56 protein-coding genes and 1 pseudogene (1 of these 57 running past the window's edge) are annotated in these 57,671 nt (G+C 41.4%); 49 read left to right on the plus strand and 8 right to left on the minus strand.

Annotated elements, in window-relative coordinates; all coding sequences use genetic code 11:
* Nucleotides 1-172 precede the first annotated feature (172 nt).
* The 15 genes and pseudogenes from trhO (at nt 173) to AC3E8G_RS07255 (ending at nt 15,689) form a co-directional block, all read left to right on the plus strand.
* Complete coding sequence (trhO, locus tag AC3E8G_RS07185; RefSeq protein ID WP_490677357.1) at nt 173-1,156, plus strand: oxygen-dependent tRNA uridine(34) hydroxylase TrhO; 984 nt, start codon at nt 173-175, stop codon at nt 1,154-1,156.
* Between the two features lie 540 nt (nt 1,157-1,696).
* Nucleotides 1,697-2,011, plus strand: a complete 315-nt coding sequence (locus AC3E8G_RS07190; protein WP_000420682.1) for a YdcP family protein — start codon at nt 1,697-1,699, stop codon at nt 2,009-2,011.
* A 15-nt stretch (nt 2,012-2,026) separates the two neighbouring features.
* On the plus strand, nt 2,027-2,413 hold the full coding sequence (locus tag AC3E8G_RS07195) for a YdcP family protein (protein WP_000985015.1): 387 nt from the start codon (nt 2,027-2,029) through the stop codon (nt 2,411-2,413).
* 28 nt (nt 2,414-2,441) lie between these two features.
* Nucleotides 2,442-3,827, plus strand: coding sequence for an FtsK/SpoIIIE domain-containing protein (locus tag AC3E8G_RS07200; protein ID WP_000813488.1), 1,386 nt, complete (start codon nt 2,442-2,444; stop codon nt 3,825-3,827).
* A gap of 177 nt (nt 3,828-4,004) precedes the next feature.
* Complete coding sequence (gene mobT, locus AC3E8G_RS07205) at nt 4,005-5,210, plus strand: MobT family relaxase (RefSeq protein ID WP_000398284.1); 1,206 nt, start codon at nt 4,005-4,007, stop codon at nt 5,208-5,210.
* A 42-nt stretch (nt 5,211-5,252) separates the two neighbouring features.
* The gene (locus AC3E8G_RS07210; RefSeq protein WP_001009056.1) at nt 5,253-5,474 is read left to right on the plus strand and encodes a hypothetical protein; all 222 of its coding nucleotides are present in this window, start codon (nt 5,253-5,255) and stop codon (nt 5,472-5,474) included.
* Between the two features lie 116 nt (nt 5,475-5,590).
* Nucleotides 5,591-6,088, plus strand: coding sequence for an antirestriction protein ArdA (locus AC3E8G_RS07215; RefSeq protein WP_000342539.1), 498 nt, complete (start codon nt 5,591-5,593; stop codon nt 6,086-6,088).
* An 88-nt stretch (nt 6,089-6,176) separates the two neighbouring features.
* Complete coding sequence (locus AC3E8G_RS07220; protein ID WP_000723888.1) at nt 6,177-6,569, plus strand: conjugal transfer protein; 393 nt, start codon at nt 6,177-6,179, stop codon at nt 6,567-6,569.
* Nucleotides 6,553-9,000: a conjugal transfer ATPase TcpF gene (tcpF, locus tag AC3E8G_RS07225; protein ID WP_000331160.1), complete on the plus strand. Its 2,448-nt coding sequence runs from the start codon at nt 6,553-6,555 to the stop codon at nt 8,998-9,000. The genes AC3E8G_RS07220 and tcpF overlap by 17 nt, the downstream gene beginning before the upstream one ends.
* A gap of 2 nt (nt 9,001-9,002) precedes the next feature.
* Nucleotides 9,003-11,180: a CD3337/EF1877 family mobilome membrane protein gene (locus AC3E8G_RS07230; protein ID WP_490677359.1), complete on the plus strand. Its 2,178-nt coding sequence runs from the start codon at nt 9,003-9,005 to the stop codon at nt 11,178-11,180.
* Nucleotides 11,177-12,178, plus strand: coding sequence for a bifunctional lytic transglycosylase/C40 family peptidase (locus tag AC3E8G_RS07235; RefSeq protein WP_490677361.1), 1,002 nt, complete (start codon nt 11,177-11,179; stop codon nt 12,176-12,178). Before AC3E8G_RS07230 ends, AC3E8G_RS07235 begins: the two co-directional genes overlap by 4 nt.
* Entirely contained in the window at nt 12,175-13,107 is a 933-nt protein-coding gene (locus AC3E8G_RS07240) for a conjugal transfer protein (protein WP_001224319.1), read from the plus strand. The genes AC3E8G_RS07235 and AC3E8G_RS07240 overlap by 4 nt, the downstream gene beginning before the upstream one ends.
* A gap of 313 nt (nt 13,108-13,420) precedes the next feature.
* Nucleotides 13,421-13,468: pseudogene (locus AC3E8G_RS07245) on the plus strand (hypothetical protein); the annotation flags it as partial.
* Between the two features lie 15 nt (nt 13,469-13,483).
* Complete coding sequence (gene tet(M), locus AC3E8G_RS07250; RefSeq protein ID WP_000691727.1) at nt 13,484-15,403, plus strand: tetracycline resistance ribosomal protection protein Tet(M); 1,920 nt, start codon at nt 13,484-13,486, stop codon at nt 15,401-15,403.
* A 118-nt stretch (nt 15,404-15,521) separates the two neighbouring features.
* On the plus strand, nt 15,522-15,689 hold the full coding sequence (locus AC3E8G_RS07255) for a cysteine-rich KTR domain-containing protein (protein WP_000336323.1): 168 nt from the start codon (nt 15,522-15,524) through the stop codon (nt 15,687-15,689).
* A gap of 59 nt (nt 15,690-15,748) precedes the next feature.
* Here the strand turns inward: AC3E8G_RS07255 and AC3E8G_RS07260 are convergent, their stop codons facing one another.
* Nucleotides 15,749-16,102: a helix-turn-helix transcriptional regulator gene (locus tag AC3E8G_RS07260; protein WP_001227347.1), complete on the minus strand. Its 354-nt coding sequence runs from the start codon at nt 16,100-16,102 to the stop codon at nt 15,749-15,751.
* Between the two features lie 504 nt (nt 16,103-16,606).
* Between AC3E8G_RS07260 and AC3E8G_RS07265 the strand changes: the two genes are divergently transcribed.
* The 5 genes from AC3E8G_RS07265 (at nt 16,607) to AC3E8G_RS07285 (ending at nt 20,452) form a co-directional block, all read left to right on the plus strand.
* A complete protein-coding gene (locus tag AC3E8G_RS07265) occupies nt 16,607-17,029 on the plus strand; it encodes a sigma-70 family RNA polymerase sigma factor (protein ID WP_000804885.1) in 423 nt (140 codons plus the stop codon).
* Complete coding sequence (locus AC3E8G_RS07270; protein WP_000857133.1) at nt 17,026-17,256, plus strand: helix-turn-helix domain-containing protein; 231 nt, start codon at nt 17,026-17,028, stop codon at nt 17,254-17,256. Before AC3E8G_RS07265 ends, AC3E8G_RS07270 begins: the two co-directional genes overlap by 4 nt.
* Before the next feature lie 460 nt (nt 17,257-17,716).
* Nucleotides 17,717-17,920 carry an excisionase gene (locus tag AC3E8G_RS07275; RefSeq protein WP_000814511.1) on the plus strand — a complete coding sequence of 68 codons (204 nt, stop codon included), beginning with the start codon at nt 17,717-17,719 and terminating at the stop codon, nt 17,918-17,920.
* An 81-nt stretch (nt 17,921-18,001) separates the two neighbouring features.
* A complete protein-coding gene (locus AC3E8G_RS07280; protein WP_001291561.1) occupies nt 18,002-19,219 on the plus strand; it encodes a tyrosine-type recombinase/integrase in 1,218 nt (405 codons plus the stop codon).
* Between the two features lie 336 nt (nt 19,220-19,555).
* The gene (locus tag AC3E8G_RS07285; protein ID WP_314369078.1) at nt 19,556-20,452 is read left to right on the plus strand and encodes a DUF4299 family protein; all 897 of its coding nucleotides are present in this window, start codon (nt 19,556-19,558) and stop codon (nt 20,450-20,452) included.
* 34 nt (nt 20,453-20,486) lie between these two features.
* On the opposite strand, the gene AC3E8G_RS07290 is transcribed toward AC3E8G_RS07285, so the two are convergent.
* Nucleotides 20,487-21,767 carry a uracil-xanthine permease family protein gene (locus tag AC3E8G_RS07290; RefSeq protein WP_009731544.1) on the minus strand — a complete coding sequence of 427 codons (1,281 nt, stop codon included), beginning with the start codon at nt 21,765-21,767 and terminating at the stop codon, nt 20,487-20,489.
* Between the two features lie 707 nt (nt 21,768-22,474).
* Here AC3E8G_RS07290 and AC3E8G_RS07295 point away from each other — a divergent pair.
* From AC3E8G_RS07295 to AC3E8G_RS07315, 5 genes are all read left to right on the plus strand, one after another.
* Nucleotides 22,475-23,248, plus strand: a complete 774-nt coding sequence (locus AC3E8G_RS07295) for a nucleoside phosphorylase (RefSeq protein ID WP_490677402.1) — start codon at nt 22,475-22,477, stop codon at nt 23,246-23,248.
* Nucleotides 23,249-24,931: an ABC transporter ATP-binding protein gene (locus tag AC3E8G_RS07300; RefSeq protein ID WP_490677364.1), complete on the plus strand. Its 1,683-nt coding sequence runs from the start codon at nt 23,249-23,251 to the stop codon at nt 24,929-24,931.
* Entirely contained in the window at nt 24,924-25,754 is an 831-nt protein-coding gene (locus AC3E8G_RS07305; RefSeq protein ID WP_490677366.1) for an energy-coupling factor transporter transmembrane component T family protein, read from the plus strand. Before AC3E8G_RS07300 ends, AC3E8G_RS07305 begins: the two co-directional genes overlap by 8 nt.
* A gap of 4 nt (nt 25,755-25,758) precedes the next feature.
* The gene (locus tag AC3E8G_RS07310; RefSeq protein WP_490677368.1) at nt 25,759-26,514 is read left to right on the plus strand and encodes an SDR family oxidoreductase; all 756 of its coding nucleotides are present in this window, start codon (nt 25,759-25,761) and stop codon (nt 26,512-26,514) included.
* Between the two features lie 72 nt (nt 26,515-26,586).
* Complete coding sequence (locus AC3E8G_RS07315) at nt 26,587-27,507, plus strand: carbohydrate kinase family protein (protein ID WP_490677370.1); 921 nt, start codon at nt 26,587-26,589, stop codon at nt 27,505-27,507.
* A 29-nt stretch (nt 27,508-27,536) separates the two neighbouring features.
* On the opposite strand, the gene rsmG is transcribed toward AC3E8G_RS07315, so the two are convergent.
* Nucleotides 27,537-28,250, minus strand: a complete 714-nt coding sequence (rsmG, locus tag AC3E8G_RS07320; protein ID WP_048716547.1) for a 16S rRNA (guanine(527)-N(7))-methyltransferase RsmG — start codon at nt 28,248-28,250, stop codon at nt 27,537-27,539.
* 71 nt (nt 28,251-28,321) lie between these two features.
* Here rsmG and AC3E8G_RS07325 point away from each other — a divergent pair, with 71 nt between their 5' ends.
* The gene (locus AC3E8G_RS07325; RefSeq protein ID WP_350018845.1) at nt 28,322-28,882 is read left to right on the plus strand and encodes a LemA family protein; all 561 of its coding nucleotides are present in this window, start codon (nt 28,322-28,324) and stop codon (nt 28,880-28,882) included.
* Between the two features lies 1 nt (nt 28,883).
* Nucleotides 28,884-29,780, plus strand: a complete 897-nt coding sequence (gene htpX / locus AC3E8G_RS07330) for a zinc metalloprotease HtpX (RefSeq protein WP_126404716.1) — start codon at nt 28,884-28,886, stop codon at nt 29,778-29,780.
* A 272-nt stretch (nt 29,781-30,052) separates the two neighbouring features.
* On the opposite strand, the gene AC3E8G_RS07335 is transcribed toward htpX, so the two are convergent.
* The 3 genes from AC3E8G_RS07335 to AC3E8G_RS07345 form a co-directional block, all read right to left on the minus strand.
* Nucleotides 30,053-31,270 (minus strand): MFS transporter, encoded by a 1,218-nt coding sequence (locus AC3E8G_RS07335; RefSeq protein WP_490677372.1) that lies wholly within the window; start codon nt 31,268-31,270, stop codon nt 30,053-30,055.
* Nucleotides 31,267-31,443 carry a hypothetical protein gene (locus tag AC3E8G_RS07340; protein WP_233331233.1) on the minus strand — a complete coding sequence of 59 codons (177 nt, stop codon included), beginning with the start codon at nt 31,441-31,443 and terminating at the stop codon, nt 31,267-31,269. The genes AC3E8G_RS07335 and AC3E8G_RS07340 overlap by 4 nt, the downstream gene beginning before the upstream one ends.
* 264 nt (nt 31,444-31,707) lie before the next feature.
* Complete coding sequence (locus tag AC3E8G_RS07345) at nt 31,708-32,568, minus strand: helix-turn-helix domain-containing protein (protein ID WP_490677374.1); 861 nt, start codon at nt 32,566-32,568, stop codon at nt 31,708-31,710.
* 206 nt (nt 32,569-32,774) lie between these two features.
* Between AC3E8G_RS07345 and AC3E8G_RS07350 the strand changes: the two genes are divergently transcribed.
* The 19 genes from AC3E8G_RS07350 (at nt 32,775) to greA (ending at nt 54,448) form a co-directional block, all read left to right on the plus strand.
* Nucleotides 32,775-33,314 (plus strand): DUF177 domain-containing protein, encoded by a 540-nt coding sequence (locus AC3E8G_RS07350; protein WP_195348061.1) that lies wholly within the window; start codon nt 32,775-32,777, stop codon nt 33,312-33,314.
* A 123-nt stretch (nt 33,315-33,437) separates the two neighbouring features.
* The gene (locus AC3E8G_RS07355) at nt 33,438-34,916 is read left to right on the plus strand and encodes a flotillin family protein (RefSeq protein WP_003005145.1); all 1,479 of its coding nucleotides are present in this window, start codon (nt 33,438-33,440) and stop codon (nt 34,914-34,916) included.
* A 169-nt stretch (nt 34,917-35,085) separates the two neighbouring features.
* Nucleotides 35,086-36,510, plus strand: a complete 1,425-nt coding sequence (gene gnd / locus AC3E8G_RS07360; RefSeq protein WP_006151777.1) for an NADP-dependent phosphogluconate dehydrogenase — start codon at nt 35,086-35,088, stop codon at nt 36,508-36,510.
* 9 nt (nt 36,511-36,519) lie between these two features.
* A complete protein-coding gene (locus AC3E8G_RS07365; protein WP_490677377.1) occupies nt 36,520-37,209 on the plus strand; it encodes a response regulator transcription factor in 690 nt (229 codons plus the stop codon).
* A 277-nt stretch (nt 37,210-37,486) separates the two neighbouring features.
* Entirely contained in the window at nt 37,487-39,676 is a 2,190-nt protein-coding gene (locus tag AC3E8G_RS07370) for a PTS transporter subunit IIBC (RefSeq protein WP_490677378.1), read from the plus strand.
* A gap of 63 nt (nt 39,677-39,739) precedes the next feature.
* The gene (locus AC3E8G_RS07375; protein WP_490677380.1) at nt 39,740-40,555 is read left to right on the plus strand and encodes an endonuclease/exonuclease/phosphatase family protein; all 816 of its coding nucleotides are present in this window, start codon (nt 39,740-39,742) and stop codon (nt 40,553-40,555) included.
* A gap of 113 nt (nt 40,556-40,668) precedes the next feature.
* Nucleotides 40,669-41,142, plus strand: coding sequence for a transcriptional regulator NrdR (gene nrdR, locus AC3E8G_RS07380; protein ID WP_006595763.1), 474 nt, complete (start codon nt 40,669-40,671; stop codon nt 41,140-41,142).
* Entirely contained in the window at nt 41,143-42,315 is a 1,173-nt protein-coding gene (locus AC3E8G_RS07385) for a replication initiation and membrane attachment family protein (protein WP_490677381.1), read from the plus strand. It abuts the gene before it with no gap.
* Entirely contained in the window at nt 42,316-43,215 is a 900-nt protein-coding gene (dnaI, locus tag AC3E8G_RS07390; RefSeq protein WP_490677383.1) for a primosomal protein DnaI, read from the plus strand.
* Nucleotides 43,212-43,928, plus strand: coding sequence for an NADPH-dependent oxidoreductase (locus AC3E8G_RS07395; RefSeq protein WP_195348063.1), 717 nt, complete (start codon nt 43,212-43,214; stop codon nt 43,926-43,928). Before dnaI ends, AC3E8G_RS07395 begins: the two co-directional genes overlap by 4 nt.
* A 16-nt stretch (nt 43,929-43,944) precedes the next feature.
* Nucleotides 43,945-45,255: a ribosome biogenesis GTPase Der gene (gene der, locus AC3E8G_RS07400; protein ID WP_490677385.1), complete on the plus strand. Its 1,311-nt coding sequence runs from the start codon at nt 43,945-43,947 to the stop codon at nt 45,253-45,255.
* A gap of 6 nt (nt 45,256-45,261) precedes the next feature.
* A complete protein-coding gene (locus AC3E8G_RS07405) occupies nt 45,262-45,708 on the plus strand; it encodes a hypothetical protein (RefSeq protein WP_236127846.1) in 447 nt (148 codons plus the stop codon).
* Nucleotides 45,709-46,109: 401 nt separating this feature from the next.
* Entirely contained in the window at nt 46,110-49,205 is a 3,096-nt protein-coding gene (locus AC3E8G_RS07410; protein WP_129822389.1) for a pilus expression-regulating Snf2 family helicase, read from the plus strand.
* 57 nt (nt 49,206-49,262) lie between these two features.
* Nucleotides 49,263-49,931, plus strand: coding sequence for a divisome accessory protein ZapJ (gene zapJ / locus AC3E8G_RS07415; RefSeq protein ID WP_414285678.1), 669 nt, complete (start codon nt 49,263-49,265; stop codon nt 49,929-49,931).
* 14 nt (nt 49,932-49,945) lie between these two features.
* Entirely contained in the window at nt 49,946-51,280 is a 1,335-nt protein-coding gene (gene murC / locus AC3E8G_RS07420) for a UDP-N-acetylmuramate--L-alanine ligase (RefSeq protein ID WP_006595771.1), read from the plus strand.
* Between the two features lie 9 nt (nt 51,281-51,289).
* Nucleotides 51,290-51,718: a GNAT family N-acetyltransferase gene (locus tag AC3E8G_RS07425; RefSeq protein WP_023027159.1), complete on the plus strand. Its 429-nt coding sequence runs from the start codon at nt 51,290-51,292 to the stop codon at nt 51,716-51,718.
* A 12-nt stretch (nt 51,719-51,730) separates the two neighbouring features.
* Nucleotides 51,731-52,231 (plus strand): GNAT family N-acetyltransferase, encoded by a 501-nt coding sequence (locus AC3E8G_RS07430; RefSeq protein WP_490677388.1) that lies wholly within the window; start codon nt 51,731-51,733, stop codon nt 52,229-52,231.
* Between the two features lie 62 nt (nt 52,232-52,293).
* Nucleotides 52,294-53,904 (plus strand): endolytic transglycosylase MltG, encoded by a 1,611-nt coding sequence (gene mltG, locus AC3E8G_RS07435; protein ID WP_414286232.1) that lies wholly within the window; start codon nt 52,294-52,296, stop codon nt 53,902-53,904.
* Nucleotides 53,905-53,965: 61 nt separating this feature from the next.
* Complete coding sequence (gene greA / locus AC3E8G_RS07440) at nt 53,966-54,448, plus strand: transcription elongation factor GreA (RefSeq protein WP_006595775.1); 483 nt, start codon at nt 53,966-53,968, stop codon at nt 54,446-54,448.
* 400 nt (nt 54,449-54,848) lie between these two features.
* Here the strand turns inward: greA and yidC are convergent, their stop codons facing one another.
* Together yidC and AC3E8G_RS07450 are read right to left on the minus strand one after the other, a co-directional pair.
* Nucleotides 54,849-55,787 carry a membrane protein insertase YidC gene (yidC, locus tag AC3E8G_RS07445; RefSeq protein WP_490677390.1) on the minus strand — a complete coding sequence of 313 codons (939 nt, stop codon included), beginning with the start codon at nt 55,785-55,787 and terminating at the stop codon, nt 54,849-54,851.
* 78 nt (nt 55,788-55,865) lie between these two features.
* Entirely contained in the window at nt 55,866-56,144 is a 279-nt protein-coding gene (locus AC3E8G_RS07450; RefSeq protein WP_125334819.1) for an acylphosphatase, read from the minus strand.
* 73 nt (nt 56,145-56,217) lie between these two features.
* Between AC3E8G_RS07450 and AC3E8G_RS07455 the strand changes: the two genes are divergently transcribed.
* The 3 genes in view from AC3E8G_RS07455 to AC3E8G_RS07465 are tightly spaced (at most 30 nt apart) and all read left to right on the plus strand, a layout consistent with a single transcriptional unit that may run on beyond the window.
* Nucleotides 56,218-56,964, plus strand: coding sequence for a TrmH family RNA methyltransferase (locus AC3E8G_RS07455; RefSeq protein WP_490677392.1), 747 nt, complete (start codon nt 56,218-56,220; stop codon nt 56,962-56,964).
* Nucleotides 56,965-56,994: 30 nt separating this feature from the next.
* Nucleotides 56,995-57,483 carry an HDIG domain-containing metalloprotein gene (locus tag AC3E8G_RS07460; RefSeq protein WP_048715413.1) on the plus strand — a complete coding sequence of 163 codons (489 nt, stop codon included), beginning with the start codon at nt 56,995-56,997 and terminating at the stop codon, nt 57,481-57,483.
* A gap of 29 nt (nt 57,484-57,512) precedes the next feature.
* Nucleotides 57,513-57,671 carry the beginning of a Bax inhibitor-1/YccA family protein gene (locus AC3E8G_RS07465; protein WP_006595780.1) on the plus strand. The gene runs 528 nt beyond the window's last position, so only the first 159 of its 687 coding nucleotides appear in the window; the start codon lies at nt 57,513-57,515; its stop codon lies off the right edge, out of view.

Consider the following 57,671-nt stretch of genomic DNA (forward strand, 5'->3'; position numbering starts at 1 on the left):
TTGCAGAATCGCTTAACTTATTTTACTTTAAAATAGTTTGTCTACATTCTAAAGTCTGGAACCCCAGGCTTTTATTTTTCAGTCAAATAAATTGCATTCGTTTTCTCGGGAGAGTATACTGGTATAGTTGAATGAAAAATTCTGATAATTTAATCTTAGAAAAGAGAATCTTATGGCAAAACCTATTCGTGTTTTACTTTACTATAAATATGTTCCCATCGAAAACGCAGAACAATTTGCGGCTGATCACTTGGCTTTTTGTAAATCAATTGGCCTCAAAGGACGTATCCTAGTTGCTGATGAAGGAATCAACGGAACCGTTTCTGGTGATTACGAAACAACGCAAAAATACATGGACTATGTTCACAGCCTTCCTGGTATGGAAGACCTCTGGTTCAAGATTGATGAGGAAGAAGAGCAAGCTTTCAAGAAGATGTTTGTACGTTATAAGAAAGAGATTGTCCACCTTGGATTAGAGGATGATAACTTCGATAACGACATCAATCCCCTTGAAACGACAGGTGCTTACTTGTCTCCAAAAGAATTTAAAGAAGCTCTTCTAGACGAGGATACAGTTGTCCTTGATACTCGTAACGACTATGAGTATGACCTTGGACACTTCCGTGGGGCTATTCGTCCAGACATCCGCAACTTCCGTGAATTGCCACAATGGGTCCGTGATAATAAGGAAAAATTCATGGACAAACGCGTTGTCGTCTACTGTACTGGTGGAGTCCGCTGTGAGAAATTCTCAGGTTGGATGGTGCGTGAAGGCTACAAAGATGTCGGTCAATTGCACGGCGGAATTGCAACCTACGGAAAAGACCCAGAAGTTCGAGGAGAACTATGGGATGGTAAAATGTACGTCTTTGATGAGCGGATTGCAGTCGATGTCAACCATGTCGATCCAAGCGTTGTTGGAAAAGACTGGTTTGATGGAACACCATGTGAACGCTATGTCAACTGTGGAAATCCTTTCTGTAACCGTCGCATCTTGACTTCAGAAGAGAACGAAGACAAGTACCTCCGTGGCTGCTCCCATGAGTGCCGTGTTCATCCACGCAATCGCTATGTAGAAGAACACAACTTGTCACAAGAAGAGGTTGCTGAGCGTTTGGCCGTTATCGGTGAGACGCTTGATGGAACTCTTGCATAAGCTAAAAACAGCCTTTTGGCTGTTTCAGATTGAAGACAAAGTCTTTTGAAAAACTTCCCTTAGGTGAGTACGGACGTCAGCGAACTTCTACGAAGTTCCATGACTTAGTTTTGAACCTAAGGTTTCAAAACTCCCGAGTGCTTGAACCACAGTGGTTCAAGCACTTTTTCTCACAGTGGAAAGTTTTTCATCTTTTTTAATGACAAAAATAGCATAAAAATCTAGTTATCCGCATAAAAACTGGACTTATCACACTTTATCAAGGTCAAAACCACTCAATTTACTACTAATTTACTACTTATGAATGAGCTTTGATACGACGATTTATCCTTGAAAAGTGAAGATATAAAGATACTTCCAATAAAATTTGAATATTTAATAGGTAGACACTTCAAAAAATGAGGTGTCTATTTTTTTACCCGATTTTGAAAGGAAGTGAACTTATGAAAACAAAAAATCAAGAATCAAAAGGTCGTTCCCCACTCTTTAAGACCATCAAACATTCATTCAGCCAATAAAAAAGAAAGGATAGGTAAAAATATGGAACTTAAATTTGTGATTCCCAACATGGAAAAAACATTCGGCAATTTAGAATTTGCTGGCGAGGATAAAGTCGTTCAGCGAAGAATCAACGGACGGCTAACTGTCTTATCAAGAAGCTATAATCTCTATTCTGATGTTCAAAGAGCAGATGATATTGTGGTGGTGCTTCCTGCTGAAGCTGGCGAAAAACATTTCGGCTTTGAGGAACGTGTGAAGTTAGTCAATCCACGTATTACCGCAGAGGGCTACAAAATCGGCACTCGTGGTTTTACAAATTACCTTTTACATGCTGACGACATGATAAAAGAATAAAGAAAGAGAGGAAAAATGATGAGATTAGCAAATGGCATTGTATTAGATAAAGACACGACTTTTGGAGAATTGAAATTCTCTGCTCTACGTCGTGAAGTGAGAATCCAAAATGAAGACGGGTCGGTTTCAGATGAAATCAAGGAACGTACCTATGACTTAAAATCCAAAGGACAAGGACGCATGATTCAAGTAAGTATTCCTGCCAGCGTGCCTTTGAAAGAGTTTGATTATAACGCACGGGTGGAACTTATCAATCCCATTGCGGACACCGTTGCTACTGCCACCTATCAAGGAGCAGATGTTGACTGGTATATCAAGGCAGACGATATTGTGCTGACAAAGGATTCTAGTTCATTCAAAGCTCAACCACAAGCAAAGAAAGAACCGACACAAGACAAATAGTCGCTAGGTAGAAAGGAGACTTTTTCGCATGAAACAGCGTGGTAAAAGGATTCGCCCATCTGGTAAAGATTTAGTCTTTCATTTTACGATAGCGTCACTCCTGCCTGTTTTCCTGCTGGTTGTCGGACTGTTTCATGTGAAGACAATCCAGCAGATCAACTGGCAGGATTTTAACCTATCACAAGCAGATAAGATTGACATTCCCTATTTAATTATCAGTTTCAGTGTCGCAATTCTTATCTGCTTGCTGGTAGCGTTTGTATTCAAACGGGTTCGCTATGATACGGTTAAACAACTTTACCACCGTCAAAAACTGGCAAAGATGATACTTGAAAACAAGTGGTATGAATCTGAACAGGTCAAAACAGAGGGTTTCTTTAAAGATAGTGCTGGTCGTACAAAGGAAAAGATAACCTACTTCCCTAAAATGTATTATCGACTTAAAAATGGCTTGATACAGATACGGGTGGAAATCACGCTGGGAAAATATCAAGACCAACTCTTACACTTGGAAAAGAAATTAGAGAGTGGCTTGTACTGTGAGCTGACGGATAAAGAGTTAAAGGATTCCTATGTGGAATATACTTTGCTCTATGACACCATAGCCAGTCGTATTTCTATTGATGAAGTAGAAGCTAAAGATGGTAAACTTCGCTTAATGAAAAACGTATGGTGGGAATATGATAAGCTCCCTCATATGTTGATTGCTGGTGGTACAGGTGGCGGTAAAACTTACTTTATACTGACACTGATTGAAGCCTTGCTTCATACAGATTCAAAACTGTATATTCTTGACCCGAAAAATGCTGATCTTGCGGACTTAGGTTCTGTGATGGCAAATGTCTACTATAGAAAAGAAGACTTGCTTTCTTGCATTGAAACATTCTATGAAGAAATGATGAAACGTAGTGAGGAAATGAAGCAGATGAAGAACTATAAGACTGGCAAAAATTATGCTTACTTAGGTCTCCCGGCACACTTCTTAATCTTTGATGAATACGTCGCTTTCATGGAAATGCTGGGAACAAAAGAAAACACCGCAGTTATGAATAAGCTGAAACAGATTGTCATGTTAGGTCGTCAAGCTGGCTTCTTTCTAATACTGGCTTGTCAACGTCCAGACGCAAAATATTTAGGCGACGGAATCCGTGATCAGTTTAATTTCAGAGTGGCTTTAGGTCGTATGTCTGAAATGGGCTATGGCATGATGTTTGGCAGTGACGTACAAAAGGATTTCTTCTTAAAGCGAATCAAAGGTCGTGGCTATGTTGATGTAGGAACAAGTGTCATATCAGAGTTTTATACTCCCCTTGTACCAAAAGGATATGATTTCTTGGAGGAAATTAAAAAGTTATCCAACAGCAGACAGTCCACGCAGGCGACGTGCGAAGCGGAAGTCGCAGGTGTGGACTGATCTTGCTGGCTGGTGTGGCAATAGCCACGCCAGCACTTAACCCCCCGTATCTAACAGGGGGGTACAAATCGACAGGAAACAGTCAAAAAAACATTAGAAAATCCTTTGGTTACAAGGGATTTACAAAATTTCAGCGTATGTCAAATGGGCTTTAAAAGTTGACATACGCCTTTTTGATTGGAGGGATTTTTACTGAATGAACAAACTTGGTTACAGCATTTAAAAGAAAAACGCTTGGCTTATGGACTATCTCAAAACCGTTTAGCTGTTGCGACTGGTATTACAAGGCAGTATCTAAGCGATATTGAAACAGGAAAAGTCAAGCCATCAGAGGATTTACAGCAGTCCCTTTGGGAAGCTCTGGAACGCTTCAATCCCGACGCTCCCCTTGAAATGCTGTTTGATTATGTAAGAATTCGCTTTCCGACAACAGACGTACAGCAGGTGGTCGAAAACATCTTACAACTGAAACTGTCCTATTTTCTTCATGAGGACTATGGTTTCTATTCTTATTCAGAGCATTATGCTTTAGGCGACATATTCGTCCTTTGCTCCCATGAACTGGACAAAGGAGTTCTGGTGGAATTGAAAGGTCGTGGGTGCAGACAATTTGAAAGCTATCTTCTGGCACAACAAAGAAGCTGGTATGAGTTCTTTATGGACGTTTTGGTGGCTGGCGGTGTGATGAAACGCCTTGACCTTGCCATTAACGATAAGACAGGGATTTTAAATATCCCTGTACTCACTGAAAAGTGCCAACAGGAAGAATGTATCTCCGTCTTCCGCAGTTTTAAAAGCTATCGCAGTGGCGAACTGGTACGCAAAGAGGAAAAGGAATGTATGGGAAACACCCTCTATATCGGTTCATTACAAAGTGAAGTTTATTTCTGTATCTATGAAAAGGACTACGAGCAGTACAAGAAAAATGATATTCCCATTGAAGACGCAGAAGTAAAAAACCGTTTTGAGATTCGATTGAAAAATGAGCGTGCCTATTATGCAGTCCGTGATTTACTCGTCTATGACAATCCAGAGCATACCGCCTTTAAAATTATCAATCGGTATATCCGTTTTGTAGATAAAGACGATTCCAAACCTCGTTCTGATTGGAAACTGAATGAAGAATGGGCTTGGTTTATTGGGAACAATCGTGAACGATTAAAACTAACCACAAAACCAGAGCCTTACTCCTTCCAAAGGACGCTGAACTGGCTATCTCATCAAGTTGCCCCGACCTTAAAGGTTGCGATTAAACTTGATGAAATCAACCAGACGCAGGTTGTAAAAGACATTCTCGACCATGCGAAACTGACAGACCGACACAAGCAGATTTTGAAGCAACAGTCAGTAAAAGAACAGGACGTGATAACAACAAAAAAATAACTCAAATACAAATTCATTGAATATAGAGAGGAGAACATTTTTATGAATTTTGGACAAAACCTTTATAACTGGTTTCTATCAAACGCTCAATCACTGGTGCTTTTAGCAATCGTTGTGATTGGCTTGTATCTTGGCTTCAAGCGTGAGTTTAGCAAACTGATTGGCTTTTTAATTATTGCGATTATTGCGGTTGGCTTAGTCTTCAACGCTGCTGGAGTAAAAGACATTTTACTAGAGCTATTCAATCGCATTATTGGTGCTTAAATAAAACCGTTCTTTTGTGGAATATAAGTGGTTTTCTTATGTTCCGCAAAGGAATGGTACACCAAACGAAGTGCGGTAGGGATTTTTGAATCTCTACAAAGAAAGGACGTGAATATATGGACGATATGCAAGTCTATATTGCGAATTTAGGCAAATACAATGAGGGCGAATTGGTCGGTGCGTGGTTTACCTTTCCCATTGACTTTGAGGAAGTCAAAGAGAAAATCGGCTTGAATGATGAATATGAGGAATACGCCATTCATGACTACGAGTTACCCTTTACGGTTGACGAATACACTTCCATTGGCGAACTCAATCGACTATGGGAAATGGTATCGGAATTACCCGAAGAATTACAATCGGAGCTATCTGCTCTGCTCACTCATTTTTCAAGCATTGAAGAACTAAGCGAACATCAAGAGGATATTATCATTCATTCCGATTGTGATGATATGTATGACGTGGCACGCTACTACATTGAAGAAACGGGTGCTTTAGGCGAAGTACCAGCTAGTCTTCAAAACTATATTGATTATCAAGCCTATGGTCGGGATTTAGACCTTTCAGGAACGTTTATCTCAACCAATCATGGGATTTTTGAAATCGTCTATTAAATCTGTCGGTACATTACTACTGGCAGATTTTCTATTTTACGGGGTGGCTCAATCAGCTACCCCTATTTTTTATGAAAGGATTGATTACATGAAGAAAATACGAAGCTATACCAGTATCTGGTCTGTGGAAAAGGTACTGTATTCTATCAATGATTTTAGACTTCCGTTTCCCATAACCTTTACGCAAATGACATGGTTTGTCGTGTCACTCTTTGCAGTGATGATACTTGGCAACTTGCCCCCTCTTTCCATGATAGAGGGAGCATTTCTCAAATACTTTGGGATTCCTGTGGCTTTCACATGGTTTATGTCTACAAAAACTTTTGATGGTAAAAAGCCTTATGGATTTTTGAAGTCTGTCATTGCTTATGCACTGCGACCAAAGCTGACCTATGCAGGAAAAAAAGTAACGCTTGGCAGAAACCAGCCACAAGAAGCCATTACAGCAGTTAGGAGTGAATTTTATGGCATATCCAATTAAATACATTGAAAACAATCTCGTCTGGAATAAAGACGGGGAATGTTATGCTTACTATGAGCTTGTTCCTTACAATTACTCATTTCTAAGTCCAGAACAGAAAATACAAGTGCATGATTCTTTCAGACAGCTTATCGCACAAAATCGTGATGGCAAAATTCATGCTTTACAAATCAGTACAGAATCCAGCATACGTTCTGCACAAGAGCGTTCCAAAAATGAAGTCACTGGCAAGCTCAAAGCGGTTGCCTATGACAAAATCGACCAACAGACAGACGCTTTAATATCCATGATTGGCGAAAATCAAGTGAACTACCGTTTCTTTATCGGCTTTAAGTTGCTTCTCAACGATCAGGAGTTTTCTATGAAAAGTCTTACCGTTGAAGCAAAAAATGCTTTGTCTGATTTTGTCTATGATGTGAACCATAAGCTGATGGGCGATTTTGTTAGTATGAGTAATGATGAAATCCTGCGTTTTCAGAAGATGGAAAAGCTCTTAGAAAATAAAATCTCTCGTCGTTTCAAAATCCGCAGGTTAGATAAGGACGACTTCGGCTATCTGATTGAACACCTTTACGGACAGACAGGCACTGCCTATGAAGAGTATGAGTACCATCTATCAAAGAAAAAGCTGGATAATGAAACGCTGATTAAATACTATGACTTGATTAAGCCTACTCGCTGTTTGGTGGAAGAAAAACAGCGATATTTGAAAATCCAGCAGGAAGATGAAACCGTCTATGTAGCTTACTTTACCATTAACAGCATTGTCGGAGAACTGGACTTCCCGTCCTCTGAAATCTTCTACTACCAGCAACAGCAATTTACATTCCCGATTGATACGTCAATGAATGTGGAAATTGTAGCGAATCGTAAAGCCCTATCTACTGTCCGCAATAAAAAGAAAGAACTGAAAGACTTGGATAACCACGCTTGGCAAAGTGATAATGAAACCAGCTCCAATGTGGCGGAAGCTCTGGAAAGTGTGAATGAGCTGGAAACCAATTTAGACCAAAGCAAGGAATCTATGTACAAGCTGTCTTATGTGGTAAGGGTATCAGCAAATGATCTTGACGAACTCAAACGTCGTTGTAATGAAGTGAAAGATTTTTATGACGATTTAAGCGTAAAACTGGTACGACCATTTGGGGATATGCTCGGCTTACATGAAGAATTTTTACCTGCCAGCAAGCGTTATATGAATGATTATATTCAATACGTGACCTCTGATTTCCTCGCTGGTTTAGGTTTTGGTGCTACTCAAATGCTGGGGGAAAATGAGGGGATTTATGTTGGCTACAGCTTAGATACTGGACGCAATGTCTATCTGAAACCTGCTCTTGCCAGTCAAGGGGTTAAGGGTTCAGTAACCAATGCGTTAGCGTCGGCTTTTGTTGGTTCGCTGGGTGGTGGTAAATCCTTTGCGAATAACCTTATCGTCTATTATGCGGTGCTTTATGGGGCACAAGCAGTGATTGTAGACCCAAAAGCAGAACGTGGCAGATGGAAAGAAACCTTGCCAGAGATTTCCCATGAAATCAATATCGTCACTCTGACTTCTGATGAGAAAAACAAAGGCTTACTTGACCCTTATGTGATTATGAAAAATCCCAAAGATTCTGAATCACTGGCTATTGATATTCTGACATTCCTTACGGGGATTTCCTCTCGTGATGGGGAACGCTTCCCAATCCTTAGAAAAGCCATTCGTGCAGTAACCAATAGTGAAGTACGAGGGTTGATGAAAGTGATTGAGGAATTACGGGTTGAGAATACGCCACTAAGTACCAGTATAGCCGACCATATCGAAAGTTTTACAGACTATGACTTTGCACATTTATTATTCAGTAATGGTTATGTGGAGCAGTCTATCAGCTTAGAAAAACAACTGAACATTATACAGGTTGCGGACTTGGTACTTCCCGACAAGGAAACTTCCTTTGAGGAATATACCACTATGGAGCTTTTATCCGTTGCTATGCTGATTGTCATTAGTACCTTTGCTTTAGACTTTATCCATACAGACCGAAGCATTTTCAAGATTGTAGATTTAGACGAAGCATGGAGCTTTTTACAGGTAGCACAAGGAAAAACACTATCTATGAAGCTGGTTCGGGCTGGTCGTGCTATGAACGCTGGGGTATATTTCGTGACCCAAAATACAGACGACCTCTTAGATGAAAAACTGAAAAATAACCTCGGCTTAAAATTTGCATTTCGTTCCACTGACCTTAACGAGATTAAAAAGACCTTAGCCTTTTTTGGTGTAGACCCAGAGGACGAAAACAATCAGAAGCGATTGCGTGATTTGGAAAACGGGCAATGCCTTATCAGTGATTTATATGGTCGTGTCGGTGTGATACAGTTCCACCCTGTATTTGAAGAACTGCTCCATGCCTTTGATACCAGACCACCTGTGCGAAAAGAGGTGTAAATGTGAAACCATCAATAGTAAACAGAATAAAATCAAACTGGACGCTGAAACGTCTAGGTAAAGTGGCAATGACAGTGGCTTTCACACTTGTGATTGCCATTTTTCTTTTAGCCATGCTGGGAACGGTGGTTCAAGCTGCGGGCTTGGTAGATGATACGGTCAATGTGGCAAATGAATACAGCCGATACCCACTTGAAAACTATCAACTGGATTTTTATGTGGATAATAGCTGGGGCTGGCTTCCGTGGAACTGGTCGGACGGGATTGGAAAACAGGTCATGTATGGACTATATGCCATTACCAATTTTATTTGGACAATCAGTTTGTATGTTTCCAATGCGACAGGTTACTTAGTACAGGAAGCCTATTCCTTAGACTTCATTTCCGCTACAGCAGATTCCATTGGTAAGAATATGCAGACCTTAGCTGGTGTGAGTGCAAACGGATTTTCAACAGAGGGTTTCTATGTTGGATTCCTCTTACTCTTGATTTTGGTTCTTGGGGTTTATGTTGCCTATACGGGACTGATAAAGAGAGAAACCACAAAGGCAATTCATGCCATTATGAATTTTGTGCTGGTGTTTATCCTATCGGCTTCCTTTATTGCCTACGCTCCCGACTACATTAAAAAAATCAATGACTTTTCATCAGACATCAGTAATGCCAGTTTATCACTTGGCACGAAGATTGTCATGCCCCATTCCGATAGTCAAGGCAAGGACAGCGTGGACTTAATCAGAGATAGCCTGTTTTCCATACAGGTTCAGCAACCGTGGCTACTGCTTCAATACAACAGTTCAGACATTGAAAGTATCGGTATTGACCGTGTGGAAAGCCTGCTCTCCACCAGCCCAGATTCCAACAATGGCGAAGACAGAGAAAAAATTGTTGCGGAAGAAATTGAAGACAGAAGCAATACCAATCTAACCATTACAAAGACCATTAACCGTTTAGGTACAGTCTTCTTCCTATTTGTCTTCAATATTGGGATTTCCATATTTGTATTCCTATTAACAGGAATCATGATTTTCTCGCAGGTACTTTTTATCATCTATGCTATGTTTCTGCCTGTGAGCTTTATTTTAAGCATGATTCCATCATTTGATGGTATGTCAAAACGAGCCATAACAAAGCTCTTTAATACCATTTTGACACGAGCTGGAATCACATTGATTATTACGACAGCATTTAGTATTTCAACCATGCTCTATACCTTATCGGCTGGTTATCCGTTCTTTTTGATTGCTTTTCTACAGATTGTGACCTTTGCAGGAATCTACTTCAAGCTGGGCGATTTAATGAGTATGTTTTCTCTACAGAGTAACGATTCTCAAAGTGTGGGAAGTCGTGTGATGAGAAAACCTCGTATGCTTATACACGCTCACATGCACCGTCTACAGCGGAAACTTGGACGTTCCATGACTACTCTAGGGGCTGGGTCTGCCATTGTTACAGGTAAAAAAGGACAGTCGGGTTCGGGGAGTTCTGCAAGGACACAAGCAGATCACTCCCGACCAGACGGAAAGGAAAAATCAACACTTGGAAAACGTATCGGTCAAACCATCGGTACAGTAGCTGATACCAAAGACAGAATGGTAGACACTGCTAGTGGTTTGAAAGAACAGGTTAAAGATTTGCCGACCAATGCAAGATATGCAGTATATCAAGGAAAATCCAAAGTAAAAGAGAATGTCCGTGATTTAACCAGTAGTATTTCTCAAACCAAAGCGGACAGAGCCAGTGGACGCAAGGAACAGCAGGAACAAAGTCGAAAAACCATTGCGAAGCGTCGCTCTGAAATGGAACAGGTCAAACAGAAAAAACAGCCTGCTTCTTCTGTTCATGAAAGACCGACTACAAGACAAGAACAATATCATGATGAACAGACCTCAAAACAGTCTAATATTCAGACTTCATATAAGGAATCTCAACAAGCCAAACAAGAGCGTCCAGCAGTTAAGTCCGATTTTTCAAGTCCAAAAGTGGAACGCCAAGGCAATACCGTTCAAGAAAAAACCGTTCAAAAGCCAGCAACTTCAACCACTACAGCAGATAGAACTTCACAACGTCCAATCACAAAAGAACGTCCGTCTACTGTTCAAAGAGTACCACTACAAAATACAAGAAGTAGACCACCAATCAAAACCGCCACCATTAAGAAAGTCGGTAAGAAACCATGAAGTTGAAAACTTTAGTGATTGGTGGTTCTGGATTATTCTTGATGGTCTTCTCACTGCTTCTGTTTGTTGCCATTTTATTTTCAGATGAACAGGACAGCGGAATTTCCAATATTCATTATGGAGGTGTGAATGTTTCCGCAGAAGTGCTGGCTCATAAGCCTATGGTAGAAAAATATGCCAAAGAATATGGCGTTGAAGAATATGTCAACATACTTCTTGCGATTATACAGGTGGAATCGGGCGGTACTGCGGAAGATGTTATGCAGTCCTCGGAATCCCTCGGTCTTCCACCTAATTCATTGAGTACAGAAGAATCCATTAAGCAAGGTGTGAAGTATTTCAGTGAATTATTAGCCAGTAGCGAAAGGCTCAGTGTAGATTTAGAATCGGTTATCCAGTCCTACAATTATGGTGGTGGTTTCTTAGGGTATGTGGCTAATCGTGGAAATAAATATACCTTTGAACTGGCTCAAAGTTTCTCAAAAGAGTATTCAGGTGGCGAAAAAGTGTCTTACCCCAATCCCATAGCCATACCTATCAATGGGGGCTGGCGATACAACTATGGCAATATGTTTTATGTGCAACTGGTAACGCAGTATCTTGTCACAACAGAGTTTGATGATGATACGGTACAAGCCATCATGGACGAAGCACTGAAATATGAGGGCTGGCGATACGTTTACGGTGGAGCTTCCCCGACTACTTCTTTTGATTGTAGCGGACTGACACAATGGACGTATGGAAAAGCTGGAATTAACTTACCACGAACCGCACAACAGCAATATGATGTGACCCAGCATATCCCACTATCGGAAGCACAAGCTGGCGATTTGGTTTTCTTTCATTCTACCTATAACGCTGGCTCTTATATTACTCATGTTGGGATATACCTTGGCAATAACCGTATGTTTTATGCAGGCGACCCAATCGGTTATGCCGACTTAACAAGCCCCTACTGGCAACAGCATTTAGTGGAAGCAGGACGAATCAAACAATGAGAAAGGAAGATTTAATGATGAAATTTAGAAAAAATCAGAATAAAGAAAAACAGATACCAAAGGAAAAGAAACCTCGTGTCTATAAGGTCAATCCTCATAAAAAGGTTGTGATTGCCTTGTGGGTACTTTTAGGGCTTAGTTTCAGCTTTGCGATATTCAAGCACTTTACAGCTATAGATACTCATACTATTCACGAAACAACTATCATAGAAAAGGAATACGTTGATACTCATCATGTAGAAAATTTTGTAGAGAACTTTGCGAAAGTCTACTATTCATGGGAGCAATCCGATAAGTCCATTGATAATCGAATGGAAAGTCTAAAAGGCTATCTGACAGATGAACTTCAAGCTCTCAATGTTGATACAGTACGCAAAGATATTCCTGTATCGTCTTCTGTAAGAGGATTTCAGATATGGACGGTAGAGCCAACTGGCGACAATGAGTTTAATGTAACCTACAGTGTAGACCAGCTCATTACAGAGGGAGAAAATACAAAGACCGTCCACTCTGCTTATATAGTGAGTGTCTATGTAGATGGTTCTGGAAATATGGTACTGGTTAAGAATCCGACCATTACCAACATACCTAAGAAATCAAGTTATAAACCAAAAGCCATTGAAAGTGAGGGGACGGTTGATTCCATTACAACCAATGAAATCAATGAGTTTTTAACGACGTTCTTCAAGCTCTATCCTACAGCGACAGCCAGTGAACTTTCCTACTATGTGAATGACGGGATATTAAAACCAATCGGAAAAGAGTACATCTTTCAAGAACTGGTAAATCCTATTCACAATCGTAAGGATAATCAAGTCACGGTATCGCTGACAGTGGAGTATATCGACCAGCAGACCAAAGCAACGCAGGTATCTCAATTTGATTTGGTACTTGAAAAGAACGGGAGTAATTGGAAGATTGTAAAATAACAAATATTGGTACATGATTACAGATACTTTGTAATCATGTACTCTTTTTGATAAAAAATTGGAGATTCCTTTACAAATATGCTCTTACGTGCTATTATTTAAGTGACTATTTAAAAGGAGTTAATAAATATGCGGCAAGGTATTCTTAAATAAACTGTCAATTTGATAGCGGGAACAAATAATTAGATGTCCTTTTTTAGGAGGGCTTAGTTTTTTGTACCCAGTTTAAGAATACCTTTATCATGTGATTCTAAAGTATCCAGAGAATATCTGTATGCTTTGTATACCTATGGTTATGCATAAAAATCCCAGTGATAAAAGTATTTATCACTGGGATTTTTATGCCCTTTTGGGTTTTTGAATGGAGGAAAATCACATGAAAATTATTAATATTGGAGTTTTAGCTCATGTTGATGCAGGAAAAACTACCTTAACAGAAAGCTTATTATATAACAGTGGAGCGATTACAGAATTAGGAAGCGTGGACAAAGGTACAACGAGGACGGATAATACGCTTTTAGAACGTCAGAGAGGAATTACAATTCAGACAGGAATAACCTCTTTTCAGTGGGAAAATACGAAGGTGAACATCATAGACACGCCAGGACATATGGATTTCTTAGCAGAAGTATATCGTTCATTATCAGTTTTAGATGGGGCAATTCTACTGATTTCTGCAAAAGATGGCGTACAAGCACAAACTCGTATATTATTTCATGCACTTAGGAAAATGGGGATTCCCACAATCTTTTTTATCAATAAGATTGACCAAAATGGAATTGATTTATCAACGGTTTATCAGGATATTAAAGAGAAACTTTCTGCCGAAATTGTAATCAAACAGAAGGTAGAACTGTATCCTAATATGTGTGTGACGAACTTTACCGAATCTGAACAATGGGATACGGTAATAGAGGGAAACGATGACCTTTTAGAGAAATATATGTCCGGTAAATCATTAGAAGCATTGGAACTCGAACAAGAGGAAAGCATAAGATTTCATAATTGTTCCCTGTTCCCTGTTTATCACGGAAGTGCAAAAAACAATATAGGGATTGATAACCTTATAGAAGTGATTACGAATAAATTTTATTCATCAACACATCGAGGTCCGTCTGAACTTTGCGGAAATGTTTTCAAAATTGAATATACAAAAAAAAGACAACGTCTTGCATATATACGCCTTTATAGTGGAGTACTACATTTACGAGATTCGGTTAGAGTATCAGAAAAAGAAAAAATAAAAGTTACAGAAATGTATACTTCAATAAATGGTGAATTATGTAAGATTGATAGAGCTTATTCTGGAGAAATTGTTATTTTGCAAAATGAGTTTTTGAAGTTAAATAGTGTTCTTGGAGATACAAAACTATTGCCACAGAGAAAAAAGATTGAAAATCCGCACCCTCTACTACAAACAACTGTTGAACCGAGTAAACCTGAACAGAGAGAAATGTTGCTTGATGCCCTTTTGGAAATCTCAGATAGTGATCCGCTTCTACGATATTACGTGGATTCTACGACACATGAAATTATACTTTCTTTCTTAGGGAAAGTACAAATGGAAGTGATTAGTGCACTGTTGCAAGAAAAGTATCATGTGGAGATAGAACTAAAAGAGCCTACAGTCATTTATATGGAGAGACCGTTAAAAAATGCAGAATATACCATTCACATCGAAGTGCCGCCAAATCCTTTCTGGGCTTCCATTGGTTTATCTGTATCACCGCTTCCGTTGGGAAGTGGAATGCAGTATGAGAGCTCGGTTTCTCTTGGATACTTAAATCAATCATTTCAAAATGCAGTTATGGAAGGGATACGCTATGGTTGCGAACAAGGATTATATGGTTGGAATGTGACGGATTGTAAAATCTGTTTTAAGTATGGCTTATACTATAGCCCTGTTAGTACCCCAGCAGATTTTCGGATGCTTGCTCCTATTGTATTGGAACAAGTCTTAAAAAAAGCTGGAACAGAATTGTTAGAGCCATATCTTAGTTTTAAAATTTATGCGCCACAGGAATATCTTTCACGAGCATACAACGATGCTCCTAAATATTGTGCGAACATCGTAGACACTCAATTGAAAAATAATGAGGTCATTCTTAGTGGAGAAATCCCTGCTCGGTGTATTCAAGAATATCGTAGTGATTTAACTTTCTTTACAAATGGACGTAGTGTTTGTTTAACAGAGTTAAAAGGGTACCATGTTACTACCGGTGAACCTGTTTGCCAGCCCCGTCGTCCAAATAGTCGGATAGATAAAGTACGATATATGTTCAATAAAATAACTTAGTGTATTTTATGTTGTTATATAAATATGGTTTCTTGTTAAATAAGATGAAATATTTTTTAATAAAGATTTGAATTAAAGTGTAAAGGAGGAGATAGTTATTATAAACTACAAGTGGATATTGTGTCCTGTATGTGGAAATAAAACACGATTAAAGATAAGGGAAGATACTGAATTAAAAAAATTCCCCCTCTATTGTCCGAAATGCAGACAAGAAAATTTAATTGAAATAAAGCAGTTCAAAGTAACTGTGATTACAGAGCCAGACGCAAAGACGCAGAGCCGATAAAATGAGATTAATACAATCTCATTTTATCGGCTCTTTCCGTTATGTATGGATTCTTTTAATTAGTCTTCGATGTTTCTTGCTTCGTTGATACCGCTGGCTAAAGATTCCATTAAGGATAGTTCTTTGTCTGTAAAGCTATCCATGTATTTCTCTATCTGTAATCGTCGGGTGCTTTTTACCAAGTTATTAGCAGGTAAGAAAAATTCATCAACGGAAACATGAAGTAACGATACAAGGTCATAAAGAACTTGTATGCTGGGGTGTTGCCCTTTATTTTCAATATTAGTTAAGTACCGTGGGTCAATTTCAATCAATGCTCCCACTTGTTCACGAGTTAAACCTCGTTTCAATCGAGCTTCTTTAATGGCTAAACCAAAGGCTCTAAAATCATATTTATCTTCTTTTTTACGCATAGTAGACCACCTCTATACATTTTATTGTTCCTACTGAATTAAAAACAGGTATAGAAAAACGTGTTATATGGTTTATAGGTTTATATTTAATAAAAAGCACTACTAAACGCCAATAAAAAAAACCGTTATATGGTAGTGCTATTTACGCTGTTAAAATATTGTATATTACTTCCAAATGGCGGTTTGTTGGAGGTCAACGTCGCCATGAAGTACATCATATACAATAAATTTCCTTACATTGGGTTCTTGTCAAAAAAAGTCGTCTATCTGCAATAGATAAGTACGTCCACCAATGTGGTTTTATAAATCATATAGATAGAATAACAGAAGCATGTAAACAGAGAAATAAATCTGTTTATATGCTTTTTTGGCTATTCAGAACTTTTTTACAAAGTTTATTTATCAGTAATGCAACAAATCCCCCTTTCACATTGGGACTAAGAGTGAAAGGAGATAAACGAGCAAGGCTCACTTCCTTTCCTAGACAGAAAGGGGGTGAGAAACATGAAACCATCTTCTTTTCAGACCACAATAGAAAATCAGTTTGACTATATCTGTAAACGTGCTATGGAAGACGAGCGAAAGAATTATATGCTTTATCTTTCAAGGATTGCAAAGCGTGAGGTGTCCTTTTCGGATGTTGGCGATTATCTTGTTAGCCAGTTTGCGACAACAGATAACTATTCAACTGACTTTCAGATTTTTACACTCAATGGGTTATCAGTAGGCGTTGAAAATGATTTGTTGAGTGAAGCATTACGTGAGTTGCCAGACAAGAAACGTGAAATTCTACTGCTGTTTTACTTTATGGACATGAGCGATTCAGAAATTGCAGACCTGTTGAAATTGAACCGTTCTACTGTCTATCGGCATAGAACCAGTGGACTAGCCTTAATTAAAAAGTTTATGGAGGAATTTGAAGAATGAAAACACAATATCCTATGATTCCCTTTCCTCTCATTGTAAAGGCAACAGATGGCGATACCGAAGCGATTAACCAGATTCTACATCATTACAGAGGGTACATAACGAAGCGTTCCCTACGACTTATGAAAGATGAATATGGCAATCAAAGTATGGTCGTTGATGAAGTCTTACGTGGAAGAATGGAAACCAGACTGATTACAAAGATTTTGTCATTTGAAATTAAGTAATATCTTCTCTCCTTTCGTGGAAGCGTGCTAAACCATTCCACGCTTCCCGAACAGGGAGGTTTGTTATTCCACCAAAGCATATTGAGCTTTCAATGTGTTTTGATAGGCTAACGAGCCATTGTTCTTTGAAAACTGAATAAAAGTAATCGAATACGTTTCGATAAGAAAAGAGCCAACGGAACTAACCGCCATGACCTATCTTATAAAGATAGCGAGCGATTCATGTTAGTGATCCGAGAAGCAATCTTTAGCAGGATTGCCTGCAACGACATTCTTATCGTGATAATGATACTCCCATACAGTCAATAGTCCGAGCGTGATAAAACCGTCGCAGGCAATGAGTATGGCTACATGAGAACCATGCAGGGGTGGAACTCCCGTGAGCTTTGCTAAAGCTGTTCGATTGCTGGTAAAACAACTTTTATGAAATCCAAATAAGTGATTTGGAAAGGAGGATTTTATGAAGCAGACTGACATTCCTATTTGGGAACGTTATACCCTAACCATTGAAGAAGCGTCAAAATATTTTCGTATTGGCGAAAACAAGCTACGACGCTTGGCAGAGGAAAATAAAAATGCAAATTGGCTGATTATGAATGGCAATCGTATTCAGATTAAACGAAAACAATTTGAAAAAATTATAGATACATTGGACGCAATCTAGCGTCGCCAAAGGGTCTTGTATATGATAAAATAGTATTAAGTCGTATCAAGGCTCTTTCCATAAAGGAAAGGAGCAAATGCCATGTCAGAAAAAAGACGTGACAATAAAGGTCGAATCTTAAAGACTGGAGAGAGCCAACGAAAAGACGGAAGATACTTATACAAATATATAGATTCATTTGGAGAACCGCAATTTGTTTACTCGTGGAAACTTGTGGCTACAGACCGAGTACCAGCAGGAAAGCGTGATTGTATCTCACTTAGAGAGAAAATCGCAGAGTTACAGAAAGACATTCATGATGGTATTGATGTTGTAGGAAAGAAAATGACACTCTGCCAGCTTTACGCAAAACAGAACGCTCAAAGACCAAAGGTTAGAAAAAACACTGAAACTGGACGCAAATATCTTATGGATATTTTGAAGAAAGACAAGTTAGGTGTAAGAAGTATTGACAGTATTAAGCCATCAGACGCTAAAGAATGGGCTATTAGAATGAGTGAAAATGGTTATGCTTATCAAACCATCAATAACTACAAACGTTCTTTAAAGGCTTCATTCTATATTGCTATACAAGATGATTGTGTTCGGAAGAATCCATTTGACTTTCAACTGAAAGCAGTTCTTGATGATGATACTGTCCCTAAGACCGTACTAACAGAAGAACAGGAAGAAAAACTGTTAGCCTTTGCAAAAGCTGATAAAACCTACAGCAAAAATTATGATGAAATTCTGATACTCTTAAAAACAGGTCTTCGTATTTCAGAGTTTGGTGGTTTGACACTTCCAGATTTAGATTTTGAGAATCGTCTTGTCAATATAGACCATCAGCTATTGAGAGATACTGAAATTGGGTACTACATTGAAACACCAAAGACCAAAAGTGGCGAACGTCAAGTTCCTATGGTTGAAGAAGCCTATCAAGCATTTAAGCGAGTGTTAGCGAATCGAAAGAATGATAAGCGTGTTGAGATTGATGGATATAGTGATTTCCTCTTTCTTAATAGAAAGAACTATCCAAAAGTGGCAAGTGATTACAACGGCATGATGAAAGGTCTTGTTAAGAAATACAATAAGTATAACGAGGATAAATTGCCACACATCACTCCACATAGTTTGCGACATACATTCTGTACCAACTATGCAAATGCAGGAATGAATCCAAAGGCATTACAGTACATTATGGGACATGCTAATATAGCCATGACGCTGAACTATTACGCACATGCAACATTCGATTCTGCAATGGCAGAAATGAAACGCTTGAATAAAGAGAAGCAACAGGAGCGTCTTGTTGCTTAGTAGTACAAATGAATTTACTACTTATTTACCACTTCTGACAGCTAAGACATGAGGAAATATGCAAAGAAACGTGAAGTATCTTCCTACAGTAAAAATACTCGAAAGCACATAGAATAAGGCTTTACGAGCATTTAAGAAAATATAAAAAGATAATTAGAAATTTATACTTTGTTTATATAAAAAAAATAAAAGTCATGTTTTGAAAGTCATCTAGCTGTTTAATGTAGCACAATAGTTTGTCTACATTCAAAAACAGCCTTTCGGCTGTTTTTTCTATGGAAAGTCATGAAAATTTGTGCTATAATTTGGTAAGCGATTACAAAAAGGAGAAAACAAATGTCAGTTGTGTTTTCAATTCGAAATAAAAAGAGTATGTTTGGCTATCAAAAAGTGATGCCAGCTAAAGATGTATTGAATTTGGTGGAAGGAGTTCTTACCTACAGTTTTGAGGAAGCCATGCTTGGCCGCTCTCTCAAAGATTTTCCAGCCATGATGTGTATCCGCTATGGCAAGAGCTGCTTGCCGATCATCCTTCGTTATCTGGATCAAGAGCATGCTTATCAGTTCATCCTTGCAGATTTTGCCACCCTTGAAGATTGGCGACTCATCTTGGAATGGCTCAGTGCCTTAGCTCGCCAGTTGGGGAATGAGATTCACGATAATTTGGGAACCAGCTATGACGCAGATTCTATTTTCTCTTTTGACTATGAGAACTATTTGCTGAAGAATCTACAGAATCTAGAAAAAGATCCAGACCTTCATCAATATCAGCTTCAGGGATTTGCTCATCCTGTAATTTTAGATCGTGAGCTCCTTCGTAAAATCCTAGACTCCGCTCAACCTTTAGAGGAGTTCAGTCAAGTGGTTAAAAAGGTACAATACAGCTCCGCCTTCTTTAGTCAGGTTCGTTTCTACCGTCAGAACGAAACGGGAGGCATTATTGGCAGTTACAGTCTAACAGAAGATACGGATACTGTCTTGCCACGTGTTCCTTTTGTACCTGCAGAGTTTGTAGAGAAGGTCAATATGGATGAGGTCATCGACTGGAAAGTGAACCTAGTGGAAATCACTGGAAATCCCGATATGCCAGAGAGTTATAAGCCGGTGGGGGCTGTGAATTTAGAAGCCCTACTGGATGCTTTGGACTCAAGTGAATTTGACTTGTTGGATGCCAATCAAATTGAAATCAAAAAATTGTCCAAAGAACGCTTGTTGCAATTAGCCCAACTCTAATAAAAAAAGTTCTCAGTGTTGAGAACTTTTTCTTTTAGTTTGATTCATGTGGTAAGATCAAGTTAAGGATGATTCCTGTCATAGCGGAGAGGGCTGTTCCTGAAAGGGTCACTGGACCGAGTTTCAGAATTGCTCCACCAAGTCCAAGAACCAACATGGCACTTGCAATAATCAAGTTGCGCATCAAGCTAAAGTCAACGCGTTCTTTGATCAAGACTTTCAAACCATTACTTGCGATTACCCCATAGAGCAAGATGGACATCCCACCGAGAACAGAGTTTGGAATGGTAGAAATGAGAGCAGTAAATTTACCAAGGAAGCTCAAGGAAATAGCAATCAAGGCTGCATTTCGGATAACGGAAACAGAAGCGATGCGAGTCATCCCAATAACGCCTGTATTTTCACCGTAAGTGGTATTGGCTGGACCACCAAGGAAGGCAGATACAGATGTTGCAATCCCGTCACCAAGAAGGGTACGATGAAGTCCTGGTTGTTTCAAGAATTGACGGCCACAGATTTGGCTAAGCACTGTATGGTCACCGATATGTTCTGAAATCGTTACGATAGCGATTGGCAAGATGGCAATGGTTTCAGGACCGAAATATAAGTTGTATTGTTTGAAGGCACCACCTGTATTGAAAGGAAGATAGAAGCCAGGAATCTCAAACCAGTTGGCTTTGAGGACCGGATCGAAGTTCACCAAGCCCAAGCAGACTGCGAAGACATAACCACCGATAATGGCAAAGAGGAAAGGAATGATTTTGAAGAAACCTTTTCCTTTGGTGTTGATGAAGGCGGCAATCAGGAAGGTTACGACAGCGACAAGAGCATTTTTCCAATCGCCCCCTTCGACAAAACCAGCGTTCTTAACGGCTGAACCTGCAAGCCCTAGACCAATGACGATGATCATAGGTCCAATAACAACGGCAGGAAGCAATTTGTCAATCCAACGAGTGCCGGCAACTTTAACACCTGCTGCGACAAGCACGTAGATCAGACCAGTCAGGATAACCCCTGTTTGGGCTGCATCGACTTTTCCTCCCATTTCCTTCATTGCCAAAGCCATGGCTGTGATGAAGGCGAAGGAAGAGCCGAGGTAGACAGGGACTTTAAAGCCGGTACAAGTCATATAAATCAGTGTCCCAACCCCTGATGCAAAGAGGGCAACGGATACGGGCATGCCCAAGATGAGTGGTACTAGGATGGTTGCCCCAAACATGGCGAAAACGTGTTGGAAACTTAATAAGATCCCTTTTAGGGGTGCCGGACTTTGGTCGACATCCAGGAGCAAATCAACAGTTGATTCTTCTTTCATAATAACCTCACTTTTGGGCACCAAAAAAGAGCCCATGAATATTTTTGCATAGCAAGGGCCCTCAGATTATTCATATTCTGTGTCTTTGTCACCTCACAGGATGACATTAAAAACCTTTGCTTCTAAGAAGTATAGCAGAAAAAATTCGTTTTGTAAACGAATTTTTCCCGAGCCTAAAAATAAGAGAGCGAGGTAGGAGTTAGTAAGAGTTATCTATTTTCATCATAAAAGAGGTCAACGGTAGACGCAGTGGTTGAGTGGTCCATCCCCCGCTCTAATTCTCGCTTGGATGGCCCTACTCAACTTTGCGGGGGAGGGACGACGAAACCGTCATTTTAAATGGTAACCGATTTCTGTCCCTCTCCCTTTTCCCGAGCTCGCAAACGAGAAAGCGAGGCTCGTTTTGTAAACGAATTTTTCCCGAGCCTAAAAATAAGAGAGCGAGGAATATTTTGTAAATATTTTTTTCCCGAGCCCGCAAACGAGAAAGCGAGGTAGGAGTTATTTATTTTCATCAGGAAAGAGGTCAACGGTAGACGCAGTGGTTGAGGGATCCCTCTTTATTATCTTTTGGAGGACAGCTGTTTTGTTTCTCATCACAAAAGGCGAACAAGTAAGCTTGCTTTCCCCCTTTGTTAGAAGGAAAGAGGCCGATTTTGTGGTATAATAGAGGACTAGAAGTAGAATGAATGAAAGAGAAGTCAGAGATGCTGTTAGAAGAATTTGATGCCAATCGACAGGCGATTATCAACCCACAAGACCTACATGCTCCCATTGAAGGATTTCCCAAAGTAGTCATCTCTTGCTTTTCAAGAGTAACTTTTGCGCGCCTCCTTGAAAATTATGAACATGAGGTCATTACAAGAACTTCCATGGCCAACTTTGAAGTCATTGTCTATGGGATTTCGATTGAAGACCAACAGATTGCTGTCTTTAATGCACCAGTTGGGGCTGCTTCCTGTGTAGGGATTATAGAGGATTTGATTCAATTTGGGATGGAAAAACTAGTGCTCTTTGGGACCTGTGGGGTTTTGGACCAAGATATTGAGGCGACCTCCATCATCATTCCAACAGCAGCTCTTCGAGACGAAGGGACCAGCTACCACTATCTTCCGGCGAGTGATGAAGTGGAAGTAAATAAGGAAAGCCTTCCTCTCTTCCAAGTCTTTCTGGATAGTCACAAGGTTTCCTATCAGAAAGGAAAAGTGTGGACGACAGATGCTCCCTACCGGGAAACCATCGACAAGATGAAGCGACGAATGGAAGCAGGAGCCATCTGTGTAGATATGGAATGTTCGGCAGTGGCAGCTTTAGCAGCTTTTCGGGACTTTGAGCTCTGCCATTTCTTCTACGCAGCAGACCACCTCTCGGAAGAAAAATGGGATATCCGAACATTATCTAATCATGAGGATTTAGATAGCAAGGATCGAATCGCGGATTTAGCCATCCAATTTGCGCTCTTATGGGAAAAGGCGAACTAAATGAAAGAAGCAATGATTGAACTGAAGGATTTTTCCTTCCAATACAAGGCCCAGTCTGAGCCAACTTTGAAAAATCTCAACTTAACCATTTATAAGGGGGAAAAGGTCCTGATTGTCGGGCCATCTGGCTCTGGTAAGTCAACCATTGGCCAGTGTCTCAACGGGATTATTCCCAATATCTATAAAGGAACCAGTAGTGGGCAATTCCTCATTCAGGAGAAAGAAGCCTTTGATCTCAGTATTTATGAGAAATCTCATTTGGTCAGTACGGTCTTGCAGGATACAGATGGTCAGTTTATTGGTCTCAGTGTTGCAGAAGACTTGGCTTTTGCCCTTGAAAACGATATGGTGGAGCTGGAAAGCATGAAATCCCGGGTCCATACCTGGGCGGAGCGCTTGGATTTGAGCAAGCTCTTGGATCATCGGCCACAAGATTTGTCCGGTGGGCAAAAACAACGGGTCAGCTTGGCGGGTGTCCTGATTGACGAAAGTCCGATCCTGCTCTTTGATGAGCCACTGGCTAATCTAGATCCCAAATCGGGTCAGGATATCATAGATCTGATTGATCAGATTCATGAAGAGCAGGGAACGACAACCATTATCATCGAACACCGTTTGGAGGATGTGCTCTACCGTCCGATCGATCGGGTCATCTTGATCAATCAAGGGCAAGTCCTCTTTAATGGGAGCCCAGATGAGTTATTGAGGACGACACTGCTGGCTGAAAATGGGATTCGTGAACCCCTCTATTTAACGACTCTTCGCCAGTTAGGCCAGGATATCAGCAAGCTACCGCACTTGGACAAGGTAGAAAAATTACCACTTGAGGATTTATCAGTGGATATCCCAACTCCTCATTTTGAAAAAGGAGTAGAGGCAGAGACAATCCTAGAACTTGGTCATTTGAACTTTGCCTATCGAGAAGGACAGCCCATTCTAAAAGACCTTTCTCTAACCATTCCAAAAGGCCAACGGTTAGCCATTGTTGGTAAAAATGGGGCTGGAAAATCAACCCTTGCTAAGGCGATTTGTGGCTTCATCCAGACGGAAGGAACCTATTTCTCAAAGGGAGAGGATATCAAGGATGATAGTGTCAAGGAGCGGGCAGAGCGCGTGGGCTATGTCCTGCAAAACCCCAACCAGATGATCTCGACCAACATGATTTTTGATGAGGTGGCCCTGGGTCTTCGCTTGAGAAATGTTCCAGAGGAGCAGATCGAAAGTCGTGTCCATCAAGCCTTGAAAACCTGTGGTCTCTACGAATTTCGTAAGTGGCCGATTTCTGCTCTATCCTATGGTCAGAAAAAGCGGGTGACCATCGCCTCTATCCTTATCTTGGGACCAGATGTTCTCGTCCTCGATGAGCCGACGGCTGGTCAGGACCAACGAGACTATACGGAAATTATGGATTTCCTTGATGAACTCCATCAAAAAGGGCATACCATTGTCATGATTACCCATGATATGCAGCTCATGCTAGATTATTCCGACCGGGCAGTCGTGGTCATGGATGGGCAGGTTTTGGCTGATTTGACACCGGCAGAGCTCTTGACCCAACCAGAAATTTTGAAACGGGCTAATTTGAAAGAAACGTCTATTTTCGCCTTGGCAAATCGACTTGGTGTCGATCCTCTTGCCTTGACCCAGTTTTATATGAATCAGAAGGGGGAAGGTCATGAATAATCGCTTAGTCGGCTACCATGCCGGAACCAGTTTTCTGCATCGCCTTTCAGGCGCTAGCAAGCTTCTTTTCTTACTCTTGGTATCATTAGCTGCCATGTTGAGTTACGATACTCGCTTGTTGTTGGTCATTGGTCTAGGTGCCCTCGCCTTATTTGCAACCTCAGGCATTCGTTTGAAAGACATCTCCTTTGTTCTGAGTTTTGCCTTAGCTTTTGCCCTGCTAAATGTCTTGATGGTCTATCTTTTTGCCCCTCAATATGGGGTAGAAATCTATGGAGCAAAGACAGTTCTTCTAGATGGTTTAGGGGCATATAGTATTACAGCCCAAGAGTTATTTTATCTCTTCAACCTAGTTTTGAAGTATGTGTGTACCATTCCCTTAGCTCTTATTTTCCTAATGACCACCCATCCCAGTCAGTTTGCTTCGAGTCTCAACCAGATTGGGGTGTCATACAAGATTGCTTACTCAGTGAGCTTGACCTTGCGCTATATTCCAGATGTGCAGGAGGAATACCAGATTATCAAGCTCTCGCAAGAAGCAAGAGGCTTGGAGTTGTCCAAAAAGGCCAACTTTGTCCAACGGGTGAAGGGAAATCTTCAGATGATTTCTCCCTTGATTTTTAGTTCTTTGGAGCGGATTGAAACGATCTCTACGGCCATGGAACTGCGTCGCTTTGGAAAAAATAAAAAACGGACCTGGTACACCTATCAGGAGATGACCACTCGTGATCGCTTGATTATCTTGGGGTCAATCTTCATGGTGATCTTGAGTATCGTCCTGATTTGGGTAAACAAAGGTCGCTTCTATAATCCTTGGAGGTAAGAAAATGGCAGAAACAATTTTAGTAACGGGAGCATCTGCTGGCTTTGGCCAAGCCATTTGTCACCGCTTAGTTGCCGATGGGCATCGAGTGATTGGCGCTGCTAGACGCATTGAAAAACTACAGGCTCTTCAAGAAGAGCTGGGAGAAGCTTTTTATCCCCTTCAAATGGATGTGACGGATTTTTCTCAGGTGGATCATGCACTTGCCAGTTTGCCAAAAGCTTGGGAGAGAGTGGATGTTTTGGTCAATAATGCTGGCTTGGCCCTAGGCCTCGCTCCAGCTCATGAAGCAGAGGTTGCAGATTGGCTGACCATGATCCAGACCAATATAATCGGTCTGACCTATTTGACCCGGCAAATCCTTCCTCAGATGGTGGAACGAAATGATGGTTATGTCATCAATATGGGGTCAACTGCCGGGACAGTGCCTTATCCAGGGGCCAATGTTTATGGTGCTTCCAAGGCCTTCGTTAAACAGTTTTCATTAAATCTGCGTGCGGACTTGGCTGGAAAACAGATTCGGGTGACCAATATTGAGCCAGGTCTCTGTGAAGGGACCGAGTTCTCGGTGGTTCGCTTTAAAGGGGATGAAAAACGGGTAGAGGCTCTCTATCGAGACGCCCATGCCATTCAGCCAGAAGATATTGCCAATACCGTAGCTTGGCTCATCCAACAGCCCAAGCATGTCAATATCAACCGCATTGAAATCATGCCGGTTTCCCAAACCTTTGGACCACAACCGGTCTATCGGGGTGACTAGTTTTACTAACCAGCACGATCCGGTGCTGGTTATTTTTCCATGTTGAGGATAGAGAATAGGAGGGGGAAAACCATGTCAAAAGCCTTAGTGATTGGTTCAACTGTTTGTGATGTTATGGTTTATCTGGATCGACTACCGAGTCGGGAAGGAGACGCCCATATCCATGAGCAGACTTGGTCACTTGGAGGGTGTGCCTTTAATGTCACTTCAGTGCTTCATGCTTTAGGTCAAAATGTTGATTTCATCTCGCCAGTGGGGACAGGTGTCTACGGGGACTTTGTCAAGGCAGAACTCGAGAGGCTGGGTATCCAGACTCCAATCTCAGTAACCGGGGCAAATGGTTGTTGTTATTGCTTTATCGAGTCGGATGGTGAGAGGACTTTTTTATCAGATCATGGAGTAGAATATAGTTTTCAGAAGGAATGGCTCCAGTCTCTGGAGCAGGAAAGCTACGAATTTATTTATCTCTGTGGCCTTGAAGTAGAAGAGCCGACTGGATTGGAACTGATTCAATCTTTGTCAAAAATCAAAGGCCAAGTCATTTTTGCGCCAGGACCTCGAGGTCTCTTGATTCCCAAGGAGCGTTTGGAAGCTATCTATGATTTGCATCCAATCCTTCATGTCAATGAGGCAGAAGCCAAGGCTTTTTCAGCTTGTGAAGAGATTGCTGACGCAGCTAAGAAGCTCTACCAAAGAACGGGACAGTTAGTCATCGTCACCTTGGGAGAAAAAGGAGCGATCGCATACGATGGTAGGTTCTACGAGGTGGTCGGATTTCCGACAGAAGTTCGTGATACCGTAGGAGCAGGAGACAGTCATCTGGGGGCTTTTTTAGTGGCATCTTTGCAAGGGCTAGATGTGGAGGATGCTTTAAGCTTTGCTAACCGTTTTGCAAGTATGGTTGTGGCGACCAAGGGAGTTCATTTAGAGCGCCATCACTACCATACCCTAGAGCAAGAGTTAAAAAAATTAGTTTATTCAAAAAGAAGCTGACAAACTGTCAGCTTCTTTTTAGTATCATCTTATAACGGACGCTTATTTGGCATGCCCGCTTTTCTTGGGTATTTATTAGGGGTTTCTTTTTTCTTTTCTACAAGAGTGATATAGCGTGGATCCCCATTAGGCAATTCATACTGTAGATTGTCTTCAACCTTGCTAAAGAGCAGATTGAGGGCGTTTTTGGCTTCCTCCAACTCTTCTGGAGCATTGCTAGCCTTGAGAGCAAGAAGCTGTCCCCCTACTTTCAGATAGGGAATGGTCAGTTCAGACAAGACCTGCATGCGGGCAACGGCGCGGGCAGTTACGATATCAAATTGGGCACGAAAGGCCTTGTCTTGTGCAAAGTCCTCAGCTCGTCCATGGTAGAAATGAACTCCGCTCAAGCCTAACTCTTCAGCTAGTAAATGAAGGAAATTGATTCGCTTATTGAGGGAATCAATAATGGTCACATCTAGCTCAGGGAATAGGATCTTCATTGGTAGACTCGGAAAGCCAGCACCAGCGCCGATATCCAAGAGACGGATGGGTTGGTTTTCAATCAAACCTTGTAAAATGGGTGCGATAGAATCATAAAAATGCTTGAGATAGACTTCATCTTTATCGGTGATAGCGGTGAGATTAATTTTCTCATTCCATTCCACGAGGAGCTCGAAATAGCGTTCGTATTGCTCTTTTTGTCGATCAGTTAGTGGGAAGCCGAGGTCGGCTAAACGGTCATAAAATTCTTCTGGTTTCATAAGATAATTTTACCACAAAATAAGGGAAATTTGATATACTGGTACTAAAGAAATGAAAGGAATTCAATAAAATGATTTGGATTATTCTTGGGGTCCTAGTGGTCCTTGTGTTGATGGTAGTAGGAGTTTACAACGGTTTAGTGAAAAGTCGGATGCAAACTCGTGAAGCTTGGAGTCAAATTGACGTGCAATTGAAACGTCGGAATGACTTGATTCCAAATTTGATCGAAACCGTTAAAGGGTATGCTAAGTACGAGGGAGATACACTAGCAAAAGTAACTCAACTTCGCCAACAAGTAGCGCAAGCATCTTCACCTGCAGAAGCAATGGCAGCCAGTGATGCTCTTTCACGTCAAGTGGCAGGTATCTTTGCGGTGGCTGAAAACTACCCAGACTTGAAAGCTAACACCAACTTCATGCAATTGCAAGAAGAATTGACTAACACAGAAAACAAAATTTCTTATGCTCGTCAATTGTACAACAGTGTCACAAGCAACTACAATGTCAAGTTGGAAACTTTCCCAACAAACGTGATTGCTGGAATGTTTGGCTTCAAACAAGCCGAATTCCTTCAAGTGCCTGAAGAAGAAAAAGTAGTACCAAAGGTGGACTTTAGCGGATTAGGAGACTAATATGCTCTTTGACCAAATTGCAAGCAATAAAAGGAGAACCTGGATTCTCCTTATTGCTTTTTTCATACTCTTGGCTCTTATCGGAGCAGCCGTTGGCTACCTCTGGTTAGGCTCTTCACTTGGCGGCGTCATCCTAGCTTTGATCATTGGTGGGATTTATGCCTTTAGCATGATTTTCCAATCCACGGAAGTTGTGATGCGGATGAACGGGGCGCGTGAGGTGACGGAAGAGCAAGCCCCTCAACTCTACCATATTGTCCAAGATATGGCCATGGTAGCTCAAATCCCTATGCCTCGAGTTTATATTGTAGATGATCCCTCCATGAATGCATTTGCGACAGGGTCCAATCCTCAAAATGCTGCTGTTGCAGCAACGACAGGTCTTCTGGCTGTGATGAACCGTGAGGAATTGGAGGGAGTCATCGGACACGAAGTCAGTCATATTCGCAATTACGATATTCGCATCTCGACGATTGCAGTTGCCCTTGCTAGTGCCATCACTATGCTTTCTAGCATTGGTGGCCGGATGATGTGGTGGGGCGGTGGCCGTAGACGGGATGATGATCGCGAAGGGGGCAGTGGTTTAGAAATTATTATTCTGATCCTTTCCTTGCTAGCCATCGTCTTAGCTCCATTAGCGGCGACTTTGGTTCAGTTAGCCATTTCTCGTCAACGGGAGTTCCTAGCGGATGCCTCCAGTGTTGAATTGACACGGAATCCTCAAGGGATGATTAATGCTCTTTTGAAGCTGGATAACAGTGTGCCTATGCAACGAGAAGTTGATAGTGCAAGTAGTGCTCTCTTTATTAACGATCCCAAAAAAGAATCCGGATTTCAAAAGCTCTTTTATACCCACCCACCCATTGCTGAGCGGGTTGAAAGATTAAGAAATATGTAAAAAAATCCACCAAACAGTGGATTCAGATTGAAGACACAATCATCTTAGAACCTTTCCTTGGGTGAGTACGGACGTCAGCGAACTTCTATGAAGTTCCAAAACTCCCGAGTGCTAGAAACAACCTTGTTTCTAGCACTTTTCTCACGGCGGAAAGTTTCAGTAGATGATTGAATAACTCTAAAGAATAAAAAGTATTTATCTTTATAGAAGTTAATAGAATTGTATAAAAGATAACTTTGTCTTTAAGCTCAATCCACCCAATGGTGGTTTTTTTATTTGGTTGTTAAGAGGAGGGTAGTGAAACCAAGGATAGCAAAGATCCCCCAAGCTAGGGGAAGGCTCCAGATAGCTAGACTAGAAAAGAGAGCTGTCCCAAGTGGCATGGCAAAGCTGACCATCAGTCCCAAAAAGCTAGAGGTAGAAGCTAATTTTTCAGCGGGTAATTTACTCATTAAAAGACTGGAAACTTTTGGGTTGATTTTTGCTACAAGATAACCAAGGAAAGTGATGAGTAGAAGGGAAAGGAAATCCCAGTGCACCAGAATATTTGTGAGCCCAAGCATAGTCAGCCCACCTGCTATCCACAGGAGGATATGGTGGAGGCTTTGCTTGGAAAAATAATCGTGGGGTGTCAGGCTAGCCCAGACCATACTTAAAATAGTCACAGCCTCTAAGATCAAGAGGGATTGGCTAAAGCTCAACTGAAAAAAGGGGGAGTGAAGCAGTTGCAGATTGTAGATGCCAGAGATGGACCCACCTAAAGCATTGATGAGAACCAATGAGAAGAGCAACTTACCAAAGTGGTGGACCTCCTCATCTGCAAAAATACTTTTGGCGTTCTGGTACATCTCTTGGCATTCGTGTACCAAAGAATTCTTATTTTGGGGCTCAATGACGGGGTCATGTGTCAACTGCTTTTTTCTCATCAGGAGACAAGTGGAAGACAGGAGAAAAGTCACTGCATTGATCGAAGCGACCAGGGCGAAATGTTGATGGCTGATAGCTAACAGCCAAACCCCTAGGGCCTGTCCAGAAATCGAGCAGACCATACTAAGTAGTTGATTGAAGGAGTAGGCCTCCATCAAATCCTCGCTAGAGATGTTCTTTTTCATGATGGGGAGTTGCAAGCCTCCGCGATAATCGCTCAAACAATCTGAAACAATGTTTAAGAAGCAAACAATCGAAAAGGCTAGGTAACCTGGAATCTTGGTCATGAGCGCAATAAGGATGAAGAGCATCGCTTGGAGATAACCGATACGGATCAACCAGTAAGCTTTTTTCTTCGTATGATCAGCCTTCATACCAACAAAAATGCTAAAGAGGCTTGGAATAAACACAATGAGATTAGCAATGCCAACCGCCAGACTAGGCTGAGGCATGCTGGCAGCAAAGACCACGAAGACCAGATTGTAGATGGCGGCACCAAGGGTATTCAAAAAGCGAGAAAGACTGAGTAAGGCAAAAATTTTATTTCGAGCTAAGAGTTTCATAAGCCTTCCTCCTTCACGTGATCAGTGGGTAGAGCTTGTTTGATGGATCGAAAGATTTGTTTTAAGACTTGTAATTTCTCATCATCAGAGAGAAGAAGTTTCTGATCTTTTAGGTAGACGCTGGTATGCTTGAGAAACAAATGAAGGAAGTATCTTTTTAGTTTGATCATCATGGAAGGGGCCTTCTTTCTTTGATTGATGATCCTATTGTAGACCTCAAAAACAAGAAAAACAAAATGTTGCATATTTTCAACAAAAAGAGGCTGGGACAAAAGTCCTAGCCTCTCAATTGTCTTTGGATTGTCGAGCAAGACGCAGTGGTTGAGTGGACTCTACTACGCTGATTTCATCAGCTTTTACAGCCCTACTCAACTGTGCGGAGATGGGACGACGAAATCGAATTCTAACGAATTACCGATTTCTGTCCCACTCTCTTTTCAGGATTCCTTGATGAGTTCTTTCATGCTCTGTTTGTAGTAGTTGGTGCTGTCCTTGCAATCAAGAATGGATAGGACCTGAATGGCCTGCTCCATCTTTTCAAGACCAGTTTCTTTTTCTCCCTTTCGATAGAGAAATTCTCCTTTGGCGTAGAGATAAACCGTCCGAAGGTAGGCTTCGTTTTCAGCGTAGAAGTTGTCCTTGATCAGCTGATCAAAATAAGATGCATCTTCAAATTCATTTGAACTAATGGCGAGAAAAAAGCCATTAAGGAAAATAGAATTGATGGCAGGACGAGAGGAATCTAGGAGAAGCTTGAAATCCTCCCGTTGGACCAACTCCTCTGTGTATTGTCGATAGAGCTGACTAGAGAAAAGAGGAGAGGTCAGTGAAAATAGGCTTAACTCAAAATTTCCCCAGACCATGACAGAGAAGAGGTAGTCATAGAGGAAATCTAGTTCCTCTTGGCTAGCAGCCAACTCTACCTCAGGATAGTTGCCAAGTATTTTGGCCTTGAGAATAATGCTGGCTAAGAAGTCTTCTTTTTTGTGATCTTTCTGATAGGCTTGCTGGTAGCTTTGGTACAAGGCTTGATCGTGTTCCAAACTCATGTTTTCATAGTGCTCTTTCAACAATTTGGGAATAAAAGAGTGCTGATCAATCTCTGCTAGATGAGAGAACTCACTGAGGCTGGTTTTGATTTGTTGAAGGGCCTGAAAAAACCGTTGCGTCGTCAGGTCATTTTCCCCTCTTTCAAATCGAGATAACATGGAGCGCGAAAATTCGCCACCCGTAGCCTCCTCTAAAGAGATGTGGCGACTTTCACGTATTTGCCGAAAAACTGCACCGATTTCTTTCATGAATTCTCCTCTATCTAACATTGCTCAATGCCCTAGCAAGTGAACCTCTTTTGTCCAAGAGATGGTGGGACCCTTGTGTACAACACCAATTTGCCTAGTCTCTGTATCTTTTTTCATGATTATAACAAATTTTTGAGGAGACATCTTGGTTGAAGGGACAGCTTCATGATATACTAGTAGTATCTAGAAGATTTGAGGACAAAAGAATGAACTTATTTACACAAGAAATCCGTAAAAATCCTGAAGGACTAGCATTTAATCAAGAGTTGGATTTGTTAAAGGATCTGCAAAAGCGTAATCCAGAAATTCTTGATTTGAAGAATGTGACAGCGACAGGGGGAGTAGCCTATGATACAGGTCTTTATGTCTTGGATTACCAGTTGACCTACACCATCGTTTTGGCCTCTAGCCGAAGCATGGAGCCTGTTGAGATTCAAGAGAGCTATCCTGTAACAGAGGTATTTGCGGAGGATGTACAGTCAGAGGCAGATATCGAAGCTCTTGAGGAAGACTTGATCCTTCCAATCGAAGGTGGGAAGATTGACCTGAGTGAGAGTGTAGCGGATAATATTCTGCTCAATATTCCTCTCAAGGTTCTCACTCCAGAAGAGGAGGCTGGTCAAGGCTTTATCGAGGGCAATGATTGGAAAATCCTATCCGAAGAAGAATACCAAGCTGCTCAAGTGATCAAGAAAGAAGAAAACAGTCCTTTCGCTGGTCTAAATGGCTTGTTTGACGAAGAATAAGCTAGAGATTACATTTGATAAATTTAGACATAAATACAGGCCTTTTCTTTGAGGAAAGGCCTTCTTTTGATATACTAGGATTAATAAACAACAGAGGGTAGACCTCTAAAAAGGAGAAAAAGTATGGATACTTTATTTATTCCAGGCTGGTTGATTACCGGCCTAATAGTCGCAGTTATTATTTTGATTTTGCTTGTTAAAGGTTATGTGAACGCTAAACCCAACGAAGTCGTGGTCATTACAGGTCTTCGGAAACAACGTCACTTGCGTGGGAAAGCTGGCTTTATGATTCCCTTTGTCGAACAACGCTCTTATCTTGATATTGAGCAATTCTCGACAGATGTTCGGACGTCAGAAGCAGTCCCAACACTGGACTTCATTAACGTCCGTGCCGATGCAGCTGTTAAATTAAAAATTGGTACAACCGATGAAATGATTGCCCGGGCTGCAGAAAACTTCTTGAACTGGAATACGACAGATATTTCTAATTCTGTCCAAGATGTCTTGGAAGGAAACTTGCGGGAAGTGATCGGTCAGATGGAGCTCCGTAAGATGGTCAATGACCGTCAAGAGTTTGCCTCAAAAGTGCAGGACAACGTAGCACCAGACTTGGCCAAAATGGGTCTGGAAGTCATCGCTTTTACGGTTCAATCCTTCTCTGATGAAGGGGGAGTCATCGATAACCTCGGGATTGAAAATGTTGAAACCATCAAGAAAGATGCCTTGATTGCCAAAGCCAAAGCGGAACGCGAACGCAAGGAAGTCGAAGCAGAACAAGATAAATTGGCCAACGACAAACGCGTCGCTGCCGATCTTGAAATTGCGCAAAAACAAAACGAATTAAAACTCAAACAAGCAGCCCTCAAGCAAGAAGCAGATATTGCCCAAGCAAAAGCAGATGCCGCTAAAGGGATTGAGGCAGAAGTGCAACGTCGTGAACAAGAGCGCGTGGCAGCCGAAGCCAATATCATGAAACAGGAAAAAGAAGCGGAAGTCAAAGAGCGCGAAGTTAAGGTTCGTGAGCAAGAATTGGATGCCAACATCCGCAAACAAGCTGAAGCTGAAAAATATGCGCGTCAACAAGCTGCAGAAGCAGAATTGATCGAACGCCAACGCAAGGCGGAAGCAGAACTCTTCGAAACACAAAAAGAAGCAGAAGCTCGGAAAGCCCAAGCCGAAGCTGAGAAATTCGCCCAATTGCAAGAGGCCGAAGCTATTGAAGCCAAAGGTCGCGCCGAGGCCGAAGCCATTCGCTTGAAACTGGAAGCGGAAGCCAAAGGTTTGGACCAAAAGGCCGAAGCAATGAAGAAAATGCAAGAAGCAGCCATTACTGAAATGGTCGTTGACAAGTTGCCTGAAATTGCGCGTGCTGTCGCAGAACCATTAACCAAGGTGGATAAGATCACCATGTACGGGGAAGGCAATGCTTCTAAGATGGTGGGCGATATTATGCAAAGTATCGACCAAGTCTCTCAAGGAGCTGGATTTGATATTCGTCAATTGCTAGCAGGAGCTCTTGGAGTTAATATGACGGTCAACAAACTCAAAGAAGGAGAACAACCGGTCATTGAAGCAGAAGAGTTAGCTTCAAAAGAAGATTAATGTCATTCATCAGAAAGTGTCTGAGGACTGTAACTCAGGCACTTTTTGTTTTTTGCTTCAAAGTAGATAGGAGCTATCTTTCTACATGAAGGGGCAGGGTATGATTTTCTACTTTCATTTGATGTCAAAAAATGGTAGAATAAAGGCAAACTATAAAGAGGAGTGTCACATGACAAAAGCAAACTTTGGTGTTGTTGGTATGGCCGTAATGGGTCGTAACCTTGCCCTTAATATTGAATCTCGTGGATACACAGTTGCTATCTATAACCGTAGTAAAGAAAAAACAGAAGATGTTGTTGCTTGCCATCCTGAAAAGAACTTCGTGCCAAGCTATGATATCGAAAGCTTCGTAAACTCTATTGAAAAACCACGTCGGATCATGCTCATGGTTCAAGCAGGACCTGGTACAGATGCGACCATCCAAGCCCTTCTTCCACACTTGGATAAAGGCGATATCTTGATCGACGGAGGAAACACGTTCTACAAAGATACTATCCGTCGTAACGAAGAGTTGGCAAACTCAGGGATCAACTTCATCGGTACTGGTGTATCTGGTGGTGAAAAAGGTGCCCTTGAAGGTCCTTCTATCATGCCTGGTGGACAAAAAGAAGCTTATGAATTGGTAGCTGATGTTCTTGAAGAAATCTCTGCAAAAGCACCAGAAGATGGAAAACCATGTGTGACTTATATCGGTCCTGATGGAGCAGGTCACTACGTGAAAATGGTCCACAACGGTATCGAGTACGGCGATATGCAATTGATCGCAGAAAGCTATGACTTGATGCAACACTTGCTTGGCCTTTCAGCTCAAGACATGGCTGAAATCTTCACTGAGTGGAACAAGGGTGAATTGGACAGCTACTTGATCGAAATCACTGCTGATATCCTTGGACGCAAAGACGATGAAGGTCAAGATGGACCAATCGTTGATTATATCTTGGATGCTGCAGGAAACAAGGGAACTGGTAAATGGACTAGCCAATCTGCTCTTGACCTTGGTGTGCCATTGTCACTCATCACTGAGTCAGTATTTGCGCGTTACATCTCAACTTACAAAGAAGAACGTGTACACGCTAGCAAGGTGCTTCCAAAACCAGCTGCTTTCAAATTTGAAGGAGACAAGGCTGAGTTGATCGAAAAGATCCGCCAAGCCCTTTACTTCTCAAAAATCATCTCATATGCACAAGGTTTCGCACAATTGCGTGTAGCTTCTAAAGAAAATAACTGGAACTTGCCATTTGCAGACATCGCCTCTATCTGGCGCGATGGATGTATCATCCGTTCACGTTTCTTGCAAAAGATCACAGATGCATACAACCGTGATGCAGATCTTGCAAACCTTCTTTTGGATGAGTACTTCTTGGATGTAACAGCTAAATACCAACAATCTGTTCGTGATATTGTTGCTCTTGCGGTTCAAGCTGGTGTACCGGTACCAACCTTCTCAGCAGCCATCACTTACTTCGATAGCTACCGTTCAGCTGACCTTCCAGCAAACTTGATCCAAGCGCAACGTGACTACTTTGGTGCTCACACATATCAACGTAAAGACAAAGAAGGTACCTTCCACTATTCTTGGTACGACGAAAAATAATTGTAGGTTATGACAAAGCGGATATTACTAGTAGAAAATGAAAAGAATTTAGCGCGCTTTATTGATTTAGAACTTCAAAAAGCAGGCTATGTAGTTGATTTGGTAGAACAAGGGGAAATGGCCTTGAAACTCCTGCAGGCTACAGAATATGATTTAATTCTTCTCAATTACGAACTAGAAGATATGAGTGGGGAAGATTTTGCCCAACGCCTGAGTAAGATTCGTCCTGCAGCAGTCTTGATTGTCTTAGATAGTCGTGAGAAAATTTCTGAGCATATGGAGAGTATCCAGCGATTTGCAGTGTCTTATGTCATCAAACCATTTGTGATTAGTGATTTAGTTGAGAAAATCATCGCTATTTTTAGAGGCCGTGATTTTATTGACCAACATTGTAATCAGATGAAAGTTCCTACTTCCTATCGGAATTTACGGATTGATGTCGAGAATCATATGGTGTATCGGGGAGAGGAAGTGATTGACCTGACACGTCGTGAGTATGATTTGTTAGCGACTTTGATGGGGAGTAAGAATGTCCTCAGTCGCGAGCAATTGCTGGAGCGTGTCTGGAAGTATGAGAGTACAGCAGAAACCAATATCGTTGATGTCTATATTCGCTATCTTCGTGGAAAAATAGATCTCCCAGGACAAAAGAGCTATATCAAAACTGTCCGAGGTGTCGGCTACCAAATGCAAGAATAAGAACATTCCCTTTGATGAGAAATCTCAAAGGGATTTTTTGTTTATCAAAAAGGAAGAAAGAAGAAAATTTTTAAAAAAATTTTTTAAAAAAAATTGTGAAAGAAGCAAACGTTTGCTTAAAAGATAGGCTTTTCAAGGCCTTTATGTATAAAGTTTGTGAATTAAAAATGTAGATGTAAGGGCTTTACAAATAGAAAAAAAGTGGTATAATAGTAGGCGAGATATGCAAACGTTTTCTTATATTACGGGCATTTCAAATTTATAAGGAGGTCGAATGATGAATAAACAATCATTCAAAAGTCTATTTAGCTTTGAATTTTGGCAAAAATTCGGTAAAGCGTTGATGGTGGTCGTTGCAGTTATGCCGGCGGCGGGTCTGATGATCAGTCTTGGTAAAACGATTGCAATGATTAACCCAGAACTTGGTTTCTTGGTAACTACCGGTGGTGTTCTTGAACAAATCGGTTGGGGAGTTATCGTTAACCTTCACATTCTCTTTGCATTGGCTATCGGTGGTAGCTGGGCAAAAGAACGTGCTGGTGGTGCCTTTGCGGCAGGTCTATCCTTTATCCTGATCAACCGTATTACTGGTGTGATGTTCGGTGTAACAGGAGATATGCTGAAAGATCCAAAAGCACAAGTTCATACTCTTCTTGGTGGATCTATCAAGGTTGCTGATTACTTTACGAGTGTTTTAGAATCACCTGCCTTGAATATGGGAGTTTTCGTTGGGATTATTGCCGGTTTTGTAGGGGCAACAGCCTTTAATAAATACTACAACTACCGCAAGTTACCAGATGCCCTGTCATTCTTTAACGGGAAACGGTTTGTTCCTTTTGTCGTTATCCTTCGTTCTGTAATTGTGGCTCTTGTCTTGTCATTCTTATGGCCAGTAGTCCAAACAGGAATTAACAACTTTGGTATTTGGATTGCTAACTCAAAAGAGACTGCTCCAATCTTAGCACCATTTGCCTTTGGTACTTTGGAACGTCTCTTGCTTCCATTCGGTCTTCACCACATGTTGACCATTCCAATCAACTATACGCAATTGGGTGGTACTTATCATATTTTAACTGGTATTGATCAAGGTAAAAATGTATTTGGTCAAGATCCACTTTGGTTGGCTTGGATCACAGACTTAGGAAATACAAAAGTTTCTGACCCTGCTACATACCAACACTTGTTGGATACCTTTACACCTGCTCGTTTCAAAGTGGGACAAATGATCGGTTCATTCGGTATCTTGATGGGGGTTGCCCTTGCCATTTACCGTAATGTAGACCCTGATAAGAAACACAAATACAAAGGGATGATGATTGCGACTGCTCTTGCAACCTTCCTCACAGGGGTTACAGAACCAATCGAGTACATGTTTATGTTCGTAGCTATGCCTCTTTACCTCGTTTATGCAGTGGTACAAGGTGCAGCCTTCGCGATGGCAGATGTCGTCAATCTCCGTGTCCATTCATTTGGATCTATTGAGTTCTTGACTCGTACACCAATGACCATTAAAGCCGGTATTGGTATGGATATCATTAACTTTATCTGGGTAACTGTTCTCTTTGCAGTGATCATGTACTTCATTGCAAACTTCATGATCCAGAAATTTAACTACGCAACTCCTGGACGTAACGGAAACTACGAACAAGCTGAAGGTGGATCAGATGAGTCTGAAACTTCAGGTTCAGGTAAAGTAGCTGTAGCTTCTCAAGCAGTTAACATCATTAACCTTCTTGGTGGACGTGCTAACATCGTTGATGTGGATGCATGTATGACTCGTCTTCGTGTGACTGTTAAGGACGAAACTAAAGTTGGAACAGAAGAACAATGGAAAGCTGAAGGAGCTATGGGACTTGTCATGAAAGGACAAGGGGTCCAAGCGATTTACGGTCCAAAAGCTGACGTTTTGAAATCAGATATCCAAGATTTGTTAGATTCAGGTGAAGTGATTCCTGAAACTCTTCCAAGTCAGCAGACAGCGGCTCAACAAGCGGAAGTTGCCTTTAAAGGGGTGACAGAAGAAGTTCACTCAGTTGCTGAAGGACAAGTCATTGAATTAGATAAAGTTCAAGATCCAGTCTTCTCACAAAAAATGATGGGTGACGGATTTGCAGTTGAACCGGCAAATGGTCAGATTGTTTCACCAGTAGCTGGTAAGGTGACAAGCGTCTTCCCTACCAAACATGCCCTTGGTTTGGTAACAGAATCTGGTCTTGAAGTTCTCGTTCATATCGGTCTTGATACTGTAAGTTTGGAAGGAAAACCTTTCACAGTGAAGGTAGAAGAAGGCCAAACAGTTGCAGCGGGAGATTTATTGGTGGAAGCAGATTTGGATGCTGTTCGTGAAGCTGGACGTGCAACGTCAACAGTTGTAGTCTTCACAAATGCTGCAGCTATTAAATCTGTCACTCTTACACAAACTGGTCAACTACCAGCAGATGCAGTGGTTGCCAAGGTTGAATTATAATCTATGAGAGTCATTCCTTGTATCCATCGGATACAGGGAATTCTCTATTAGGAGAGTAGGATCATGAAATTTTTAACTTTAAACACTCATAGTTGGATGGAAGAAAATCCCCAACAAAAATTTGAGGACTTAGTAACAGACATTATTGAAAAGCAATACGATCTGATTTGTTTCCAAGAAATCAATCAGGCCATCGAAAGTCCAGTTGTTACAGTTAATGACTTGTATCATCCAACTCCTTCTGCGGAGCCGATCCATCAGGATCACTATGTTCGTTGTTTAGTTGAAAAATTAGAAGAAGAAGGATTGAGCTATCACTGGACCTGGGCTTACAACCATATCGGCTATGACCGTTATCATGAAGGTGTAGCAGTTCTATCACGTACCCCAATCCAGGCAAGCGAACTCTTGGTTTCAGATGTGAATGATCCAACAGATTATCATACACGACGGATTGCCATTGCAGAAACCCAAGTTGATGGGAAAGAAATTGCGGTTGCCAGTGTCCACCTTTCCTGGTGGGATAAAGGTTTCCAACAAGAGTGGGCACGTTTAGAAGAGCGTTTTAGCCAATTGCAAAAACCCTTGATCTTAGCCGGAGATTTTAATAATCCAGCTGGTCAAGAGGGGTATGAGGCCATTTTAGCGAGTCCGCTAGCTCTTCAAGATAGCTTTATTGAGGCCCGTCAGACCAAGGGGACCTACACAGTAGGTCCTGGAATTGATGGATGGGATGATAATCAAGTACCCTTGCGGATTGATTATATTTTCACCTCAAAAGAATGGGTTATCGAACGGCTAGAAGTTGTGTTTGATGGTTCTAGTCAGCCTCTCGTCAGCGACCATTATGGTTTGTCAGCTGACTTGTATTTACCATAATATTCAAATCCCTATCCCTCCAGGAGGCTAGGGATTTTCTTTATTTCCCTTGCTTTCACTTTAGCCCTAAATATGATAGAATAAAGTATTAAGAAACGATAAGGAGGGTGTCCATGCGGTGTCCAAAATGTGGCGGAAATAAGTCTAGTGTTGTAGATAGTCGCCAGGCAGAAGATGGAAAAACGATTCGTAGAAGAAGAGAATGTGATGAATGTCATCATCGCTTCACCACTTATGAACGAGTAGAAGAGCGGACTCTTGTTGTGGTGAAAAAAGATGGCACCCGGGAACAGTTTTCTAGAGATAAAATATTTAATGGGATTATTCGATCTGCTCAGAAACGTCCCGTGTCGAGTGACGAAATTGAGGAAATTGTGGGGCGAATCGAACAAAAGATTCGTAGTCAGAGTGAAAATGAGATCCAGAGTGACTATATCGGATCACTTGTCATGGACGAGTTAGCAGAATTGGACGAAATTACCTATGTTCGATTTGCGAGTGTCTATCGTAGTTTCAAGGATGTTGGTGAATTGGAAAGTCTCTTAAAGCAGATTACCAAAGGAACGAAGAAGAAAAAGGAAAAATAGATGAAGCCCAATACTTCATTTTCTTTCTTGAAGAATAATTATTTAGCGCCTACAGGAGCCTCTTTCACGCATCTGTATGGACCAATATTAGGTGTTCAAGCAAGTCAATTATATACTTTTCTGCTGAGTCTCTATGATCAGGGGAAAGAAAAACGGCTGATTGCTGTTGTTTTAAATCATTTGGATCTAGGTTTCGCTCATTTTCTCGAAAGTCTAGACCGTTTGATTGCCATGAATTTACTAGAGGTTTTTGAGACAGATGAAGGACTTCAGTTCCGATTTTTGGCTCCGCTAGAAGCAGATCAATTTTTCGCGAATATCGCTTATCAGAAGTTGCTGGAGAAAAAAATAGGAGAAGCAGCAGTTCGTGACTTGCTTCCTGAAAAACCAGAGGGAGAGAAACGGAAGGTGAACTTTGCCTCTATTTTTGGGATTGATGGTGTTTCGACCCCTCAGAGGAAAGTATCTTCCTTCAGTTTAGAGCACTTTAAACAATTAATGGTACGGGATGGCCTTCGTTTTGAGAACGAACAAGAGGACCTCTTAGTTCTTTATGCCATCACCGAAGAGAAGAATTGGACTTGGTACGAGACCTATCTGTTGGCCAAGGAGACAGCGGTTAATTTGGTCATTTCGACCAAACGGATGAGACAAAAACTGACCCAAGAGCCACAAGAAAAAGGTAAGGATGAGTTCACTCCGCAGGAAAGGGCCATTATCCGGGAAGCTAAAAATAAGACCAGTCGTCAATTTTTAGCAGGAATAAAAAAAGCGCGTAAGGCTGTTGTGACCCAATCAGAACGCCAAGTAATTTCTGACTTGGCCCGTTTAGGCCTGTTAGATGAAGTTATAAATGTGATCTTGTTGTTTACCTTTAACAAGGTTGCTTCCGCCAATCTCAATGAAAAGTATGCCTTAAAAGTTGGAAATGACTTTGCTTATGAGGGGATAAAGACGGCTGAGGAGGCCGTTCTGAAGATCCGCCAGCGCCAAGACTCCCATTTACAAAAAGCAAAAGAGAAAGTAGCTAAGAGTGGGTCAGCGACAGGAAAGACCAATGTTCCGAAGTGGAGTCAGCCTAACTATACCAATCAGACTAGCCAAGAAGAACAGGCTAATCTGGAACAACAAAAACGAGCCTTGCTCGAGAAATTAAATCAAGGAGGGGAGTAAATGGAGAGCGTAGGGAAAACCATGTCCCAGATGAATCGATCACAGCAGTTCAATTATGAAGAATTGGTAGCTCAAATTCTCGCCGAACCTGAGATTGCAAGCTTTATTCAAAAGGAGGGTTTATCGGATGTAGAAATCCGTCGTAGCATTTCCAAATTTAACCAATACATCAGTGAGCGCAATCGCTTTGTCCTTGGGGATGCAGATTATATTGCAAGAGGGTATAAGCCTGTTTTAGTCATGAATGAAGGTTATGCGGATGTTTCCTATGAGGAGACACCTGAATTAATCGAGGCACAAAAACAAGCCGCTATCAATAGACGCTTGCAGCTGATCAACTTACCAAGCACCTTGAAGGAAGCTTCCTTAGCGAAAGTCGACTTGGATGATCGTGGGCGTTTTGGAGCCTTTGAAGAGTTGGCCAATTTTGTTGCTTCCTATCCTCAAGCTCGTAAAGGGATTTTTCTATATGGAGATTTTGGAGTTGGGAAAAGCTATATGATGGCAGCTCTTGCTCATGACTTGTCTGAAAAACGTCAGGCTTCCTCCACCATTCTACATTTCCCAAGCTTTGTCATCGATGTCAAAAATGCCATTAATACAGGTCAGGTTAAAGAGATGTTGGATCAGGTCAAGAAGGCTGAAATTTTGATTCTTGATGATATTGGGGCAGAGCAAATGTCGCCTTGGGTCCGGGATGAAGTCTTGCAAGTGATTTTGCAACATCGGATGCAGGAGATTCTTCCAACCTTCTTTACTTCGAATTTCAACTTTGAAGATTTGGAACGTCATTTTGCTACATCTCGGAATGGAGATGAGACTTGGCAAGCCAAACGTGTCATGGAGCGAATCAAGTTCCTTGCTAAAGAAGTCCGCCTAGAAGGAGAAAATCGCCGATGAATCCTGTTATTGATTTGATGAAATCTCATTCCTCTGTCCGTCGCTTTAAGGAGGAGGACATCAAAGAGGAAGACCTTCAAGCAATCCTAACAGCAGGACAGATGGCTTCCTCTTGGAAGAACTTCCAGTCTTATTCCATTATCTTAGTGAGAAGCCAGGAAAAGAAAGAGGGGCTCTATCAATTCGTCCCTCAGGAGGCAATTCGTCAATGCTCTGTTTTCTTACTGTTTGTAGGAGATCTCAACCGAGCTGAAAAAGGGGTTCGAATGCATACGGATCAATTCCATCCAGAAGGACCAGATAATTTATTGATTACTTCTGTAGATGCGGCCTTGGCAGGTCAGAATACCTTGCTAGCTGCTGAAAGTCTAGGCTACGGAGGAGTCATTATTGGCTTGGTTCGGTATGAAGCGGCTGAAGTGGCCAAACTATTTAACTTACCAGACTACACCTATCCTGTCTTTGGGATGGCTTTAGGAGTGCCAAATCAGAACCATCCTGTGAAGCCCCGCCTTCCTTTGGAAGCTGTTGTCTTCGAAGAAAGTTACCAGGAGCAGACTCCTGAAGTGATTGAAGCCTTTGATCGAGTACAGACTGCCTATGCTGGAGCACGGGCAACGGATACTTGGAGCCAACGCTTGGCTGCCCAATTTGGACAGGAAGAACCAGCTGCTACGGCAGAATTATTAAAGAAACACCAACTAGAAAAATAAGAGAAAAGAGGACACCATGGCTTTACCTACTGTTGCCATTGTAGGACGTCCAAATGTCGGGAAGTCAACGCTCTTTAACCGGATTGCCGGTGAGCGGATTTCCATTGTCGAGGATGTCGAAGGGGTTACTCGGGACCGTATTTATGCAACGGCTGAGTGGCTCAACCACCAATTTAGTATTATTGATACTGGCGGGATTGATGACGTGGACGCACCTTTCATGGAGCAAATCAAGCACCAAGCGGAGATTGCCATGGATGAAGCAGACGTCATTGTCTTTGTCGTATCTGGAAAAGAAGGGATTACAGATGCAGATGAGTATGTCGCTCGGATGCTCTACAAGACCCACAAACCAGTCATTTTAGCGGTCAATAAAGTGGATAATCCAGAGATGCGAACTGACATCTATGATTTCTACGCTCTTGGCCTGGGCGAACCCTTGCCAGTGTCATCTGTGCACGGGATTGGTACAGGGGATGTCTTGGATGCCATCGTTGAAAACCTTCCGACGGATCGGGAGCCAGAAAATCCAGATGTCATCAAGTTCAGCTTGATTGGCCGCCCTAATGTCGGAAAATCTAGTCTGATCAATGCCATCCTTGGGGAAGACCGCGTCATTGCCAGTCCTGTAGCAGGAACTACGCGAGATGCGATTGACACCCATTTCACCGATGCAGAAGGCCAAGAGTACACCATGATTGATACAGCCGGAATGCGGAAATCTGGTAAGGTCTATGAAAGTACAGAGAAATATTCTGTGATGAGGGCTATGCGGGCTATCGATCGCTCGGATGTGGTCTTGATGGTCTTGAACGCAGAAGAAGGAATCCGCGAGTACGATAAGCGGATTGCCGGATTTGCCCATGAAGCTGGAAAAGGGATGATCATCGTGGTCAATAAGTGGGATACCCTTGAAAAGGATAACCACACCATGAAGCAATGGGAAGATGATATTCGAGATCAATTCCAATACTTATCTTATGCACCTATTATCTTTGTCTCTGCTTTGACCAAACAACGCTTGCACAAGTTACCAGATATGATCAAGCAGATCAGTGAAAGCCAAAATACACGGATTCCTTCAGCTGTCTTAAACGATGTTATTATGGATGCCATCGCCATTAATCCGACCCCGACAGATAAAGGAAAACGTCTAAAAATCTTCTATGCGACTCAGGTTGCTACCAAGCCACCAACCTTTGTGGTCTTTGTCAATGAAGAAGAGCTCATGCATTTCTCTTACCTACGTTTCTTGGAAAATCAAATTCGGAAAGCCTTTGTCTTTGAAGGGACCCCAATCCATTTGATCGCTCGGAAACGGAAGTAGGTGTTTATGAAAACCTTGAAACAAGGACTCCTGCTTGTAGTCACATTTATAGTATTTCTGGGACTGACAGCTTGTAGCGTTGAAAGAGAAGAAACCTATGAGAAAAAAGATAAAGACATTCTTCTTCGAGTGACGATTCGACATAGAGCCAATCAAATGATCTCTGAAGAGTTTTGGGCTGATAATTTTAATGTAAATATTGAAGATGACTCTGAGTTTGAATATATTAAAAAAGAAATTGTTGAACCTAAAAAAGGAATTTCGGGCTATACAACAGATGTGAGTCGGACGAAAGAGGGTGGACTGATGATTCATACTAAGATCGTCTACCAAGACTTAGATATTGAAGCCTTAAATAAAGCCAACGATGAGAAAAAAACGTTTGGAGAACTGGCCAACTATTCAGAACATATCAAAAATTTCAAAAAAGAAGGCTATAAGAGAATAAAATAAAAGGAACACACTTGGTGTTCCTTTTAGAATGTAAACAAACCATTATTAACATAAAATAGCTAGCTATTTTTCAAATAATGACTTTTATTTTTGGAGTCATTCAAGTAGATCTGAAACTTTCCGCCGTGAGAAAAGTGCTAGAAACAAGATTGTTTCTAGCACTCGGGAGTTTTGGAACCTTGGGTCCAAAACTAAGTCATGGAACTTCATAGAAGTTCCATGACGTCCGTACTCACCTAAGGGAAGTTTCTAAGAATAACTCTTCTTTAATTTGAATGGAAAAAGAAAAGTGGAGTAGGTGATAGTAAAATCAGGCATTGAATTCTTCACAATTCTTTGTCTTTTTTTTCTATTTTAGAGGGGATATGATATAATAAAGGGATAAACATAAGGTGGTAAATATGGCAAAATTAATTCCTGGGAAAATCCGTTCAGAAGGAATCCTTCTCTATGAAAACGGGAAAGTATCCCTACAGGAAATGAAGAATCAGTACCTCTATTTCAGAATTGACAATGAGTCCCTCCGCTATAGTCTAGATGATCAAGCAATTTTTTGTAGTTGTGAGTTTTTCCAGAAGAAAAAATTCTGTGTGCATTTAGCCGCAGGAGAAGCCTTTTTAAAAAATGATGAAGAAGGGAAGGAACTCTTGCTTGGTTTAGAGCAAGATGCAACAGAAAGTCAAGAAACAAAGGAAAAAGTATCTTTTGGAAGTTTGTTTTTAGATCAAGTCCTACCAAAAATTGAAAGCAAGGAAGTCCGTTTTGGTCTCTCAGCAACCGGTCATGTAGACGACTATTCCGGTCAGTTTTTGTGGACCCTTCGTATCTATCGCAGACCGGATGAGAGATCTTATGTGGTGCGGGATGTTGTAGCTTTTTTGCAAGCCATCAGAAAACAGTCCCATTTTGCGATTGGAAAAAGTTATTACGAGCCGATTTCCTACGCAGCATTTGACCCTGAAAGTCGTGCCTTAATTCGATTCTTAGAAGGCTTGTTATCGGGAGATACGGTGCATGATGCCCTCTTCTTTCCAAATGGGGGTCGTCATCTTTACTTTCCAATGAGTTTCTTTGAAGAAGCTGTGCAATTATTGATGGACCTACCGTCCTTTACCCTTGAAGTCGGACTGGATACCTATCAGGAAGTATTCTTTCAAGAACTTCAGGAAGATTCAGGCTTGTTTTCTTTCCAAGTAGTGGAAATGAAGGAGTTTATCGAACTACAGGTCCAAGTGGCTTCCTATAAAATGGTGGAAGGTCGCTTTCTTTTGGCAAATGGCCATTTTTATCAAATATCACCGCTTCAAAAGATTTTGATTGAGGCTGTGCAGAGTTTACCCCTCTCCAGTGATCAGAAAAGACATGTTCAATTTGATTTGTCTGATCAGACCAAATTAACCTATAGCTTAGAGCAATTCAGGAAAATTGGTGAGGTGAAAGCACCAAGTAATTTCTATATTCACGATTTTCAACCTCACTTTGCTTTTGATTTATCGGAGCAAGGAGAAGTGCTGCTGGATCTAGTTTTTGTCTACGAGGACCGTATCGTTCGCTCTGAGAAAGAACTTAAGGATCTGCCTTATTCCAGTAATTTTGATAAGGAACGTTTGGTTTTTGAAACCATCTTGACAGCTGGCTTTACCAATCAATTTCAAACCAAACGAGCTCCTCTCCTTCCCAAGCAGATCTATCCCTTCTTTCAGCAGACCCTTCCCTTGTTTGAAGAACTGGGAGAGGTCGAAGTTTCGGATAAGTTGTTAGATCTGTATCAGATTGAAAAGCCAAAGATTGCCATTCAAACCAGTGGTCGTCTCCTTGAGATTGGTTTTGAATTTGACTCCATTGATCCCTCTGAGGTTGAGCAAGTGATGAGTGCCTTGGTTGAGAAGAATGACTATTATATCAGTCAATCAGGAAAGGTTCTAATCTTTGATGAAGAAACCAAGCGGATCAGTCAGACTTTATTGAATCTTCGTGCAAAGAAGACAAAAACAGGTCAGTTACAAACCAATCGCATTGCAGCCTTCCAGCTCTCCCAGTTATTTGAGTCAGCTGACAATGTCCAATTTTCTGAAGAGTTTCGTCACTTGGCTCATGACTTGATTCATCCAGAGCAATTTCCTTTGGGTGAGTTGCAAGTGACAGCTAAACTTCGAGATTATCAGGAAGTCGGAGTCCGCTGGCTATCCATGCTCAATCACTATGGCTTTGGGGGGATTTTGGCAGATGATATGGGACTTGGAAAGACCCTCCAGACCATTGCCTTTCTCTCGAGTGTTGCGACGGCGGATTCTAAGATTTTGATCTTAGCTCCATCTAGTCTAATCTATAATTGGAAAGAGGAGTTCGAAAAGTTTGCTCCACAAATGGAAGTGGAGGTTATCTATGGCCTCAAAGCAAGTCGCGACGAGGTGATTGCAAGCAACCCTCAGGTAGCGATTACCAGTTACGCTTCCTTCCGCCAGGACGTAGAGCAATACGAAAAAAATCAGTACCAATACCTCATCTTGGATGAAGCCCAGGTCATGAAAAATTCCCAAACCAAGATTGCCCAATATTTACGGAAATTCGATGTTCCTCATACCTTTGCTTTGTCAGGAACGCCAATAGAAAACCATGTAGAGGAACTCTGGTCGATTTTCCAAATTGTGCTTCCTGGTTTGTTTCCGGGTAAAAAAGAATTTAAACAATTGAGTCCAGAGACTATTTCTCAATACGTCAAGCCCTTTATCATGAGACGGAAAAAAAGTGAAGTCTTGCAGGAGCTTCCGGATTTGATTGAGATGACCTATAAGAATGAATTGGCTGACGATCAAAAAACGATCTATTTAGCCCAGTTGAAGCAAATGCAAGACCGCATTCTAAGCTCTTCTGAAGAGGAACTCAATCGCAGTAAGATGGAAATCTTATCTGGTTTGATGCGTCTTCGTCAGATTTGTGATACTCCATCCCTCTTTTTAGAGGACTATACTGGAGAAAGTGGGAAGCTGGATAGCCTTCGAGAATTGCTAGAGCAGATCAAAGATGGAAACCAACGAGTGTTGATCTTCTCACAATTTAGGGGCATGTTGGATATCATTGAAAAAGAGTTGGATGCTTTGAAGATGACTTCGTTTAAAATCACAGGATCTACGCCAGCTAATGAGCGACAAGATATGACTAACGCCTTTAACTCCGGTCAAGGGGATGCCTTTCTCATTTCCTTGAAGGCAGGTGGAGTTGGCTTGAATTTGACAGGTGCTGACACGGTTATTTTGGTTGACCTATGGTGGAACCCTGCGGTAGAAGATCAAGCCATTGGCCGTGCCCATCGAATGGGACAAGATAAGAATGTTGAGGTCTACCGGATGATTACTCGAGGGACCATCGAAGAAAAAATTCAAGAGCTCCAGACTAGCAAACGTCATTTAGTTTCTACCATATTAGATGGCACCGAAACGCGCTCCAGCCTTTCTATTGAAGAAATTCGGGAAATTTTGGGTATTTCGGTAGAATAACTTGAAAAATTAAATGAATAGTTTATAATTAATGAAGTGTCGAAAGGAAGAAATAGGATGACGGATAAGCAGTTTCCTCAAGTAGCAGATGATGAATTGATGCTAACTCAAATGCCCCATATGAATTTATATGATGATGGGGACTTCATTAGTAATATTCTTGGGGAGTATACAGATAAAAACTATTTAGAATGGGAGCCAATTGCTACTGGAAAGGTAGCAGAGCAACCTTATCAAAAAAATCTACAAAAATCCCTTCAAAAACCATTTGAAGTGCCTAAGTCAAGAAGGCAGCCGATGACTCCTGATTTCAAGGAGCCTGTTGATAAAAAGAGCCCGGCGAATCGCTACGCAGAAGAAGCTCGGGAAGCAGCGCGTGCTGATTTGAAAAAGAAGCGGACGGCTCCGTATTTGACGGCGGATATTGCCTCTAAACCCAATCGGAAAAAATTCACCCCTTCTTTCATACCAAAAGTGAAGCCAACAGCTCCTTTTCAAAAAGAAAATCCAGGTGAATTAATCAAATATGGCGAGCGACTGAAACAAGAGCAATTGATTCTTTTAGAGGAGGCAGAGGAACTTCCGGTTCAAGAGTCTCACCAAGAAGAAAAGCCAAAGAAGAATAATTATGATTTCTTGAAAAAGAGTCAAATCTATAACAAGGATCATCAAAACATCCAAACGAGACCCATTAAACAAGAACTCGATGTGACCAATCTGGACTAGCAGGAGGAGAAACTATGTCAAAAACATTTCATTTTATCGGAATAAAAGGAGCAGGTATGAGCGCCTTGGCTCTGATGCTCCATCAGATGGGACACACTGTACAAGGATCTGATGTGGAGAAATACTACTTTACACAAAGAGGTTTAGAGCAGGCAGGGATTACCATTTTACCATTCAGTGAAGAAAATCTTACCGGTGATCAAATCTTGATCGCAGGGAATGCGTTTAAACCTGAAAATAATGTAGAGATTGCTTATGCAGATGCTCAAGGCTACACCTATCAACGCTACCATGAATTCTTGGGTGAATTTATGCGTGATTTTGTCAGCATGGGAGTAGCAGGAGCTCACGGGAAAACTTCTACTACAGGGATTTTGTCCCATGTCTTGTCTAATATCACAGATACCAGCTATTTGATTGGTGATGGAACTGGCCGTGGTTCCAAAGGTGCTAAGTACTTTGTCTTTGAATCAGACGAGTACGAACGTCACTTTATGCCTTACCACCCAGAGTATTCGATTATCACCAATATTGATTTTGACCATCCTGACTACTTTACTGGCCTAGAAGATGTCTTTAATGCCTTCAATGATTATGCCAAACAAATCTCCAAAGCCTTGTTCATCTATGGGGAAGATCCTGAGCTTCGTCGGATTACAGCTAATGCCCCAATCTATTACTATGGCTTTGAAGAAGAGGGCAATGATTTTGTAGCCAGTGATCTCTTGCGTTCTACTACTGGATCAACCTTTACTGTTCACTTCCGTGGAGAAGATTTGGGACAGTTCCAAATCCCATCCTTCGGACGTCACAATATCATGAATGCTACAGCGGTCGTTGGTTTGCTTTATATCGCTGGATTCGATCTTGATTTAGTTCGGGAACACTTAAAAACATTTGGCGGGGTCAAACGTCGCTTTACAGAAAAGATTGTCAACGATACCGTCATCATTGATGACTTTGCCCACCATCCAACTGAAATCATTGCTACTTTGGATGCGGCACGTCAAAAGTATCCAAGTAAGGAAATCGTAGCGGTCTTCCAACCTCATACCTTTACTCGGACGATTGCTCTCTTGGATGAATTTGCGGATGCCTTGAACCAGGCCGATGCAGTTTACTTGGCACAGATTTATGGATCAGCCCGTGAAGTGGATCATGGGGATGTAAAAGTGGAAGATCTAGAAGCGAAAATCATCAAGAAATCAGGTGTGATTACAGCTGAAAACGTTTCTCCACTCTTGGATCATGACAATGCTGTCTATGTCTTCATGGGAGCAGGAGATATCCAGACCTATGAATATTCATTTGAACGTTTACTTGGGAACTTGACCAATAACGTTCAATAAGGAGATACCATGCAACCAAACCTTAGGATTCGGTTTGCTAAAGAAATTGATTGGGATGAGATCGAACAGATCACGTCCCAAAATTTTTCTTTTCAAAGTGCTAAACGACAAGAACTGAACGGATTCAGGACCCTGGTCTTGGAATTTGAAGAGCAAGTGATTGGGAGTTGCCTGATTCAAACAGAGGATCAGCTCGAAAATCCCTCTTTAAAATTATTGTGGTTGGAAATTCTTCCAAACTTTAGAAAACAAGGTTTTGGTACCTTGTTACTGGCCTCACTCAAGTCTCTTGTAGCTCAAGAATCCTTGTTAGGAATTCATGTGCTCTGCCAGGAAGAACTGATTCCGTATTTTGAAATGAATGATTTCCAACTAGAGATAGGGGATAACGAAGAAGGAGTTGAGGGCTATCAACTAAGTTGGTGCCTGTCCCTATAGAAAGGAAGAAAAATGAACATTCGTCGTGCAACTATTGATGATTTAGAAGCCATTCTTGCTATAGAACTGGAAAATTTTAGTCCAGAAGAGGCAATAGATAAGACGGTGCTTGCAAAACATATTGAAACGTTTAATAATAGCTTTATAGTCGCTGAAAAGGATGGCCAAATTCTTGGCTATCTAGAAGGCCCAGTGACACAAACTAGATATGTCGAGGACCGCTCTTTTACAGCGGACGTAAAAGACGAGTCCCATCTACCAGGAGGTTATATTACCCTTACGAGTCTTTCGATTTCTCCGTCTGCACAGGGCTTAGGGGTCGGGAAAGCCCTGCTTGAAGCCATGAAAAATCTTGCTTTAGAGGAAGGTCGAGAAGGGATTAGTTTGACTTGTCATGATTACTTGATTAAGTATTATGAAAGGAACGGCTTTGTAAACGAAGGACGCTCGGCCTCTAATTATGCTGGGGAAGTCTGGTACGATTTAGTATGGGAGCTCCCATCAAGTAAGTGATCAATAGGATTTGAGGCGCTCAAGCCTCGTTCCTATTGCTTTTCTATCCCTTTTAAGATATAATATTAAGGATTATGACAAGGGGGGTCAAGTATTTGACTGAAAACCAACAAGAGAATGAAAAATTATTAAGCTTCAAAGAGCGGATTCTCCGTGATCTTGAAGAAGCCAATAAACAGATTGTACAGGTTGAAAAAGAATATGACTTACCTGTTCAAAAAATTTCGATTCCAGAGAACAAAGAAGATGAGACGGAAGAGTCGCTTTCTGACTCTGTGTCAGAAGAGTCCAAGGTACAGGAAACAGTAGAGATTCCAGAGGAAGTAGAAAAAGTAGAAGTACCAGAGGTTACAGAGGTTCCTGCAATTCAGGAAGTAGCCGAAGAGAACCAAGAAGAAGCGCCTCTACCAATCGAAGAGCCAACTCGAGAAGCAGAGAGCTCAAGTCAGCCTGTAGCTGTTTCGAGAAAAGAAAAACCGGTATCTAGTGTTTCGCGCAAGGATCGGGACCAACGTGTTCAGAAAAAGAAAAAGCAGAACACCATTGCGAAACGAATCGTCTTGACGGTTCTAGGTATTCTTTTTGTCTTAATGGTTGCAACTGGAATTTTTGCAGTGACCTATGTTCAATCTAACTTAAATGCTATGGATGCCAAGGCTACAGAGTTTGTAACCGTTGAAATTCCTGCTGGTTCTAGCAATCGTGAAATTGGGACTATTTTGGAGAAAAAAGGCTTGATTAAGAATGGCCAGTTCTTCAACTATTACACCAAGTTCAAGAATTATGGGAACTTCCAATCTGGTTATTTCAATCTTCAAAAGAGTATGGATCTCGATACCATTATTCAAAAATTGCAAGAGCAAGGAACTAAAACTCCGGAACCACCAGTCTTAGGAAAAATTACCATTCCTGAGGGCTACACGATTGATCAAATCGCGGAAGTGGTTTCTGTGGATGCGAGCTCAAAATCTGGTGCCAAGACTCCATATACGCAAGAAGAATTCCTAAAAGTCATCCAAGATGATGCCTTTATTGAAAAGATGGTAGCCAAATATCCTAAGTTATTAGCAACCTTGCCATCCAAGGAAAGTGGCGTACGCTACCGCTTGGAGGGATATCTCTTCCCAGCTACTTATGGCTATGGAAAAGATAGTAAAATGGAAGATCTTGTAGACCAGATGTTAGCTGCAATGGACCAAAATCTTTCAGCCTACTATGACACCATGGAAGCTAAAAATATTGATGTCAATGAGGTATTGACGCTGGCTTCTTTGATTGAAAAAGAAGGTGCTACTGATAAAGATCGCAAGGATATTGCAAGCGTCTTTTATAACCGTTTGAATCAAGATATGCCTCTTCAAAGTAATATTGCTATCTTGTACGCACAAGGCCAATTAGGCAAGAAGACGACTCTAAAAGAAGACGCAACCATTGACACTAATATCGATTCACCTTATAATATCTACAAGAATACTGGTTTGATGCCTGGTCCAGTAGATAGTCCAGGGGTATCTGCAATTGAAGCAGCCGTCAACCCAAGCAAGACAGACTACCTCTACTTTGTAGCAAATGTAGAGACTGGGGAAGTCTATTTTGCGAAAACTTATGAGGAACACACTAAAAACGTGGAAGAACATGTGAATAGCAAATTAACAGAAAGCAGCTCAAACTAAGGAGGATGTGGCATGCCACACCTTTTTAGTTCGAAAAAAATAATAGAAAAGAGAAAAAAATATGGCAGAAAAAACCTATCCAATGACCCTAGCTGAAAAGCAAAAATTAGAACTTGAATTAGAAGAGTTGAAATTAGTTCGTCGTCCAGAAGTTGTAGAGCGGATTAAAATTGCTCGTTCTTACGGAGACCTTTCAGAAAACAGTGAATACGAAGCCGCTAAAGACGAACAGGCTTTTGTTGAAGGACAAATCTCAAGCCTAGAAACAAAGATTCGTTATGCTGAAATTGTCGATAGTGATGCTGTCGCTGTTGACGAAGTAGCGATTGGAAAAACCGTTACTGTTCAAGAAATTGGCGAAGATGAAGAAGATGTTTACATTATTGTTGGTTCAGCTGGAGCGGATGCTTTTGCTGGTAAGATATCAAATGAAAGTCCAATTGGTCATGCCTTAATTGGTAAGAAAACAGGGGATACTGTGACAATTGAAACTCCAGCAGGAAGCTACCAAGTGAAAATCTTGAACGTTGAAAAAACAGAATAAAAAATGAGAGTGAGTCACTCTCATTTTTTTTTGAAGATAAAGTCTTCTGAAAAACTTTCCTTAGGTGAGTACGGACGTCATGGAACTTCGAAGAAGTTCCATGACTTAGTTTTGAGACCTTCGCTCTTTAATTTCCAGGCTCAGGCTAAAACAGTTCCCCAAACTGTTTTACTCTCAAAACTCCCGAGTGCCTGAAACACAATAGTTTCAGGCACTTTTCTCACAGCGGAAAGTTTTTCATCTTCTTAAATAACTAAAAAATAAAAGTCATTTTTTGATAATCATCTAACTGTTTTATGTATAACAATAGTTTGTATCTATTATTATATGAGAATGAACCACTCTCTTTTTTTGTAGTAATGGAAAAGGCCGAGATGATATCTCGGCCTTTTTACTAGTATTAGTTACGGTTGCGTTGTTTTCCAGCGTTTCGTTTTTTGTTTCCGTTAGTTGGAAGGGAACGATTCGCATTGGTTGGATTAGTAGGTGTGATATCTTTTTTAACGCGACGTCCATTGGATGCTGGAGCTTTTGGAGGGTTGTTTTTATATTCCTCAGCAACTTGTTTCCGCAATTTTGGACGGATGAGGTAGTTGATGACAAATTGTTGAATAATCTGTACGAAACCACCGACTACCCAGTAGAGAGTGACACCAGCTGGTGAAATCAAAGAGAAGACGGCAATCATAATTGGGCTTACGAGAGCTGTTTTCTTCATGGTTTCTCTTTGGGTTTCATCTTCGATACCATGGAGAGCGAGCATACTTTGAATGTAGTAAAGGACAGCAACAACTAAGGTTAAAGCAAGACTTTTTGAACCGAGACCAATGCCAAGGAAAGAGTCCTTGCTAATACCAGGAGTGTATTGAGCTGCATAAAAAAGGGCAGAGAAGAAAGGCATTTGAATCAACAAAGGCAAACAGCCAATGCCGCCGAATGGGCTGACACCATTTGCTTTTTGAGCATCCATCAATTCAGAGTTGGCCAATAATTTCTCTTCTTGAGTCTCCGCATTTTTGATGCGTTCTTGGATCGGCGCAAAGATTGGTTTAAGGTAGTTCATCTTCTCAGACTGGTAGGTTGCCTTCCATGATTGATAAATACCTAGTGGGAAGATGATGACACGAACAATCACTGTTACGAGGATAATCCCTAGACCAAAGCCGAGGCCAAGATCTGTCGCAAAGAAATTGATGGCTTCCCCCATCGGTTTTCCAAGGAGATTCCAGACGAAACCGGTTGGTTGTTTGGTTGTCTTGTCGATGCTGACACATCCTGTTAAGAGGAGGAGGGCTGACAAGCTGAGAACAGCAAGTAGATAACGTTTATATTTTTTCACGAGTTACAATCCTTTAATTTTAAATAATACCTTTCTATTCTACTGTTTTTTTATCAAATTAACAATAGTTCTCTAGACTTAATTTGAAATTTTAAAATCTTTGTAGGGTTCGAAGTTTGCCAGATGGACATCAAGATAAGAAACCTTTGAAAAAGGAGTAGGCCCTTTTCGTATTTCTTGGATAAATTTGGCCATGCGGGCATTGTCTTCGCAGGAGGCAAGGATAGTGACCGTTCCGTCATCATTGTTCCAGACCCGACCTGTAATGCCTCCAATTTCTAATGCTAAGCTATAAACTCCCCAACGGAAGCCAACACCTTGAACCCGACCTTGGGCCGTCATTTCAACTTTTTGCATGCTTGTTCTCCTTGTGCTTGAATTCCTACTCAGGACGGAGAAGCTCCTCCTGTGAATGTGGTATAATAGTCTTATGAATATTATAACCTCTAAGTCCAATAATGGGATCAAAAAAGTTAAAAAACTTCATCAAAAAAAATACCGAATCGACTCCTACCTGATCGAAGGCTGGCATCTTTATGAAGAAGCTATCAATCATCAGGCTCCGATTGAACAAGTCTTTGTTCTGGAAGAGTTTGTAGATAAGGTCAAGAAAGATACGAAGGCGACCATCGTAAGTCCTGAGGTTTTAGCAGAAATTGCTGATTCCAAAAGCCCTCAAGGAATTGTGGCTGAAATTAAGATACAGCCAATCCAGCATCTTCAGCTGGCTCAAGGACGGTATTTATTGTTAGAGGATGTTCAAGATCCAGGAAATGTCGGAACCATGATTCGGACTGCTGACGCAGCAGGCTTTGACGGGGTGCTTCTAACTGATCAATCAGCAGATTTGTATAATATGAAAACCTTGCGCTCTATGCAGGGGAGTCATTTTCATCTTCCTGTTATCCGTTTGCCTAAAGAGCAACTCTTAACAGCCATTGAAGAAAGTCAGCTACCCATCTATGCGACCACCTTGTCTCAGGATTCTATTGACTATAAGCAAGTGGAGAAAGTCCCTGCTTTTGTACTGGTCATGGGGAATGAAGGACAAGGTATTAGTGACCAGATGGCTGAGAAGGCAGATCTGCTGGTTCATATCACCATGCCAGGTCAGGCAGAGAGTCTGAATGTCGCTGTTGCTGCAGGGATTTTGATCTTTTCTATGGTTGAAGAATAGTGCGTTAGTCAGATAGAGGAGGTGAGACGCATGTATCGACAAGATAAAGAATATATGGCTGAAGTCGGACATTTGATCCAGCATCCCAAACTTCAAAAATTAAAGGAAATTCCCCACCATATTCATTCCAACCGTTTAGAGCATTCCATTCACGTTAGCTACACCAGCTACCGCATTTCTAAGAAGATGGGCTGGGATACCAAAAGTACAGCAAGGGGAGCTCTCTTACACGATCTTTTTTACTACGACTGGCGGCAGGTCAAATTTAACAAGAGCCATGCCTGGGTACATCCTCGGATAGCTGTTCGAAATGCCAAAAAGATAACGAGCCTCAATAAAAAAGAAGAGGACATCATCCTCAAACATATGTGGGGCTTGACGCTTGCTCCACCTCGCTACAAAGAATCTTTCCTCGTGACCATGGTCGATAAATACTGGGCGATAAAAGAAGCCTCAGAACCAATGAGAAAAAAGTGGTCAAAGAGGAGACTTTTCCATCGAAAAATGTTAAAATCATAATAATTTAAGTTTGAAAGGAATGATTGATGATGAATCAACAAACCGTTATCCACGAACAAAGTGGTCTTAATAGCTTTTATAGCAAAATTTATTCTCTAGTTGGAGTTGGAGTTGGAATCTCAGCTGTCGTATCAGCTTTGATGATGACCCTTTTCCAAGAAACCTTCATATATATTCTAACTCAGGCT

The sequence above is a fragment of the Streptococcus sp. SCPM-O-B-15294 (M123) genome, from assembly GCF_058200455.1.

What these genes read in the sequence shown, in the direction of transcription:
- AC3E8G_RS07385 (WP_490677381.1), top strand. Translation starts at nt 41,143, where the DNA reads ATGAAGCCCAATACTTCATTTTCTTTCTTGAAGAATAATTATTTAGCG.
- AC3E8G_RS07270 (WP_000857133.1), top strand. Translation starts at nt 17,026, where the DNA reads ATGAAAACACAATATCCTATGATTCCCTTTCCTCTCATTGTAAAGGCA.
- AC3E8G_RS07375 (WP_490677380.1), top strand. Translation starts at nt 39,740, where the DNA reads ATGAAATTTTTAACTTTAAACACTCATAGTTGGATGGAAGAAAATCCC.
- gnd (WP_006151777.1), top strand. Translation starts at nt 35,086, where the DNA reads ATGACAAAAGCAAACTTTGGTGTTGTTGGTATGGCCGTAATGGGTCGT.
- AC3E8G_RS07220 (WP_000723888.1), top strand. Translation starts at nt 6,177, where the DNA reads ATGAAGAAAATACGAAGCTATACCAGTATCTGGTCTGTGGAAAAGGTA.
- AC3E8G_RS07235 (WP_490677361.1), top strand. Translation starts at nt 11,177, where the DNA reads ATGAAGTTGAAAACTTTAGTGATTGGTGGTTCTGGATTATTCTTGATG.
- rsmG (WP_048716547.1), bottom strand. Translation starts at nt 28,250, where the DNA reads ATGAAACCAGAAGAATTTTATGACCGTTTAGCCGACCTCGGCTTCCCA.
- AC3E8G_RS07280 (WP_001291561.1), top strand. Translation starts at nt 18,002, where the DNA reads ATGTCAGAAAAAAGACGTGACAATAAAGGTCGAATCTTAAAGACTGGA.
- zapJ (WP_414285678.1), top strand. Translation starts at nt 49,263, where the DNA reads ATGACGGATAAGCAGTTTCCTCAAGTAGCAGATGATGAATTGATGCTA.
- AC3E8G_RS07405 (WP_236127846.1), top strand. Translation starts at nt 45,262, where the DNA reads ATGAAAACCTTGAAACAAGGACTCCTGCTTGTAGTCACATTTATAGTA.
- AC3E8G_RS07195 (WP_000985015.1), top strand. Translation starts at nt 2,027, where the DNA reads ATGATGAGATTAGCAAATGGCATTGTATTAGATAAAGACACGACTTTT.
- AC3E8G_RS07425 (WP_023027159.1), top strand. Translation starts at nt 51,290, where the DNA reads ATGCAACCAAACCTTAGGATTCGGTTTGCTAAAGAAATTGATTGGGAT.
- AC3E8G_RS07215 (WP_000342539.1), top strand. Translation starts at nt 5,591, where the DNA reads ATGGACGATATGCAAGTCTATATTGCGAATTTAGGCAAATACAATGAG.
- murC (WP_006595771.1), top strand. Translation starts at nt 49,946, where the DNA reads ATGTCAAAAACATTTCATTTTATCGGAATAAAAGGAGCAGGTATGAGC.
- htpX (WP_126404716.1), top strand. Translation starts at nt 28,884, where the DNA reads ATGCTCTTTGACCAAATTGCAAGCAATAAAAGGAGAACCTGGATTCTC.
- AC3E8G_RS07310 (WP_490677368.1), top strand. Translation starts at nt 25,759, where the DNA reads ATGGCAGAAACAATTTTAGTAACGGGAGCATCTGCTGGCTTTGGCCAA.
- AC3E8G_RS07450 (WP_125334819.1), bottom strand. Translation starts at nt 56,144, where the DNA reads ATGCAAAAAGTTGAAATGACGGCCCAAGGTCGGGTTCAAGGTGTTGGC.
- AC3E8G_RS07325 (WP_350018845.1), top strand. Translation starts at nt 28,322, where the DNA reads ATGATTTGGATTATTCTTGGGGTCCTAGTGGTCCTTGTGTTGATGGTA.
- AC3E8G_RS07290 (WP_009731544.1), bottom strand. Translation starts at nt 21,767, where the DNA reads ATGAAAGAAGAATCAACTGTTGATTTGCTCCTGGATGTCGACCAAAGT.
- AC3E8G_RS07370 (WP_490677378.1), top strand. Translation starts at nt 37,487, where the DNA reads ATGAATAAACAATCATTCAAAAGTCTATTTAGCTTTGAATTTTGGCAA.
- AC3E8G_RS07345 (WP_490677374.1), bottom strand. Translation starts at nt 32,568, where the DNA reads ATGAAAGAAATCGGTGCAGTTTTTCGGCAAATACGTGAAAGTCGCCAC.
- AC3E8G_RS07300 (WP_490677364.1), top strand. Translation starts at nt 23,249, where the DNA reads ATGAAAGAAGCAATGATTGAACTGAAGGATTTTTCCTTCCAATACAAG.
- AC3E8G_RS07335 (WP_490677372.1), bottom strand. Translation starts at nt 31,270, where the DNA reads ATGAAACTCTTAGCTCGAAATAAAATTTTTGCCTTACTCAGTCTTTCT.
- AC3E8G_RS07355 (WP_003005145.1), top strand. Translation starts at nt 33,438, where the DNA reads ATGGATACTTTATTTATTCCAGGCTGGTTGATTACCGGCCTAATAGTC.
- AC3E8G_RS07460 (WP_048715413.1), top strand. Translation starts at nt 56,995, where the DNA reads ATGTATCGACAAGATAAAGAATATATGGCTGAAGTCGGACATTTGATC.
- AC3E8G_RS07295 (WP_490677402.1), top strand. Translation starts at nt 22,475, where the DNA reads ATGCTGTTAGAAGAATTTGATGCCAATCGACAGGCGATTATCAACCCA.
- AC3E8G_RS07260 (WP_001227347.1), bottom strand. Translation starts at nt 16,102, where the DNA reads ATGCGTAAAAAAGAAGATAAATATGATTTTAGAGCCTTTGGTTTAGCC.
- dnaI (WP_490677383.1), top strand. Translation starts at nt 42,316, where the DNA reads ATGGAGAGCGTAGGGAAAACCATGTCCCAGATGAATCGATCACAGCAG.
- AC3E8G_RS07275 (WP_000814511.1), top strand. Translation starts at nt 17,717, where the DNA reads ATGAAGCAGACTGACATTCCTATTTGGGAACGTTATACCCTAACCATT.
- tcpF (WP_000331160.1), top strand. Translation starts at nt 6,553, where the DNA reads ATGGCATATCCAATTAAATACATTGAAAACAATCTCGTCTGGAATAAA.
- AC3E8G_RS07190 (WP_000420682.1), top strand. Translation starts at nt 1,697, where the DNA reads ATGGAACTTAAATTTGTGATTCCCAACATGGAAAAAACATTCGGCAAT.
- nrdR (WP_006595763.1), top strand. Translation starts at nt 40,669, where the DNA reads ATGCGGTGTCCAAAATGTGGCGGAAATAAGTCTAGTGTTGTAGATAGT.
- AC3E8G_RS07350 (WP_195348061.1), top strand. Translation starts at nt 32,775, where the DNA reads ATGAACTTATTTACACAAGAAATCCGTAAAAATCCTGAAGGACTAGCA.
- AC3E8G_RS07315 (WP_490677370.1), top strand. Translation starts at nt 26,587, where the DNA reads ATGTCAAAAGCCTTAGTGATTGGTTCAACTGTTTGTGATGTTATGGTT.
- greA (WP_006595775.1), top strand. Translation starts at nt 53,966, where the DNA reads ATGGCAGAAAAAACCTATCCAATGACCCTAGCTGAAAAGCAAAAATTA.
- AC3E8G_RS07410 (WP_129822389.1), top strand. Translation starts at nt 46,110, where the DNA reads ATGGCAAAATTAATTCCTGGGAAAATCCGTTCAGAAGGAATCCTTCTC.
- AC3E8G_RS07285 (WP_314369078.1), top strand. Translation starts at nt 19,556, where the DNA reads ATGTCAGTTGTGTTTTCAATTCGAAATAAAAAGAGTATGTTTGGCTAT.
- AC3E8G_RS07305 (WP_490677366.1), top strand. Translation starts at nt 24,924, where the DNA reads ATGAATAATCGCTTAGTCGGCTACCATGCCGGAACCAGTTTTCTGCAT.
- AC3E8G_RS07240 (WP_001224319.1), top strand. Translation starts at nt 12,175, where the DNA reads ATGAGAAAGGAAGATTTAATGATGAAATTTAGAAAAAATCAGAATAAA.
- AC3E8G_RS07395 (WP_195348063.1), top strand. Translation starts at nt 43,212, where the DNA reads ATGAATCCTGTTATTGATTTGATGAAATCTCATTCCTCTGTCCGTCGC.
- AC3E8G_RS07265 (WP_000804885.1), top strand. Translation starts at nt 16,607, where the DNA reads ATGAAACCATCTTCTTTTCAGACCACAATAGAAAATCAGTTTGACTAT.
- AC3E8G_RS07340 (WP_233331233.1), bottom strand. Translation starts at nt 31,443, where the DNA reads ATGATGATCAAACTAAAAAGATACTTCCTTCATTTGTTTCTCAAGCAT.
- trhO (WP_490677357.1), top strand. Translation starts at nt 173, where the DNA reads ATGGCAAAACCTATTCGTGTTTTACTTTACTATAAATATGTTCCCATC.
- AC3E8G_RS07430 (WP_490677388.1), top strand. Translation starts at nt 51,731, where the DNA reads ATGAACATTCGTCGTGCAACTATTGATGATTTAGAAGCCATTCTTGCT.
- AC3E8G_RS07210 (WP_001009056.1), top strand. Translation starts at nt 5,253, where the DNA reads ATGAATTTTGGACAAAACCTTTATAACTGGTTTCTATCAAACGCTCAA.
- AC3E8G_RS07365 (WP_490677377.1), top strand. Translation starts at nt 36,520, where the DNA reads ATGACAAAGCGGATATTACTAGTAGAAAATGAAAAGAATTTAGCGCGC.
- der (WP_490677385.1), top strand. Translation starts at nt 43,945, where the DNA reads ATGGCTTTACCTACTGTTGCCATTGTAGGACGTCCAAATGTCGGGAAG.
- AC3E8G_RS07200 (WP_000813488.1), top strand. Translation starts at nt 2,442, where the DNA reads ATGAAACAGCGTGGTAAAAGGATTCGCCCATCTGGTAAAGATTTAGTC.
- AC3E8G_RS07455 (WP_490677392.1), top strand. Translation starts at nt 56,218, where the DNA reads ATGAATATTATAACCTCTAAGTCCAATAATGGGATCAAAAAAGTTAAA.